This is a genomic window from Pseudomonas sp. CAN1, from assembly GCF_030462585.1.
Lineage (GTDB): Bacteria > Pseudomonadota > Gammaproteobacteria > Pseudomonadales > Pseudomonadaceae > Pseudomonas.
Genome location: NZ_JASMRU010000007.1, coordinates 1 through 56469, shown reverse-complemented (window position 1 = coordinate 56469; position 56469 = coordinate 1). Strand labels below are relative to the sequence as shown.

Annotated in this window: 50 protein-coding genes, 2 tRNA genes and 1 pseudogene (1 of these 53 only partly in view); 29 read left to right on the top strand and 24 right to left on the bottom strand. The window is 62.6% G+C overall.

The genetic code is table 11. From position 1 onward, the window contains the following. Positions 1–198 carry the beginning of an AraC family transcriptional regulator gene (locus QO207_RS12205; protein WP_301532663.1) on the bottom strand. 804 nt of this gene lie to the left of the window's left edge, so only the first 198 of its 1002 coding nucleotides appear in the window; the start codon lies at positions 196–198; its stop codon lies off the left edge, out of view. A gap of 364 nt (positions 199–562) precedes the next feature. On the opposite strand from QO207_RS12205, the gene QO207_RS12200 reads away from it, so the two are divergent. Next, positions 563–1864: a dicarboxylate/amino acid:cation symporter gene (locus QO207_RS12200; protein WP_301532662.1), complete on the top strand. Its 1302-nt coding sequence runs from the start codon at positions 563–565 to the stop codon at positions 1862–1864. 465 nt (positions 1865–2329) lie between these two features. Here the strand turns inward: QO207_RS12200 and QO207_RS12195 are convergent, their stop codons facing one another. The 3 genes from QO207_RS12195 to QO207_RS12185 form a co-directional block, all read right to left on the bottom strand. Next, the gene (locus tag QO207_RS12195) at positions 2330–3721 is read right to left on the bottom strand and encodes an adenylate/guanylate cyclase domain-containing protein (RefSeq protein WP_301532661.1); all 1392 of its coding nucleotides are present in this window, start codon (positions 3719–3721) and stop codon (positions 2330–2332) included. Between the two features lie 142 nt (positions 3722–3863). After that, entirely contained in the window at positions 3864–4448 is a 585-nt protein-coding gene (locus tag QO207_RS12190; protein WP_301532660.1) for an HD domain-containing protein, read from the bottom strand. Between the two features lie 147 nt (positions 4449–4595). Then, positions 4596–5399, bottom strand: a complete 804-nt coding sequence (locus tag QO207_RS12185) for a helix-turn-helix transcriptional regulator (RefSeq protein WP_301532659.1) — start codon at positions 5397–5399, stop codon at positions 4596–4598. A gap of 211 nt (positions 5400–5610) precedes the next feature. Between QO207_RS12185 and QO207_RS12180 the strand changes: the two genes are divergently transcribed. Together QO207_RS12180 and QO207_RS12175 are read left to right on the top strand one after the other, a co-directional pair. After that, positions 5611–6975: an APC family permease gene (locus tag QO207_RS12180; RefSeq protein ID WP_301532658.1), complete on the top strand. Its 1365-nt coding sequence runs from the start codon at positions 5611–5613 to the stop codon at positions 6973–6975. Positions 6976–6995: 20 nt separating this feature from the next. Continuing rightward, positions 6996–8093, top strand: coding sequence for a P1 family peptidase (locus tag QO207_RS12175; protein ID WP_301532657.1), 1098 nt, complete (start codon positions 6996–6998; stop codon positions 8091–8093). 152 nt (positions 8094–8245) lie between these two features. Here the strand turns inward: QO207_RS12175 and QO207_RS12170 are convergent, their stop codons facing one another. The 11 genes from QO207_RS12170 to gcl form a co-directional block, all read right to left on the bottom strand. Beyond that, positions 8246–9244: a sulfate ABC transporter substrate-binding protein gene (locus QO207_RS12170; protein ID WP_138212864.1), complete on the bottom strand. Its 999-nt coding sequence runs from the start codon at positions 9242–9244 to the stop codon at positions 8246–8248. Positions 9245–9440: 196 nt separating this feature from the next. Further along, positions 9441–11117: a mucoidy inhibitor MuiA family protein gene (locus QO207_RS12165; protein WP_301532656.1), complete on the bottom strand. Its 1677-nt coding sequence runs from the start codon at positions 11115–11117 to the stop codon at positions 9441–9443. Positions 11118–11258: 141 nt separating this feature from the next. Then, positions 11259–12104 (bottom strand): ion transporter, encoded by an 846-nt coding sequence (locus tag QO207_RS12160; RefSeq protein ID WP_301532655.1) that lies wholly within the window; start codon positions 12102–12104, stop codon positions 11259–11261. 88 nt (positions 12105–12192) lie between these two features. After that, positions 12193–13437 (bottom strand): serine/threonine transporter SstT, encoded by a 1245-nt coding sequence (gene sstT / locus QO207_RS12155; protein ID WP_301532654.1) that lies wholly within the window; start codon positions 13435–13437, stop codon positions 12193–12195. A 203-nt stretch (positions 13438–13640) separates the two neighbouring features. Beyond that, complete coding sequence (gene dapF / locus QO207_RS12150) at positions 13641–14477, bottom strand: diaminopimelate epimerase (protein WP_301532653.1); 837 nt, start codon at positions 14475–14477, stop codon at positions 13641–13643. Positions 14478–14511: 34 nt separating this feature from the next. Further along, complete coding sequence (locus tag QO207_RS12145; RefSeq protein WP_301532652.1) at positions 14512–15414, bottom strand: urea transporter; 903 nt, start codon at positions 15412–15414, stop codon at positions 14512–14514. A 413-nt stretch (positions 15415–15827) separates the two neighbouring features. Continuing rightward, a complete protein-coding gene (gene pyk / locus QO207_RS12140; RefSeq protein ID WP_301532651.1) occupies positions 15828–17258 on the bottom strand; it encodes a pyruvate kinase in 1431 nt (476 codons plus the stop codon). Then, the gene (locus QO207_RS12135) at positions 17255–18526 is read right to left on the bottom strand and encodes a glycerate kinase (RefSeq protein ID WP_301532650.1); all 1272 of its coding nucleotides are present in this window, start codon (positions 18524–18526) and stop codon (positions 17255–17257) included. Before QO207_RS12135 ends, pyk begins: the two co-directional genes overlap by 4 nt. A gap of 275 nt (positions 18527–18801) precedes the next feature. Beyond that, positions 18802–19692 carry a 2-hydroxy-3-oxopropionate reductase gene (locus QO207_RS12130; protein ID WP_024763150.1) on the bottom strand — a complete coding sequence of 297 codons (891 nt, stop codon included), beginning with the start codon at positions 19690–19692 and terminating at the stop codon, positions 18802–18804. Between the two features lie 69 nt (positions 19693–19761). Continuing rightward, complete coding sequence (hyi, locus tag QO207_RS12125; RefSeq protein WP_301532649.1) at positions 19762–20544, bottom strand: hydroxypyruvate isomerase; 783 nt, start codon at positions 20542–20544, stop codon at positions 19762–19764. A 136-nt stretch (positions 20545–20680) separates the two neighbouring features. Continuing rightward, a complete protein-coding gene (gcl, locus tag QO207_RS12120; RefSeq protein ID WP_301532648.1) occupies positions 20681–22456 on the bottom strand; it encodes a glyoxylate carboligase in 1776 nt (591 codons plus the stop codon). Positions 22457–22811: 355 nt separating this feature from the next. Between gcl and QO207_RS12115 the strand changes: the two genes are divergently transcribed. Next, positions 22812–23243: a heme-binding protein gene (locus tag QO207_RS12115; protein ID WP_184596718.1), complete on the top strand. Its 432-nt coding sequence runs from the start codon at positions 22812–22814 to the stop codon at positions 23241–23243. A gap of 146 nt (positions 23244–23389) precedes the next feature. On the opposite strand, the gene QO207_RS12110 is transcribed toward QO207_RS12115, so the two are convergent. Next, positions 23390–24043 (bottom strand): TetR/AcrR family transcriptional regulator, encoded by a 654-nt coding sequence (locus tag QO207_RS12110; RefSeq protein ID WP_301532647.1) that lies wholly within the window; start codon positions 24041–24043, stop codon positions 23390–23392. Between the two features lie 192 nt (positions 24044–24235). Here QO207_RS12110 and moaA point away from each other — a divergent pair, with 192 nt between their 5' ends. The 5 genes from moaA to QO207_RS12085 all read left to right on the top strand — a co-directional run bounded on the left by moaA (position 24236) and on the right by QO207_RS12085 (position 28081). After that, positions 24236–25231, top strand: coding sequence for a GTP 3',8-cyclase MoaA (gene moaA, locus QO207_RS12105; RefSeq protein ID WP_301532646.1), 996 nt, complete (start codon positions 24236–24238; stop codon positions 25229–25231). A gap of 65 nt (positions 25232–25296) precedes the next feature. Continuing rightward, positions 25297–26127, top strand: a complete 831-nt coding sequence (locus tag QO207_RS12100; protein WP_301532645.1) for an ABC transporter substrate-binding protein — start codon at positions 25297–25299, stop codon at positions 26125–26127. 59 nt (positions 26128–26186) lie between these two features. Continuing rightward, complete coding sequence (locus QO207_RS12095; RefSeq protein WP_301532644.1) at positions 26187–26522, top strand: low molecular weight protein tyrosine phosphatase family protein; 336 nt, start codon at positions 26187–26189, stop codon at positions 26520–26522. Then, positions 26519–27004, top strand: coding sequence for a hypothetical protein (locus QO207_RS12090; RefSeq protein ID WP_301532643.1), 486 nt, complete (start codon positions 26519–26521; stop codon positions 27002–27004). Before QO207_RS12095 ends, QO207_RS12090 begins: the two co-directional genes overlap by 4 nt. Before the next feature lie 72 nt (positions 27005–27076). After that, the gene (locus tag QO207_RS12085) at positions 27077–28081 is read left to right on the top strand and encodes a formate/nitrite transporter family protein (protein ID WP_301532642.1); all 1005 of its coding nucleotides are present in this window, start codon (positions 27077–27079) and stop codon (positions 28079–28081) included. A gap of 34 nt (positions 28082–28115) precedes the next feature. Here the strand turns inward: QO207_RS12085 and QO207_RS12080 are convergent, their stop codons facing one another. Further along, positions 28116–29399: an FAD-binding oxidoreductase gene (locus QO207_RS12080; RefSeq protein ID WP_138212879.1), complete on the bottom strand. Its 1284-nt coding sequence runs from the start codon at positions 29397–29399 to the stop codon at positions 28116–28118. A 186-nt stretch (positions 29400–29585) separates the two neighbouring features. Between QO207_RS12080 and QO207_RS12075 the strand changes: the two genes are divergently transcribed. Beyond that, a tRNA-Val gene (locus QO207_RS12075) sits at positions 29586–29662 on the top strand. A 412-nt stretch (positions 29663–30074) separates the two neighbouring features. On the opposite strand, the gene QO207_RS12070 is transcribed toward QO207_RS12075, so the two are convergent. Together QO207_RS12070 and QO207_RS12065 are read right to left on the bottom strand one after the other, a co-directional pair. Continuing rightward, the gene (locus QO207_RS12070; protein ID WP_301532641.1) at positions 30075–30389 is read right to left on the bottom strand and encodes a hypothetical protein; all 315 of its coding nucleotides are present in this window, start codon (positions 30387–30389) and stop codon (positions 30075–30077) included. Between the two features lie 234 nt (positions 30390–30623). Further along, positions 30624–30773 (bottom strand): hypothetical protein, encoded by a 150-nt coding sequence (locus tag QO207_RS12065; RefSeq protein ID WP_301532640.1) that lies wholly within the window; start codon positions 30771–30773, stop codon positions 30624–30626. A 298-nt stretch (positions 30774–31071) separates the two neighbouring features. On the opposite strand from QO207_RS12065, the gene QO207_RS12060 reads away from it, so the two are divergent. Then, positions 31072–31593 (top strand): DUF4946 domain-containing protein, encoded by a 522-nt coding sequence (locus QO207_RS12060; protein ID WP_301532639.1) that lies wholly within the window; start codon positions 31072–31074, stop codon positions 31591–31593. A 73-nt stretch (positions 31594–31666) separates the two neighbouring features. Here QO207_RS12060 and QO207_RS12055 read toward each other — a convergent pair whose 3' ends face one another. Both QO207_RS12055 and QO207_RS12050 read right to left on the bottom strand, forming a co-directional pair. Then, positions 31667–31891 (bottom strand): hypothetical protein, encoded by a 225-nt coding sequence (locus QO207_RS12055; RefSeq protein WP_301532638.1) that lies wholly within the window; start codon positions 31889–31891, stop codon positions 31667–31669. Positions 31892–32334: 443 nt separating this feature from the next. Then, positions 32335–32688, bottom strand: coding sequence for a histone-like nucleoid-structuring protein, MvaT/MvaU family (locus QO207_RS12050; protein ID WP_301532637.1), 354 nt, complete (start codon positions 32686–32688; stop codon positions 32335–32337). Between the two features lie 256 nt (positions 32689–32944). Between QO207_RS12050 and QO207_RS12045 the strand changes: the two genes are divergently transcribed. The 10 genes from QO207_RS12045 to QO207_RS12000 all read left to right on the top strand — a co-directional run bounded on the left by QO207_RS12045 (position 32945) and on the right by QO207_RS12000 (position 41457). Continuing rightward, positions 32945–33778 carry an alpha/beta fold hydrolase gene (locus tag QO207_RS12045; RefSeq protein ID WP_301532636.1) on the top strand — a complete coding sequence of 278 codons (834 nt, stop codon included), beginning with the start codon at positions 32945–32947 and terminating at the stop codon, positions 33776–33778. Positions 33779–34018: 240 nt separating this feature from the next. Continuing rightward, positions 34019–35941: a threonine--tRNA ligase gene (gene thrS / locus QO207_RS12040; protein ID WP_301532635.1), complete on the top strand. Its 1923-nt coding sequence runs from the start codon at positions 34019–34021 to the stop codon at positions 35939–35941. Next, positions 35941–36492, top strand: a complete 552-nt coding sequence (infC, locus tag QO207_RS12035; protein ID WP_301532862.1) for a translation initiation factor IF-3 — start codon at positions 35941–35943, stop codon at positions 36490–36492. Before thrS ends, infC begins: the two co-directional genes overlap by 1 nt. 60 nt (positions 36493–36552) lie before the next feature. Continuing rightward, positions 36553–36747: a 50S ribosomal protein L35 gene (rpmI, locus tag QO207_RS12030; protein WP_017516491.1), complete on the top strand. Its 195-nt coding sequence runs from the start codon at positions 36553–36555 to the stop codon at positions 36745–36747. A 21-nt stretch (positions 36748–36768) separates the two neighbouring features. After that, positions 36769–37125 (top strand): 50S ribosomal protein L20, encoded by a 357-nt coding sequence (rplT, locus tag QO207_RS12025; protein ID WP_045217787.1) that lies wholly within the window; start codon positions 36769–36771, stop codon positions 37123–37125. 97 nt (positions 37126–37222) lie between these two features. Next, a complete protein-coding gene (gene pheS, locus QO207_RS12020; protein ID WP_184598685.1) occupies positions 37223–38239 on the top strand; it encodes a phenylalanine--tRNA ligase subunit alpha in 1017 nt (338 codons plus the stop codon). A 34-nt stretch (positions 38240–38273) separates the two neighbouring features. Further along, on the top strand, positions 38274–40652 hold the full coding sequence (pheT, locus tag QO207_RS12015; protein ID WP_301532634.1) for a phenylalanine--tRNA ligase subunit beta: 2379 nt from the start codon (positions 38274–38276) through the stop codon (positions 40650–40652). 3 nt (positions 40653–40655) lie between these two features. Next, the gene (ihfA, locus tag QO207_RS12010; RefSeq protein WP_003090661.1) at positions 40656–40958 is read left to right on the top strand and encodes an integration host factor subunit alpha; all 303 of its coding nucleotides are present in this window, start codon (positions 40656–40658) and stop codon (positions 40956–40958) included. Continuing rightward, a complete protein-coding gene (locus QO207_RS12005; RefSeq protein ID WP_015476661.1) occupies positions 40939–41295 on the top strand; it encodes a MerR family transcriptional regulator in 357 nt (118 codons plus the stop codon). The genes ihfA and QO207_RS12005 overlap by 20 nt, the downstream gene beginning before the upstream one ends. A gap of 85 nt (positions 41296–41380) precedes the next feature. After that, positions 41381–41457, top strand: a tRNA-Pro gene (locus QO207_RS12000). 95 nt (positions 41458–41552) lie between these two features. On the opposite strand, the pseudogene QO207_RS11995 reads toward QO207_RS12000, so the two are convergent. Then, positions 41553–42488 (bottom strand): annotated as a pseudogene (locus tag QO207_RS11995) (tyrosine-type recombinase/integrase); the annotation flags it as partial. 59 nt (positions 42489–42547) lie between these two features. Here QO207_RS11995 and QO207_RS11990 point away from each other — a divergent pair. The 8 genes from QO207_RS11990 (at position 42548) to QO207_RS11955 (ending at position 53944) form a co-directional block, all read left to right on the top strand. Beyond that, positions 42548–42841, top strand: coding sequence for a transposase (locus QO207_RS11990; RefSeq protein ID WP_301532633.1), 294 nt, complete (start codon positions 42548–42550; stop codon positions 42839–42841). Then, positions 42838–43704, top strand: a complete 867-nt coding sequence (locus QO207_RS11985) for an IS3 family transposase (RefSeq protein ID WP_301532632.1) — start codon at positions 42838–42840, stop codon at positions 43702–43704. Before QO207_RS11990 ends, QO207_RS11985 begins: the two co-directional genes overlap by 4 nt. A gap of 1075 nt (positions 43705–44779) precedes the next feature. Beyond that, positions 44780–46618 carry an N-6 DNA methylase gene (locus QO207_RS11980; RefSeq protein WP_301532631.1) on the top strand — a complete coding sequence of 613 codons (1839 nt, stop codon included), beginning with the start codon at positions 44780–44782 and terminating at the stop codon, positions 46616–46618. After that, positions 46615–47910 (top strand): restriction endonuclease subunit S, encoded by a 1296-nt coding sequence (locus QO207_RS11975; RefSeq protein ID WP_301532630.1) that lies wholly within the window; start codon positions 46615–46617, stop codon positions 47908–47910. The genes QO207_RS11980 and QO207_RS11975 overlap by 4 nt, the downstream gene beginning before the upstream one ends. Continuing rightward, complete coding sequence (locus QO207_RS11970) at positions 47907–50849, top strand: type I restriction endonuclease subunit R (protein ID WP_301532629.1); 2943 nt, start codon at positions 47907–47909, stop codon at positions 50847–50849. Before QO207_RS11975 ends, QO207_RS11970 begins: the two co-directional genes overlap by 4 nt. Continuing rightward, on the top strand, positions 50846–51208 hold the full coding sequence (locus tag QO207_RS11965; protein WP_301532628.1) for a M48 family metallopeptidase: 363 nt from the start codon (positions 50846–50848) through the stop codon (positions 51206–51208). Before QO207_RS11970 ends, QO207_RS11965 begins: the two co-directional genes overlap by 4 nt. 1108 nt (positions 51209–52316) lie before the next feature. Beyond that, positions 52317–52589 carry a hypothetical protein gene (locus QO207_RS11960; RefSeq protein WP_301532861.1) on the top strand — a complete coding sequence of 91 codons (273 nt, stop codon included), beginning with the start codon at positions 52317–52319 and terminating at the stop codon, positions 52587–52589. A gap of 218 nt (positions 52590–52807) precedes the next feature. Then, positions 52808–53944 carry a DUF3883 domain-containing protein gene (locus tag QO207_RS11955; RefSeq protein WP_301532627.1) on the top strand — a complete coding sequence of 379 codons (1137 nt, stop codon included), beginning with the start codon at positions 52808–52810 and terminating at the stop codon, positions 53942–53944. Between the two features lie 129 nt (positions 53945–54073). Here QO207_RS11955 and QO207_RS11950 read toward each other — a convergent pair whose 3' ends face one another. Together QO207_RS11950 and QO207_RS11945 are read right to left on the bottom strand one after the other, a co-directional pair. Continuing rightward, positions 54074–54820 carry a hypothetical protein gene (locus QO207_RS11950; protein ID WP_301532626.1) on the bottom strand — a complete coding sequence of 249 codons (747 nt, stop codon included), beginning with the start codon at positions 54818–54820 and terminating at the stop codon, positions 54074–54076. Between the two features lie 675 nt (positions 54821–55495). Beyond that, the gene (locus tag QO207_RS11945) at positions 55496–55990 is read right to left on the bottom strand and encodes a BRO family protein (RefSeq protein ID WP_301532625.1); all 495 of its coding nucleotides are present in this window, start codon (positions 55988–55990) and stop codon (positions 55496–55498) included. Between the last annotated feature and the right edge of the window lie 479 nt (positions 55991–56469).

The window sequence follows — 56469 nt, the reverse complement described above, 5'->3', positions numbered from 1 at the left end:
GTACTCGTCGTCCAGCGCTTCCCAGAGAGTCTGCATCAGCCGGCTGAACTGCTCGGGGTCGACCCGCGCGCGGGGTTCGTCGAGGATAGCCGGTGCAATCCCGGCGTCCCGCAGCAGGGCCGGGACGTTCAGCCCCTGGCGCTGGGCGCCGCCCACAGCGGCGCGGACGAAATGGCTGGCAATGGTGCGTTCACGCATGAGCGGTCCTTGTTGTTCTGGCCGCACGTCCAACGCCGCGCGGCAAACCCGGTCGAACCTGATCGGGGTTCTACAATCTACGGTACGAAGGCCATGGCGGATACCCGCCAGAGGGCGGGAAATCCGCCAGGACGAAGGCGGGAATCCGCCAGATTGCAGCCTTCCCGTGCCGTGACTTTTTATGGAAGTTATTGAATTTAAAGGGATTTAACATTTTTTAAAGGTCTGGCACAGCACTTGCCATAAGCGTTCAAGGCCTGCCTTCGGGCATGCCCTGAAAACAAATTCTCCCATTGCAGGGAGATAACGCGTTCGGTCTTGCGTTTGCCCCTGGTGAGCGCACGCCCGTGAGGACAGAGCTGCCATGACCAAGCAACCCTTCTACAAAAGCCTGTACGTGCAGGTACTGATCGCCATCGCCATCGGTATCGCACTCGGCCACTTCTACCCCGACACCGCCAAACTGATGAAGCCGCTGGGCGATGGCTTCGTCAAACTGATCAAGATGGCCATCGCGCCGATCATCTTCTGTACCGTGGTCACCGGCATCGCCGGCATGCAGAGCATGAAGGCCGTGGGCAAGACGGGCGGCATGGCGCTGCTGTACTTCGAAATCGTTTCCACCATCGCGCTGATCATCGGCCTGGTCGTGGTCAACGTCGTCCAGCCGGGCGCCGGCATGCACGCCGACGTCGCCACGCTGACCGCCGAAATGAACAAGAACGCCGCGCTCACCGGCTTCATCGCTTCGGGCGAGAAGCAGAGCACCATCGACTTCTTCATGAACGTCATCCCGAGCACCGTGGTCGGCGCCTTCGCCAACGGTGACATCCTCCAGGTGCTGTTCTTCTCCGTGCTGTTCGGCTACGCGCTGCACCGCCTGGGCGACTACGGCAAGCCGGTGTTCGAGTTCATCGATCGCATCACCCACGTGATGTTCAACATCATCAACGTGATCATGAAGGTCGCTCCCATCGGTGCCTTCGGTGCCATGGCCTTCACCATCGGTGCCTACGGCCTCGGTTCGCTGGTGCAGCTGGGCCAGCTGATGCTGTGCTTCTACATCACCTGCCTGCTGTTCGTGCTGATCATCCTGGGTGGCATCGCCCGCGCCCACGGCTTCAGCATCCTGCGCTTCATCTCCTACATCCGCGAAGAACTGCTGATCGTGCTGGGCACCTCGTCCTCCGAGTCCGCCCTGCCGCGCATGATCGCCAAGATGGAGAAGCTGGGCGCCGACAAGAGCGTGGTCGGCCTGGTGATCCCCACCGGCTACTCGTTCAACCTCGACGGTACCTCGATCTACCTGACCATGGCCGCCGTGTTCATCGCCCAGGCCACTGACACCCCGATGGACATCACCCACCAGCTGACCCTGCTGGTCGTGCTGCTGATCGCCTCCAAGGGCGCTGCCGGTGTCACCGGTTCGGGCTTCATCGTGTTGGCCGCCACCCTGTCCGCCGTCGGCCACCTGCCGGTTGCCGGCCTGGCGCTGATCCTGGGTATCGACCGCTTCATGTCCGAGGCCCGCGCCCTGACCAACCTGGTCGGCAACGGCGTAGCCACCATCGTGGTCGCCAAGTGGTGCAAGCAGCTGGACGAGAAGACCCTCTCCGCCGAACTGGCCGCCGGCCCGAGCAACTCGGCAGAGCTGCAGCCGTCCTGACGGGTTCGCCAAAGAGCAATTCGGCCCGGTGAACGTGAAGCACCGGAGCCTTTCCAGCCCGCTCGCTTGAGCGGGCTTTTTTATGGGCGGGTGAAAGGTGCGGGTTTTCGGCTCTTCGTAGGAGCGAGCTTGCTCGCGAATGGGTTTCCTGGCGGCCGCAGCGTTGAGCGGGTTCGCGAGCAAGCTCGCTCCTACAAGGTGTGTGCTGGAGCCCGTCGTTTGACGATGGGTTGGGGGCAGGATGTGCGCCTGCGAATGGCGTTAACCGGTGAGAGAGGGGGCCCGCCGCGACGGCTTTCGCGGACAAGGTCCGCTCCTACATCAGCGGGTTACGTCGCGGTGCCAGGCGTGAGCCTTGCCGGGATCCCCGGCGTGCGTAGGAGCGGACTCCGTCCGCGATCGGGCGGGCGCAAGCGAGGACTTCACACTGGCGCGAGAATGGCCGTCAACGAGGAGGTCGGAAGATCAGAGAATGATCTTGTCCTTGAGCTTCTCCGCCGCCTGCTGCAGCGCCTGGATGACCCGTTCCTTGTCGTAGTTCTGCACGTTGTTGGTGTCCAGGTACATGGAGAAACCCGGCACCTCGTGCTCGATGAAGCTGGGGTTGGAGCCCAGGTCGCGGCGGAAGTCGACCACCTGGTAGATCTGCACCGGCTTGCTGAAGCCCTTTACGGCGATCTGGCCCTTGTCGCGGCACATCAGCACGTCTTTGACCAGCGAATAGGTCTCGTGGCTGATGAGGATCTCGCCGGCTTCGGCGGCGCTTTCCAGGCGGCTGGCGAGGTTCACTTCGCGGCCGATGATGGTGTAGTCCATGCGCGTGTCGGCGCCGAAGTTGCCCACGGTGCAGTAGCCGGTGTTCAGGCCCATGCGGATTTCGAGCGGCTTGGTGATGCCCTGGGCACGCCACTGCTGGCGCATGACCTTCATGTGCTTGCGCATGGCCACGGCCATGGACACGGCGGCCACGGCGTCCTTCTTGGCGCCCTGGGTGGAGGGGTCGCCGAAGAACACCATCACGCAGTCGCCGACGAACTTGTCGATGGTGCCGCCGTACTTCAGGGCGATCTTCGACATCTCGTTGAGGTAGTTGTTGAGCATGTCGGTGAGGGCTTCGGCTTCCAGCTCCTCGGACAGCTCGGTGAAGCCCTTGATGTCGGAGAAGAACACCGTGAGCTTCTTGCGCTGGGTCTCCAGGCGCACCGTGCGCTTGCCGCTGAAGATCGATTCCCACACCTGCGGCGACAGGTACTTGGCCAGGTTGCTGGCCAGCCGCGCGGCCTTTTCCTGCTCCAGGGTGATCTCCGAGCGCGCCTGGGCCAGGCGCAGGCCCTGCTGGTGGACGAAGAAGGCGGTGATGCAGATGTACAGCGTGGAGAACAGCACGCTGACCAGCGCGACGATGCTCGGCGTCTGGCCCTTGTAGGCCGGGGAGATCAGCGCGGCGCTGAGTACCGCGGCGCTCAGCGCCACCAGCAGCGCCAGGCCCAGGGAGCGCAGGCCGCCGATGATCAGCGCGGAGAAGGCAAGGATCAGCACCAGCATCAGGCTGGGGACTTCGGCGAAGCCCAGCAGCGTGGTGGCGATACCGGCATGCAGGGCGTCGATGAACAGCAGCACCAGGCGCGTGCGCTGCGGATTGTCGCGCTTGAAGCGGCGGCTGATCTGCTGCGCCAGGTGCGGGTAGAGCAGGGCGTACGGGATCATCCAGAGGATGTCGTAGCCGAAGTATTTGGCGAAGGTGCCGGCGGTGATGGTGGCGGCGACGGCGATGTAGGCCAGCACGCGGGAATGGTATTCGCGCAGAGGGATGGGGGTGAGCGGACTGCTGGATCGCTCAAGAACATTAGGCTTCATGCGCAGGAAACTTCCCTATTGCGTGTGGGCTTTTGGCCGATTACGCGTCTGATTTTGGAGGGAATCTTATGCCATGCGCAGGCCCCGCGGCCAGCGGCGGTTCGCCACTCTTCGTCGCGGACCGCCGGTCATCTGCAGACCCTCAGGCCATGGTGCCGTCGGGCTTCTGGTAGATCGAGCGGCGCGGCTGGGCGAAGACCCGGCGCAGCATGGGCTCGAAGTACTCCAGGGGCAGCACTTCGGCGTCCGGATCGAAGGCGGCGGCGTCATAGCGCGCGCAGAATTCGATGGTCTGCTCGAACTGCGGGTGGTCCTTGAACTGCTCGCGCAGGTGCCGGTCCAGGCCCAGGTGATGGAAGAAGTAGTAGCCCTGGAAGATCGCGTGCTTCTCGATCATCCACAGGTTCGCCTCGCTGACGAACGGCTTGAGGATGGCCGCGGCGATGTCGGCGTGGTTGAACGAGCCAAGGGTGTCGCCGATGTCGTGGAGCAGGGCGCAGACCACGTATTCCTCGTCGCGGCCGTCGCGGTGGGCGAGGGTGGCGGTCTGCAGCGAGTGGGTCAGGCGGTCCACCGGGAAGCCGCCGAAGTCGCCATCGAGCAGGCGCAGGTGGGTCATGATCCGGTCGGGCAGGAGGGCGGCGTACTGGCCGAAGTCCTTGGCGATGATCGCCCAGTCCTCGGCGCTGCCGTCTTCCATGTGGGTGAAGTTGGCGCGTGCGTTCATCGGGCTGTCCTCTTGTGATTGTTGGAGGGGGACGGCTCCAGTCTAGAAGCGCACGGCGTTGGCGGGAGTGTCCGTGCAGCGCCAGCGGGGTGTCCCGCTGGGCGCGAATGGCGTGGCATCAGCCGCGCCGATGGGCGTAGCGGCCGATCAGGGATTCTGCGGGTCGTGCCCCAGGGACTGCAGGAACAGCGAGAACAGCTCCGGCTGCGAGGAGATGTCGAGCTTGTTGTACAGGTGGCGGCGGTGGACCTTGATGGTCTCCGGCGAGATCGCCAGGCGCTCGGCCATGGCCTTGGAGGAGTAACCCCGGAGGATCAGCCGGGCGATTTCCAGCTCGCGCTCGGAGAGCACGCCGGCGCCGAAGTGGCTCAGGGCATCGCGCACCTGCACCGCCACGCCGTCGCTGGCGCCGGGTAGCAGGCGCTGGCTGCGTTGCTGCCAGTGCTGCTGCATCAGCGCCAGCACCCAGGGGCAGAGCATCGCCAGCAGGCCGGTCTGCTCGCCATCGAACAGCTTGCGCATGCCCAGTGACAACGACAGCGCGCCCTGGCCCGGCAACTGGAGGATGAACTGCACCTCGTCCTCCAGCACGTTGTCGTGGAAGTAGCTGAGGAAGTACTCGCTCTGGCGGAACTGGTCCGGGGAGATTTCCTCCAGCCGGTACAGGCCGCTGGGCACGCCCTCGCGACAGGCCTGGTAGAACGGGTCGAGCTGGAACAGGCCGTCGAGGTAGATGGCCATGGCAGCCGGGCCGGCGGTGGGCTCGGCGTCGTACTCCTCCAGCGCCACCGGGGTTCCGCTGGCCGGGTAGAACATCGCCAGGGCGTTATCGAACGGCAACCACTGGTGCAGCAGCAGGACCAGTTGCTTCCAGAAGCGCGGCTGGCCGATCTGCTCGATGGCGCGGCTGAGGTTGGCGTGCATGCCGACCTCGCGGAACAGGGTGTGCATCGGCGGTGTTTCTCCGGTGGAGAGGCGGGGACTGGGCCCACGGTTTCCTCCTTTTACCTGCCCGCCGTCAAGGGGGCGTAACCCCAAATGGTGATTGGCCGCCCCGCCTGCCGCGCACAGACTCAGCGCCACCTGACGCCCCGAGCAAGAGGGCGCAACAAGGTTTTCGTTCCTGCCTCAGCCACCAATAACAACACGAGGAAACAACGATATGAGCGCTTCCCCTGCGCCAGCGAGCGCGCTCAAGCCCAGCCTGGGCGTGCTCGACGTAGTCGCCATCACCGTCTCGGCGGTCACCCCCGCCAGCTCGGTTTTCGTCATCGCTCCCTTCGCCATCCAGCAGGCCGGCAGCGGCGCCTTCCTGGCCTTCGTCTTCGCCGGCTTCCTGGCGCTGATGTTCGCCTGGTGCTACGCCGAACTCGGCCGCGCCCACAGCTCGGCGGGCGGCGAGTACGTCTATGCCAAGCGCGTGTTCGGCGGCCTCGCCGGCTACGCCACCTTCCTCACCGTGCTGGTCTCGCTGCTGTTCATTCCGCCGGTACTGGCGACGGGCGCGGCGACCTACCTCAACAATGCCCTGGGGACGAACTTCGATACCCAGACCGTCGCCCTGGTGATAGTCGCCGCCAGCTACGTGCTGGGCATCCTCAATATCCGCGTGAACGCCTGGATCACCGGGGTGTTCCTGCTCTGCGAAGTGGCAGCTCTGCTGGTGATAGTCGTGCTCGGCTTCGGCCACGTCAGCCAGCCGGTCAGCGTGCTGGTGCAGCCGCAGCATATCGACGGCGGGATACTGGCCGCCGCGCCCTGGGCGCTGGTGATCGGTGCCGTGGGCACTGCGCTGTTCTCCTACAACGGTTTCGGCGGCGCCGTGTTGCTGGCCGAGGACATGAAGTGCGGTGGACGCAACGTGCACCGCGCGGTGATCTGGTCGCTGGTGCTGGTGGTGGTCATCGAGATCGTCCCGCTGACCGCATTGCTGCTGGGCGCGCCGTCGCTCAAGGACATGATCGCCAGCCCCGATCCGGTCGGCTACCTGCTCACCGCCCACGGCAACGCGACGCTGTCGCGGCTGGTCAGCGCCGGCATCTTCCTCTCGGTGTTCAACGCCATCGTCGCCATCGTCATCCAGGTCGGCCGGGTGATCTTCAGCAGCGGCCGCGACGAGCTGTGGACGCCGCTGATGAACCGCGCCTTCACCCGCATCCACCCGCGCTGGGAATCGCCGTGGATCGCCACGCTGTTCCTCGGCGTGCCCTCGGCCGCGCTGAGCTTCAGCTCGAACCTGGAGGAGCTGACTTCCTTCACCGTGCTGCTGCTGGTGATGGTCTACCTGGTGGTGGCGCTCTGCGCGCTGTTCAGCCGCGTGCTGCGTCGCGACCGCGAGCACCCTTACCGCATGCCGCTGTGGCCGTTGCCGGCGATGCTGGCGGTGGTCGGTGCCGGCTACCTGTTGCTCAACCTGCTGCTGGACGCCTCCTCGCGGGACGTCATGATCATTGTCGGGATATTGGCCGTGTCGGTGATTCTCTACAGCACCTACGGCAAGCTCAGCCCGGCCTTCCAGAAGCTCTGAAACCCCTCCAAGGAGACAGCATGCGCGCTCGTCAACTCGGCATCACCCTCGGCCTGGGCACTCCCGGCGAGTTCAACGCCATTACCGATGTTCCCGGCATTCGCGTCGGCCACAGCACCCTGATCGGCGAGCGTGACGGCAAGGCCGTGCGTACCGGGGTCACGGTAGTGCAACCACGCGACGCTGCGGCACGCCAGCAACCCTGTTTCGCCGGCTGCCATGTGCTCAACGGCAACGGCGACGCCACCGGGCTGGAATGGATTCGCGAGGCCGGGCTGCTGACCACGCCCATCGCCATCACCAACACCCACAGCGTGGGCACGGTGCGCGATGCGCTGATCGCCGCCGAGCATGCCGAACTGGCGGACCCTGCCGTCTACTGGTGCATGCCGGTGGTAATGGAGACCTACGACGGCCTGCTCAACGACATCTGGGGCCAGCACGTCGGCGCCGAGCAGGTGCACGAGGCGCTGGCTGCGGCCGAATCCGGCCCGGTGCGGGAAGGCCCGGTGGGCGGTGGCACGGGGATGATCTGCCACGAGTTCAAGGGCGGCATCGGCACGGCTTCGCGCAAGCTGCCGGCGGAGCAGGGCGGCTGGACCGTGGGCGCGCTGGTGCAGGCCAACCATGGCCAGCGCCGCGAGCTGCGGGTGGATGGTTATCCGGTCGGCCGCCAGCTGGGCGACCTGCCGTCTCCCTTCGCCGAGCAGGGCACGCCGGGCATGGGTTCCATCGTGGTGATCCTCGCCACCGACGCGCCGCTGCTGCCGCACCAGTGCCAGCGCCTGGCACAACGCGCCTCCCTGGGGATCGCCCGCACCGGCGGCGGCACCGATGACTCCAGCGGCGACATCTTCCTCGCCTTCGCCACCGGCAACCGCGACCTGCCACCGGCGGACTATGGGCGCAAGGATTTGCCTTTCGCCACGGCGCTGGAGATGGTCAACAACGACCATATCTCGCCGCTGTTCGCCGCCGCCGCCGAGGCGGTGGAGGAGGCCATCGTCAACGTGCTGCTGGCCGGCAAGGACATGCGCACCGATGACGGCGTGCTGGTGCCGGCGCTGAGCGGGGAGCGGCTGCTGGCCGCGCTGCGCGAAGTTGGTTGGAAGGGATGAGGTGACGCATTTGTGGGATGGCGTGGAGCGTAGCGATACCCATCCTACGAGTTGCAACCCGGAGATTCGGCGCTGTTTGCAGGAGCGCTGCTCCATGAAAAAAGCCGGAGCTGCTGGGCAGCTCCGGCTTTCGTCTTTCCCTTACCGGCGAATCAGTTCGGGGTGTAGATCTGGTCGAACACGCCACCGTCGGCGAAGTGGGTTTTCTGCACGGTGCGCCAGTCGCCGAAGGTCTTCACCACGGAGAAGAAGTCCACCTTGGGGAAGCGGTCGGAGAATTTGGCCAGCACTTCCGGGTTGCGCGGGCGCAGGTAGTTGTTCGCGGCGATGGTCTGGCCCTCGTCGGACCACAGGTACTTCAGGTAAGCCTCGGCCTCGGCGCGGGTGCCTTTCTTGTCGACCACCTTGTCGACCACGGTCACCGGCGGCTCGGCTTCGGCGGACACGGTCGGGTAGACCACTTCGAAGCCGCCACGGCCGAACTCGCGGGCGATCATCTCGGCTTCGTTCTCGAAGGTCACCAGCACGTCGCCGATCTGGTTCTGCATGAAGGTGGTGGTCGCTGCGCGGCCACCGGTATCCAGCACCGGTACGTTCTTGAACAGCTGGGCGACGAATTCCTTGGCCTTGGCTTCATCGGCGCCATGCTTCTGCGCGTAGCCCCAGGCGGAAAGGTAGGTGTAGCGGCCGTTGCCCGAGGTCTTCGGGTTCGGTACCACCACCTGTACGCCCGGCTTCACCAGGTCGTTCCAGTCCTTCAGGCCCTTGGGGTTGCCCTTGCGCACGATGAACACGGTGGCCGAGGTGAAGGGTGCACTGTCGTTGGGCAGGCGGGTCGCCCAGTCCTTGGGCACCAGGCCGCCATTGTCGGCCAGGGCGTCGATGTCGGTGGCCTGGTTCATGGTGATGACGTCGGCCGGCAGGCCGTCGATCACTGCACGGGCCTGCTTGCTGGAACCGCCGTGGGACATCTGGATGGTGATCTTCTCGCCTTTTTCTTCCTGCCAGTGTTTCTGGAAGGCGGCGTTGTAGTCCTTGTAGAAGTCGCGCATCACGTCGTAGGAGACGTTGAGCAGGGGCTGGGCGGCCTGGGCGGCGGAAGCCAGGGCGAGGCCGGCGGCCAGCAGCGAGGCGCTGAACAGACGTTTCACGAGCAGTTCCTTTTGGCAGTGTTGTTGGATGTCGATTATGCCGACAGGTTATATGGCACTTAAATACTTAAAGGCTATTTGCTTATGCGGGGAGCAGCGCTCGCAGTTCGCCGTATTCCGCACCCAACGAAGACGAGGGGGGAAAGTCGCCCGGCAGCCTAGCAGGCCTGCCGGGCGATGACTGCCCCTCGTCGCCTCACTCCAGCCCGCTGACTTCCAGTTCCTTCGGATACTCGACGCTGAACTTGAAGGTGGTGCTGCGCTTCTCGCCCGGCTTCAGCTGCCAGTCCCACAGCAGCTTGCCGTCGTCCTCGCGAGTGACGCCCTGGCCTTCGGGTTCCAACAGCGCGACCTTGATCTGCTCGTTTCGCGAGACCGGCAACTGATCCTTGAACTGCAGGCGCTGCTCGGTCTTGTGGTTGTTCTGCACGTCGATGCGGAACTCGTAGGTGACGCGCTTGCGCCCGCCGGTGAGGCCGGTGTAGTCGGTGTAGCGGTTGACCAGCTTGCGCTTGATCGACATTGCCTCGTCGCCGCCCAGGGCCAGCTCGAAGGTCTCGCCCGGCATCACCGCGCGCAGCTGGCCGCTGGCGACGAAGGTGTTGCCCAGGTAGGTATTGAGCGTGCCGGGCAGCAGCGGATAGTCGCTGGCGTTGCGCGTGTCGGCCTGCAGGTAGGCGGCTTCGCGCAGCGACGGCGTGGCCAGGTAGCGGAAGGTTGCCGGCAGTTTGAACTGGGCGATGGCGACTTTCTGCGAGCTGCCGTCGCTGTTCAGCGTGGCACGGGCCGGGATGTGGAAGGAGGCGCTGGTGGTGGCGGCGCTGACTTCGGCGACGGCCACCGACATTTCCGTCATCTCCGCCAGGGAGCCGGCCGCGGCCATCTCGTCGGCGGCGAAGCGCTGGGCTTTTTTCGCTTCCATCAGCATGGCCGGTGCAGCGGGCGCCGGGGCGGGCCGGGCGGCCATCACCGTGCGCGGATCGAATGTGTCGACGAACCACGGCGACAGCGCCGGCACGCTGCTGCCCAGGTTGGGGCGGGCGGTGGACAGGGTGAGGTCGACGTCGGTCCAGTCCTCGCCGCTGCTCTGCCGGACTATGCCCTGGTAGGTCATCTCGATCTGTTCTTCACCGTCGCGCAGGCGGGCATCGTAGGCCGGGCGCCAGGAGGCGTCGTACAGCGTGTAGCTGAGCTGCAGCTGGACCTGCGCGGGTTTTTCCAGCGCCACGCGGAGGACCGCGCGCTTGTAGTGGGTGCCGTCGCCGGCCAGGTGGCTGCGCTGGTTCTCCAGCTCCTGCTTGCGCTGTTGCAGGTCTTCGCTCTGCTGGTCGAGCTTGCGCTGCTCTTCGAGGATGTGGCCGAGGTTGCCCTCGCTCATCTGCAGCAGGTTCTTCAGTTCGTCGATGCTCGGCAGCGCCTGGTTCTTGCCCGGCTTGGTGCTGCTGGCCTGGATGTCGGCGAGGAACTGCTTCTGGTTCTCCAGCACGCTGCCACGGTCGCTGACCTCGCGCTCCTGGCGTTCGATCTCGCGCAGCTGCGCGTCCAGCTGTTGCAGACGGTTGTCCTCGGCGGGCGGCGATACCTGCGGCGCGCTGCTGACGTCGAGCAGGGTCGCGGCGGCGCTGGCGCTGAGCGAGGCCTGCAGGCTGTTGTCGTCGATGCGCAGGGGCAACTGCTCCAGGGCGATCTCGTGCTGGCCGGCGGGCAGCTGCAGGGTGGCGGTGCGAGTGACGATGGCGCGGTCGGTGTAGACGGTGACTGCGCTGATGCGGCTCTCAGCCACCTGCGGCGCGGCCAGCAGCGAGGTGCTGGCCAGCGCGCCGGTACTGGCGATGGTGATGGCGAGGATCAGTGGGTGGAATCGAAAGGGCATGTGCTCACCTCGGGCGGCCGGCGCTGCGGAACGCCACCATGGCGTCCGTCCATGGCGCTTGTGACGAAGGGGGCGGGCACAACGGGTTGAGCACGCTGACGGCCGCAGCGCGATCACCGACGAACGGCTACCGCGCAGCGATCACTGCGGCGCGACTTCATCCTTGCGCGGATACAGCGGGTTGCCGCAGCGCGAGCAGAACGCCGCTTCGGCCTCATGGTTGGCCTTGGCGCAGGCGGGGCAGGGCTTGTCCAGCGCCCCGGCCGGGCGCATGGCGTTGTGCAGTTCGGCGCTGAAGATGCCGGTGGGCACGGCGATGATCGAGTAACCGGTGAGCATCACCAGGCTGGCGATCGCCTGGCCCAGCGGGGTCTTCGGGGTGATGTCGCCGAAGCCCACGGTGGTGAGGGTGACGATGGCCCAGTAGATGCCGCGGGGAATGCTGGTGAAACCGTGCTCGGGGCCTTCGACCACGTACATCAGCGAGCCGAACACCGTCACCAGGCTCATCACCGAGAGGAAGAACACGGTGATCTTCTGCCGGCTGCCGCGCAGCGCAGTGAGCAGGAAGTCGGCCTGGCGCAGGTACTGGCGCAGCTTGAGGATGCGGAAGATGCGCAGCAGCCGCACCACGCGCACCACCAGCAGGTACTGGGCGTCGGGATAGAACAGCGCGATGACCCCGGGCAGCACCGCCAGCAGGTCGATCAGCCCATAGAAGCTCAGCGCGTAGCGCAGTGGCTTGGGTGAGCAGTAGAGGCGCAGCAGGTATTCGATCAGGAACAGGCCGCTGATGAACCACTCGACGCCGCTGAGCAGGCTGCCGAATTGCTGGTGGATGCGCGCGACGCTGTCGAGGAAGGCCACCAGCAGGCTGGCGAGGATGAACACCAGCAGCGCGCTGTCGAAGCGCCGACCGGCCTGGGTGTCGGACTGGAAAACGATGACGTAGAGGCGCTGGCGCCAGGTGGAGGTGTCGTCGGCCATGGGGAAATCTGCAGGGAAGATGCAGACACCTTAGCCGAGAAGGACCGGGGCAGTCTCGGCCACCCCGGCTCGCTTCATGGAACTGCGGTCAGGCGCGCTCGCCTGCCTGCGATTCGTCCACGTCGCCCTCGGCGATGCACGCCGCGGCGGTGAACAGCACGTCGGTGGAGGAGTTCAGCGCGGTCTCGGCGGAATCCTGGAGGATGCCGATGATGAAGCCGACCGCCACCACCTGCATCGCCACTTCGCTGGAGATGCCGAACAGGCCACAGGCCAGCGGGATCAGCAGCAGCGAGCCACCGGCCACGCCGGAAGCGCCGCAGGCGCAGATCGAGGCGACCACGCTGAGCAGGATGGCGGTGGGCAGGTCCACCGCGATGCCGAGCGTGTGTACCGCCGCCAGGGTCAGCACGCTGATGGTGATTGCCGCGCCGGCCATGTTGATGGTCGCGCCCAGCGGGATCGACACCGAGTAGGTGTCTTCGTGCAGGCCCAGGCGTTCGCACAGCTGCAGGTTGACCGGGATGTTGGCCGCCGAGCTGCGGGTGAAGAACGCGGTGATACCGCTCTCGCGCAGGCACAGCAGCACCAGCGGATAGGGGTTGCGGCGAATCTTGGCGAAGACGATCAGCGGGTTCACCACCAGCGCCACGAAGAGCATGCAGCCCAGCAGCACGGCCAGCAGGTGCAGGTAGCCGATCAGCGCGTCGAAGCCGGACTCGGCAATGGTGCCGGCCACCAGGCCGAAGATGCCCAGCGGGGCGAAGGCGATCACTACGCGGACGATCAGGGTCACGCCACCTGCCATGTCGTCGAGCAGGTCGCGGGTGGTCTGGCGGGCGTGGCGCAGGGCAATCCCCAGGCCGATGGCCCAGGCCAGGATGGCGATGAAGTCTGCCTCCAGCAGTGCCTTCACCGGGTTGGTGGTGACGCTGAACAGCAGCGAGCGCATCACCTCGCCGATGCCGCCGGGCGGTGCCAGTTCGCTGGTCGGCGCACTCAGCACCAGGGTGGAAGGGAAGGCGAAGCTCGCCATCACGCCGATCATCGCCGCGGCGAAGGTACCGATCAGGTACAGCAGCAGGATCGGTCGGATGTGCGTGCGCTGGCCCTGCTTGTGGTTGGCGATGGAGGCCATCACCAGCACCAGAACGAGCACCGGCGCCACGGCTTTAAGGGCGGAGATGAACAGCTTGCCGAGCAGGCCGACCGCCACTGCGCCTTGTGGCCAGAGTACGGCGAGGGCGATGCCGCAGAGCATGCCGATGAAGATCCGCAGGACCAGGCTGGTGCGCTTGAGCCGCTGCAGGAGGGTGGGAGTAGGAAGCGTCATGACATCTTTCGCTGCTGGAAGTGGGATCGCCCCGGCGGGCCGGGTGCGAAAGGGCGCGGATTATGCCGTCTGATGCCGGCAAATGCGCGGTTACCCGTCGATTGATCGGTCAGGTTCTGCTTCGCTCGGTGTCAGGTCGCAGTCTGGATGGCCGCGCGCGGGCCGGCATTGATCCATGCCAGTCGCGCAGGCAATAGGCGGGCTCAGCCGAGGTCGGCGAAGGCTTCCGGGTCCAGGTCGATGCCGGCGACCCGTTGCACGGCGCCGCGCATGGTCACCTGGAAGTCGTCCGCGACGCGGATCTTCAGCAGGCCGCCGGCCAGGTGCAGGTCGATGTGCTCGTCGCACAGGCCGAGCCTGCGTGCCACCGACGCGGCGGCGCAGCTGCTGGTGCCCGAGGACAGCGTGTAGCCGGCGCCGCGCTCCCAGATTTCCACGCGCAGGGCATCGCGGGACAACCACTGGACGAACTGCACGTTGCTGCGGCGGGGGAACAGCGGGTGGTTTTCCAGCAGTGGACCGAGGCGGCAGGCCAGCTCGCGGCTGGTCTGTTCGACGAACACCACGCAGTGCGGGTTGCCCATGGAGACGGCGTTGATCTTCAGTGCCACACCGTCGATTTCCAGCGGATAGTCCAGCGCCTCGGCGGCGTCGATCAGCACTGGAATCTTTGCGCAGGCGAACTCCGCGCGGCCCATGGACACTTCGACGGTGCGGCCTTCGTCGGACACCTGGCTGGTGACGGTGCCGCCGGCGGTGACGATGTCGAACGGCTGCCCGGCGACCAGTCCGCAGTCCCACAGGTAGCGCGAGAAGATGCGCAGGCCGTTGCCGCTCTTCTCCGCCTCGGAGCCATCGGGGTTGAGGATGCGCAGGCCGAAGGCGGCATCGCTGTGGTTGGCCACCAGGATGCCGTCGGATCCGATGCCGTGGTGACGGTCGCAGACGCGCGCGATCTGTGCAGCGCTCAGGGCAAAGGGTGCGTCACCGGCATAGACCAGGTAGTCGTTGCCCAGGGCCTGGTATTTCACGAAGTTCATCGTTGCGATCCGTCGCCGAAAGGAAGGCTTCCGACTATACACGCGGGCCGCTGTTTTCCCTTCCGGGAGCGTGCAGCAGTGTTTGCAGCACGCGCTGGCCGAGGATCACCAGCCAGCAGGCGAGGATGAAGGGCGCGGTGAACGCGGGCAGGCCGACCAGGGCGAAACAGGGCTGCAGCAGCACCGCCAGGACGATGCCGCACAGCGGCGCCAGCGGGCTGCGGAAACGCAGCGATAGGGCGATGCCGGCCAGCGCGCCGTTCAGGCCGAGCAGCCCGGCCTGGGCCGAAGCGGCCGGCAGGTCGAACAGCGGCGCCAGGGCCAGTGCGCCGGCAGCGCCGGCCAGCGCCCAGAATGCGGCGCGGCGTTCCACCAGCAGCAGGCCGAGGGCGATGGTCAGGCCGGCCAGTGGCTCACCGAGGAAGATGACTTCGCCGAAGCCCAGTGCCGTGGAATCCAGCAGCGGATTGACCGCGCCACAGGACAGGCAGGCGCCGCCGCTGGCCGGTGCGAAACCGAGCGCCTTGCCCAGCGCCAGCGAAACCCAGCCCAGCAGCACGAAGGCCGAGGTGTAGGCCGGCAGGCCGAAGCGCCGGCGTGACTGGCGCAGCAGCACGGCCTGCACGGCGACGCTGGTGAGGATGGCGGCGACGGTCAGCATCACCAACCCCAGCGACCACTGGAACTGGAAGGGCAGCAGCAGGCCGATGAGGATTGGGTTGTAGTCGTGCAGTCCGGCGTCGATGTCCGCCTGCGACTCGCGCACGAAGCGCGCGGTGAGCGGGCCGAGCAGCGCACCGAGGAGGGCGCCGGGCAGCAGGTGCGGTGCGGACCAGGCGATGGTCAGCAGCAGGATCAGGCCGAAGCGCGCGTCGGCCTGCAGGTAGATCTGGCCGAAGCCGATCAGCCGGTTGGTTACGAACTTGTTCAGGGACATTTGACGTCTGGGCAGTTGAAAGTGGCTCCGCAGCGCCTCGTTGGGTGTGGGGCATCGTGGCCCCATCGGCGGGCGCTGCGTGAGAACCTTGTGACGCCGCCATACGGGGCCGCGCCACGGGTCTGGAAAAAGAAAAGAGGTTGTCGGCGGGATCACCGCCAACAACCTCAAAGTTCCATGGCCAGCATTGGGAGTTGCTGCGTGGGGGCCATGGACCGACAAGCATTCGGTCGTCATGTTTCTGGTGCGCAGGCACTCAGTACAAAGGTCAATCCCGGACGGACGGGGACGCGGCCCCGTATTCCCGGCCCCGTCCGTCCGGGAGTGACTCGGTGCGGAGGCACGCGCCTGGGCGTGGCTCCTGAACTCGATTGCCCTCTCCCGCGAAGGGGAGAGGGGCTTTCAGCCGTGCATCAAACCTCCAATGCCGGCGCCACCGTCTCGATGCGCAGCATGTTGGTGCTACCGGGCTGGCCAAACGGCACACCAGCGGTAATCACCACGGTGTCGCCACGGCGCGCCATGCGCTGGGCCAGGGCGATGTCCAGGGCGGTGGAGCAGATCTCGTCGACATGGGCGAGCTGCGCGTTGACCACCGAATGGACGCCCCAGGCCACGGTCAGGCGGCGGGCGGATTTGAGTTGCGGCGTCAGGCTGAGGATCGGTGCCTTGGGTCGCTCGCGGGAGGCGCGCAGGGTCGAGGCGCCGGACTCGGTGTAGTTCACCAGCACCGCCACCGGCAGGATGCGGCTGATCCGGCGGATCGCGCAGCTGATGGCGTCGGAGACGGTGGCGTCCGGTTCCGGGCGGTTGATCTCCAGCGTGGCCTGGTAGTCCGGCTCGGCTTCGACCTGGCGGATGATCTTCGCCATCATCTCCACCGCTTCACGCGGGTACTGGCCCGAGGCGCTCTCGGCGCTGAGCATTACGCAGTCGGCGCCTTCGCTGACGGCGTTGGCGACGTCGGTTACTTCGGCACGGGTCGGCGCCGGGGAGAAACGCATGGATTCGAGCATCTGGGTGGCCACCACCACCGGGCGGCCGAGCTGGCGGCAGACCTGGATGATGCGCTTCTGGATGCCCGGCACGCTCTCTGCCGGCATCTCCACGCCGAGGTCACCCCGGGCGACCATGATCGCGTCGGACAGCTTGGCGATGGCCTCGATGGACTGGACCGCCGAGGGCTTCTCGATCTTGGCCATGAGGAAGGCCTTGTCGCCGATCAGCTCGCGGGCTTCCTCGATATCTTCGGGGCGCTGCACGAAGGACAGCGCGACCCAGTCCACGCCCAGCTCCAGGCCGAAGGCCAGGTCGCGGCGGTCCTTGGCGGTCAGCGGGCTGAGTTTGAGCACCGCTTCGGGAACGTTGACGCCCTTGCGGTCGGACAGCTCGCCGCTGTTCATCACGCGGGTCTCGATAGCGTCGCTATGGGCGTTGAGCACCTGCAGGCGAATCTTGCCGTCGTCCAGCAGCAGGCTCATGCCTGGCTCAAGCGCCTGGATGATTTCCGGGTGGGGCAGGGTGACGCGCTGGTCGTCGCCTGGCGCGTCGTTCAGGTCGAGGGTGAAGGTCTGGCCCTTCTGCAGCTGCACCGCGCCGTCGGCGAAGCGACCCACGCGCAGCTTCGGCCCCTGCAGGTCCATGAGGATGCCGATGGGGTAGTTCAGCTCGCTTTCCACTTCGCGCACCCAGGCGAAACGCTGGGCGTGGTCGTCGTACTCGCCGTGGCTGAAGTTCAGGCGGAACAGGTTGGCGCCGGCTTCCACCAGGGCGCGGATGTCGTCGCGGCTTTTGATTGCCGGGCCCAGGGTCGCGAGGATCTTTACTTTTTTATCCGGAGTCATTTGTCGTTCTCGAGGACCAGGATGGCGCGGAAGTCGTTGACGTTGGTGCGGGTCGGCCGGGTGATCACCAGGTCGCCCAGTTCAGCGAAGAAGCCGTAGCCGTTGTTGTTGTCGAGCTCGTGCAGCGGGTTCAGGCCGGCCTTGAGGGCGCGGCTGTAGCTGCATGGGCTCATCAGGGCACCGGCGTTGCTTTCCATGCCGTCGATGCCGTCGGTGTCCCCCGCCAGGGCCCAGATATTCGGTTCACCTTTCAGGTCGGCGGTGAGGCTGAGGAGAAACTCGGCGTTGCGCCCGCCACGGCCGTTGCCGCGCACGGTCACGGTGGTCTCGCCACCGGAGAGGATCAGGCACGGCGCTTTCAGCGGCTGGCCGTATTTACGAATCTGCCGGGCGACGCCGGCGTGGACCTTGGCTACTTCGCGGGATTCGCCCTCCAGGTCGCCGAGGATCAGCGTCGGGATACCCGCGGCTTCGGCCTTGGCCGCCACCGCGTCGATGGCGTGCTGTGGCGTGGCGATCAGCTTGAAGTGGCTGCGCGACAGGCATTCGTCACCGGGTTTGACGGTCTCCGAACGCGGGTCTTCCAGCCAGGCGCGCACGTTCGACGGAATGTCGATGGCGTAGCGCTTGAGGATCGCCAGGGCGTCGGCGGAGGTGGTCGGATCGCCCACGGTCGGGCCGGACGCAATCACCGTGGCTTCGTCGCCGGGCACGTCGGATATCGCGTAGGTGTAGACGCTGGCTGGCCAGCAGGCGCGGGCCAGGCGGCCGCCCTTGATGGCCGAGAGGTGCTTGCGCACGCAGTTCATCTCGTTGATGGCGGCGCCGGATTTCAGCAGGGCCTTGTTCACGCTGCGCTTGTCGTCGAGGCTGATGCCTTCGGCGGGCAGGGCGAGCAGGGCGGAGCCACCGCCGGAGAGCAGGAAGATGACGCGGTCGTTCTCGGAGAGGCCGCTGATCAGCTCCAGCACGCGACGGGCAACACGTTCGCCAGCATCGTCCGGCACCGGGTGCGAGGCTTCCACCACTTCGATGCTGCGGCACTGCGCGCCGTAGCCGTAGGGCGCGACCACCAGACCCTGGACGTCACCATTCCAGTGCTTCTCGGCGACCTCGGCCATGGCTCCGGCGGCCTTGCCGGCGCCGATGACGATGGTGCGGCCGCCCTTGTCGGTGGGCAGGTGCTGCGCCAGCACCTGGGCCGGATGCGCGGCGGCAATGGCGGTGTCGAACAGCTCGCGCAGGAAGGCGCGTGGGTCGAGGCTCATGTCAGGCTCCGATGATTCTTGTTGTGGTGTTCCATGGCTCAGGCTTCTGTCTTCAGAAGGCTCAGCGATGGAATCGAACAGCCCGGCCGGCGAGGCCGTATTCCCTACGGCCGGGTGTTCGAGTCGCTTTGCAGCGTGGCGGGCGAGGCCACTCCCATAACTTCGCCCGTCACTTTGCTCGGTGGCGGATAACGCCGCTGGCGTTATGCGCCCTACGTCTTGCTCTTCGTAGGATGGGTATCGCTGCGCTCCACGCCATCCTACGAATGCCTTTCTCAGTCCTTGCGGATGGAGAAGTTGGCCATGTGCTCCAGGCCCTTGATCAGGCCGGAGTGGTCCCAGTTGCTGCCGCCGATGGCTGCGCAGGTGCTGAACACCTGCTGGGCGTTGGCGGTGTTGGGCAGGTTCAGGCCCAGTTCGCGAGCGCCGGCCAGGGCCAGGTTGAGGTCCTTCTGGTGCAGGCTGATGCGGAAGCCCGGATCGAAGGTGCCCTTGACCATGCGGTCGCCGTGCACTTCGAGGATGCGCGAGGAGGCGAAGCCGCCCATCAGCGCTTCACGCACCTTGGCCGGGTCGGCGCCGTTCTTCGCGGCGAACAGCAGGGCTTCGGCGACGGCCTGGATGTTCAGGGCGACGATGATCTGGTTGGCCACCTTGGCAGTCTGGCCATCGCCATTGCCGCCGACGCGGGTGATGTTCTTGCCCATGGCCTGGAACAGCGGCAGGGCGCGTTCGAAGGTGTTCGGGCAGCCGCCGACCATGATGCTCAGGGAAGCGGCCTTGGCGCCGACTTCACCGCCGGAAACCGGGGCGTCCAGGTACTGCGCGCCGGTGGCCTTGATCTTCTCGGCGAAGGTCTTGGTGGCGGTGGGGGAGATCGAGCTCATGTCGATCACCACCTTGTTCGGGCCCACGCCTTCGGCAATGCCGTCCTTGCGGAACAGCACGTCTTCGACCTGCGGGGTATCCGGGACCATCACGATGATGAACTCGGCTTCCTGGGCGACTTCCTTGGGGTTGGCCAGGCCGATGGCGCCGGCTTCGACCAGGGCTGCCGGGGCGGCATCGTGGTGGGTGGAGACGAAGATCTGGTGACCGGCTTTCTGCAGGTTCTGCGCCATGGGCAGGCCCATGATGCCGGTGCCGATGAATCCGATTTTGGCCATGAGGAGTTCTCCTGGTTGTTCTTGTTGGGCTGGCTGGCGCGCTGCGTACCCAACGCGCCGGCCGGCGAATCAGATGACGTTGTGGCTCTTCAGCCAGCCGAGGCCAGCTTCGGTGGTGGTCTTGGGCTTGTATTCGCAGCCGACCCAGCCGCGGTAGCCGATGCGGTCCAGGTGGTCGAACAGGAAGCGGTAGTTGATCTCGCCGGTACCCGGCTCGTGGCGGCCGGGGTTGTCGGCCAGCTGCACGTGGTTGATCGAGGCGAGGTTCTTCTCGATGGTCCGCGCCAGGTCACCTTCCATGATCTGCATGTGGTAGATGTCGTACTGCAGGAACAGGTTGGCGCTGCCGACCTTCTCGCGGATGTCCTGGGCCTGCTTGGTGGTCTGCAGGTAGAAGCCGGGAATGTCGAGGGTGTTGATCATTTCCATGACCAGCTTGATGCCCGCGGCTTCGAGCTTGCCCGCCGCGTACTCCAGGTTGTTCAGGAAGGTGTTCTCGATGGTCGCGCAGTCGTAGCCCTGCGGACGGATGCCGGCCAGGCAGTTGACCTGGGTGTTGCCCAGCACTTTGGCGTAGGCGATGGCCTTGTCGACGCCGGCGCGGAATTCCTCGACGCGGTCCGGGTGGCAGGCGATGCCCCGCTCGCCCTTGGCCCAGTCGCCGGCAGGCAGGTTGAACAGCACTTGTTCGAGCTTGTTGGCGTCCAGGCGGGCCTTGATCACCTCGGCCTCGACGTCATACGGGAAGAGGTACTCGACACCGCTGAAACCGGCACGCGCGGCGGCTTCGAAACGGTCGAGGAAGTCCACCTCGGTGAACAGCATGGACAGGTTGGCGCAGAAACGGGGCATGGGGTCACTCCTGTTGAACGGGTGGTGCGTGGTGCTCGGCTTCTTCATGAAAGAGAGCAGGGGGTGGGGGACTCTCCGCCAGGAAATATCCACCCCCAGCTCCTCCCCGAAGGGAGGAGTCGTACGGTCCGGCTGATCAGTCGAGCAGCGAGATGGCCGTCGGTGCGTCGATGCCTTTCAGCGCCAGCTCTTCGAACTCGTTGACCGCGTTGATCTCGGTCCCCATGGAGATGTTGGTGACGCGCTCCAGGATGACCTCGACCACTACCGGTACACGGTGCTGTTGCATCAGCTCGCGAGCCTGGGCGAAGGCGGCGCCGATCTGGTTCGGGTCGGTCACGCGGATCGCCTTGCAACCCAGGCCTTCCACCACCGCGACGTGGTCCACGCCGTAGCCGTTGAGCTCCGGTGCATTGACGTTCTCGAAGGCCAGCTGCACGCAGTAGTCGATCTCGAAGCCGCGCTGCGCCTGACGGATCAGGCCCAGGTAGGAGTTGTTCACCAGTACGTGGATGTACGGCAGGTTGAACTGCGCACCGGCAGCCAGCTCCTCGATCATGAACTGGAAGTCATAGTCGCCCGACAGCGCAACGACCTGGCGGCTCGGGTCGGCCTTGACCACGCCCAGGGCTGCCGGAATGGTCCAGCCCAGCGGGCCGGCCTGGCCGCAGTTGATCCAGTGGCGCGGCTTGTAGACGTGCAGGAACTGCGCGCCGGCGATCTGCGACAGACCGATGGTGCTGACGTAGCAGGTGTCCTTGCCGAAGAACTCGTTCATCTCTTCGTAGACGCGCTGCGGCTTGACCGGCACGTTGTCGAAGTGAGTCTTGCGCTGCAGGGTGCGCTTGCGCTCGCGGCAGGATTCGACCCAGGCGCTGCGGTCCTTCAGCTTGCCGGCGGCTTTCCACTCGCGGGCTACTTCGAGGAACACGTCCAGGGCGGAGCCGGCGTCGGAAACGATGCCCAGGTCCGGGGTGAATACGCGGCCGATCTGGGTCGGCTCGATGTCCACGTGGACGAACTTGCGGCCAGCGGTGTAGACGTCGACCGAACCGGTGTGGCGGTTGGCCCAGCGGTTGCCGATACCGAACACCATGTCCGATTCCAGCACGGTGGCGTTGCCGTAGCGGTGCGAGGTCTGCAGACCGCACATGCCCGCCATCAGCGGGTGGTCGTCAGGGATGGTGCCCCAGCCCATCAGGGTCGGCACTACCGGCACGCCGGTCAGCTCGGCGAATTCCACCAGCTTGTCGGAAGCGTCGGCGTTGATGATGCCGCCGCCGGCACAGATCAGCGGGCGCTCGGCGTCATTGAGCAGGGCCAGGGCTTTCTCGGCCTGGGCGCGGGTGGCCTTGGGCTTGTTCACCGCCAGCGGCTCGTAGGCGTCGATGTCGAATTCGATCTCGGCCATCTGCACGTCGAACGGCAGGTCGATCAGCACCGGGCCGGGGCGGCCGCTGCGCATTTCGAAGAAGGCCTTCTGGAAGGCGTAGGGCACCTGGCCCGGCTCCAGCACGGTGGTCGCCCACTTGGTGACCGGCTTGACGATGCTGGTGATATCCACGGCCTGGAAGTCTTCCTTGTGCATGCGTGCACGGGGAGCCTGGCCGGTGATGCAGAGGATCGGGATGGAGTCGGCGGAAGCCGAGTACAGGCCGGTGACCATGTCGGTGCCGGCGGGGCCGGAGGTGCCGATGCACACGCCGATGTTGCCGGCGTTGGTGCGGGTGTAGCCCTCGGCCATGTGCGAGGCGCCTTCCACGTGGCGGGCCAGGACGTGATCGATGCCACCGAGTTTCTTCATGGCCGCATACATGGGGTTGATGGCGGCGCCCGGTACGCCGAAGGCGGTATCCACGCCTTCGCGACGCATGACGAGTACGGCAGCCTCGATTGCTCTCATTCTGGCCATATTTTGTTCCTCGGTTCTTATACTGATTGTGTACAAAAGTTGAGGCGATTCTAGGCAGGCAATTCGACGAAGGTCAAGACGGGTTGTATACGAGGGACTGAGTGGTCATTTTTCCATGGAAGCCTTCTATTCCAAGGCTTTCGTGGAAAACCTGAACGCAGGGTCAAACTATCGTTTGAAAAAATGTATACAAAAATACATGTGGATTGTCCTTTTCAGTTGCTTTGGGTGAGACCTTCGGCTACTAGATTGCGTACAGATTTCTGATACGCGTGTGCGCAGTCTTCACCTGTGCATGGCGTGGCCCCGGCTTACCGACCTTTACCTGCCTTACCAACTTGAAGAGGAAAACCTCATGAGCATCCTGAGTCTGGAAACCGCCCTGGACATCACCCGTCACGCCCTGGTCGCCAGCCGCGAGCTGTCCACTGCGCCGCTGACCATCGCCGTGCTGGATGCCGGCGGGCACCTGCTGAGCCTGCAGCGCGAGGACGGCGCCAGCATGCTTCGTCCGCAGATCGCCATCGGCAAGGCATGGGGCGCCGTGGCGCTGGGCAAGTCGTCGCGGGTGCTGGCGGCGGACGCTCAGCAGCGGCCGTCGTTCATCGCCGCGGTAAACACCCTGGCGCAAGGCAACGTGGTGCCTGCGCCGGGCGGCGTGCTGATCCGTAATTCGGCGAATGAAGTGATAGGCGCCATCGGCATCAGCGGCGACGCCTCGGACATCGATGAGCAATGCGCGATCCGTGGCGTGCAGGCGCTGGGCCTGGTGGCTGACGCGGGCTGATCGAGAAAGGAAAGGGCGCGCGCCCGGTTACACCTGTAGGAGCGAGCTTGCTCGCGAACCCCCGTCTACGCCGGAAGTTTCAGGTGCGCGGCGGGTTCGCGAGCAAGCTCGCTCCTACTCGTTCAGGCGTTCGAATACTGCTGGCGTTAAATCGACAACGGCCGCAAACGCCCCTGCGGCTTGGGCTCGGTGCCGCCGTCTGGCGCAGTGCCGCGCAGCACCAGGCGCGTGATGGTCTCGGTGGCCGCCTCGAAATCCGCATCGCTGAGGCTGGTCTTGCCGGTGACCATGGAGATCTGCCAGTCGAAATCGGCGTAGGTCTGGGTCGCCGCCCAGATGGTGAACAGCAGGTGATGCGGGTCCACCGGCGCCAGCAGGCCGCGGTCGATCCAGCTCTGCAGGCAGGCGATGTTGCGCTGCGCCTGGGCGTTCAGCTCATCCAGGTATTCCTTGGGCAGGTGCGGCGCCCCGTGCATCAGCTCGCTGGCGAACACCTTGGAAGCGTGCGGCAGCTCCTGGGAAATCCTCACCTTGGAACGAATGTAGGCGCGCAGCGCCTCGCTCGGCTCATCGTCCTCGCGGAACGGTGCGGAGGCCTGCAGCAGCGGCTCCACCACGCTTTCCAGCACGCAGCGGTAAAGGTTTTCCTTGGACTGGAAGTAGTAATAGACGTTGGGCTTGGGCAGCCCGGCGCGAGCGGCGATGTCGCTGGTCTTGGTCGCCGCGAAGCCTTTTTCGGCGAATTCCTCGCTGGCTGCGCGCAGGATGAGGCGACGGTTACGCTCGCGGATGCTGGTCATTGGCTGGTCTTCTTTCTTGTATTGCGTGGTCACCCAACTGAGCCGGGCATGGTAGCACCGGGCTTCGGAAGCCCTCAACTCAGGCGCTTGTACGCATTTTCCTGACTCGTGGGTCGGTTTTCTGTGTACAGCTGCCCGGTTCTGCGGTATTTCTAGCGCACTTTCGTTCGGCAACTGCCATCCGGAACCCCCATGTCCGATTCCCAGCTGGTCGACCCTTTCGGTCGACGCATCACCTACCTGCGCCTGTCGGTCACCGACCGCTGCGATTTCCGCTGCACCTACTGCATGAGCGAAGACATGCAGTTCCTGCCGCGCGACCAGGTATTGAGCCTGGAGGAGCTGGAAGCCGTCGCCGACGCCTTCATCGGCCTGGGCGTGAAGCGCATCCGCATCACCGGCGGCGAGCCGCTGGTGCGCAAGGGGCTGACCAGCCTGCTGGCGCGACTGGGCGCGCGGACGGAGCTGGACGATCTCTCCATCACCACCAATGGCTCGCAACTACGTGAGCGCGCGGCCGAGCTGCGCGCAGCCGGCGTGCGCCGCCTGAACATCAGCCTGGATTCCCTGCGCCGCGAGCGCTTCGCCGCCTTTACCCGCTCCGACAAGCTGGAGCAGGTGCTCGATGGCATCGACGCTGCCCGCGAGGCCGGCTTCGAGCGCATCAAGCTCAATGCCGTGGTGCAGAAGGGCCGCAACGACGACGAAGTCTGCGAGCTGGTGGCCTTCGCCCTGGAGAAGGGCATCGACATCAGCTTCATCGAGGAGATGCCGCTGGGCAGCGTCAGCAGCCACGAGCGCAAGCAGACGTTGTGCAGCAGCGACGAGGTCCGCGCGCAGCTCGCCGAGCGCTGGCAACTGCTGCCGACGCCTGAGCGCAGCGGCGGACCGTCGCGCTACTACCGCATCGACGGCTACGCCAGCCGCATCGGCTTCATCTCGCCGCACAGCCACAACTTCTGCGGCGACTGCAACCGGGTGCGGGTGACCGCCGAAGGCAAGCTGGTGCTCTGCCTCGGCCACGAAGGCGCGCTGGACCTGCGCCAGTTGCTGCGCGAACACCCCGGCGACAGCGCACGCCTGCGCGAGGCGCTGATGCAGGCACTGCAACTCAAGCCCGAACGCCACCATTTCGAAGCCGACCAGCAGGTCCAGGTGCTGCGCTTCATGAGCATGACCGGCGGCTGAGTCCGCCACGGCGGGCGCTCGGCCCGCCGGACAGAACAAAAACAACAGGCAACAAGGAGAGTCGTTTGAAGCTCAAGGCATTCTGCTGCGCGCTCGCCAGCATCCTTACCAGTGGTGTTTCCAGTGCCGCCATGGCACAGACCTACGTCGTCGGCGTCGAGAAACTCGCCTTCGCCCCGCACTACAGCACCGATGCCCAGGGCAATTACCAGGGCTTCGCCCGCGAGGTGCTGGACCTGTTCGCCAGCACCAGCGGCATTACCCTGGAATACCGGCCGCTGCCGGTGGATGCGCTGCTGCCGGCGCTGCTGTCCGGCCAGGTCGATCTCAAGTATCCGGACAACCCCAGCTGGGCGCCCGAGCAGAAGGCCGGGAAATCCCTGCACTACAGCCAGCCGGTGACCGAGTACGTCGATGGCGTGCTGGTGGCGCCGGAACGGCTGGGGCAGGGCGTCGGCGCCCTGAAGAAGCTGGCGCTGGTGGAGGGCTGGACGCCGCGCGGCTACGAGCAGCAGGTGCAGTCCGGGCAGATCACCATCGCGCCGGGGGCCGACCTGCGGCAGATGATGCAGGCCGCGCTGAAGAAGCAGGCCGACGGCGCCTACTTCAACGTGGTGGTCGCCACTTACTACCTGGACAACATCCGTGCGAAACCCGGTGCGCTGGTGTTCGACCCGTCGCTGCCGCACACGCGCAGTGCCTTCCACCTGTCCACGCTGAAGCAGGGTGAGCTGATCGGGCGCTTCGACCGCTTCCTCGTCGACCACGCCGCGGAAGTCGCCGTGCTGAAGGCGAAGTACGGCGTCGAGGCCAGCCTGGACTCCGAGCATTTGGGTGTCGAGCAGTGGAAGCTGGAGTTCCTCGAACGCCAGAAAGCCAAACAGAAGTCGCCCTGAGCCGCCTTCTTCCCTAGAATCGCCGCTGCCGTTCGCGCGCCAGCCGTAGGGAGGATGAAGTGCGCCGCGCTTTGTTCATCTGCAGCCGCAATCGCTTGCGCAGCCCCACCGCCGAAACCGTCTTCGCCAGCTGGCCGGAGGTCGAGACTGACTCCGCCGGGCTGGCGCCGGACGCGGAATGCCCGCTGAGCGCCGAGCAACTGGAGTGGGCCGACCTGGTCTTCGTCATGGAGCGCCGACACCGCCAGGCGCTGCTGCGTCGCTTCTCCGCGGCCATGCGCGGCAAGCGCCTGGTGTGCCTGGATATCCCCGACGACTACGCCTATCTGCAGCCTGAACTGGTGCTGCTGCTTGAGCAGAAGGTCGGACCTTTGCTTCGCGTGGAGCGGGCATGAGCGAGTTCCGCATCGTGCTGCGGGACGGCGAGCTGGTTTGCTCCGGCTTCCGCATCCAGGCGCAGCCCGAACCTTCGCTGGCCATCGATGGCGACCTGCTCTGGGCGCTGGAGCAGCCGCAGTGGTGCGAGCTGGCGGTGTCGATCGAGGAGTGCGATGGCGCTACGTGGATCACGCCGCTGCCTCTTGTGCAGCAGAGTGGTTTCAATCCGCAGCGGGTAATCGCCTGGCGCGACGAGCCGGTTCGCATCGAGCAGCCCGAAGGCGTCGAGGATGCCGAAGCGGCCATCCACTGGTGGCGCGGTGGCACGGTCGAGGATGTACGCGGGCGCATCAGTCATTATCCCTGGGGCCGCCTGCTGCGCCTCGAAGGTCCGGGTATCACGGCCGAGCACATCCTGTTTCCCCGCGGCTTCGGTTGCGTCTATTTCGGCCACCTGGATACCGACTGGCGCCGCCTGCGCTTCGAACCGGCCGCCTGAGGCCACAACTTTGCGGAACCGAAGCGGGAGGGGCGCAGCCTAACTTTGCACTGCCCCAGCGAGGTGCCCCGCATGGCCACGGAAAAACCTCCCGCACGCAGCGGTGCGCGTGCCAAGCCGAGTGCGTCGAGCGCGAAGAAGCCCGCTCCGCGCAATCCTTCGCGCAACACGCCATCGCGCGGCTCGAAAGCTGGCAGCTCGAAAGCCGGCAGCGACACGGCGGACGATCTCTCCGCCGAGGAGCGCCGCAAGGTAGAGAAAAGCCAGCCGCCGCGCGCGCTGGTGCTGCACGAAGTCATCCGCCTGCAGGGCAATCACGAACTGGACCGCACCCTGGCCGCGCTCTGGTGGTCGGCGCTGGCCGCTGGGCTGACCATCGGCCTGTCGCTGATGGCCATGGGGCTGTTCCGCTCGCGGCTGCCGGAGCACGACATGGCGGTGATCACCACCAGCCTCGGCTACCCGGTTGGCTTCCTGGCGATCATCCTCGCGCGTCAGCAGTTGTTCACCGAGAACACCCTGACAGCGGTGCTGCCGGTGATGAGTGAGCCGACCCTGGAGAAGTTCGGCCAGTTGCTGCGGCTGTGGTCGGTGGTGCTGGCGGGCAATATCGTCGGCGCGCTGCTGTTCGCCTACGGCATGCTGCACCTGCCGATCTTCGACACCAAGGCCGACCAGGCCTTCCTCGACATCGGCCGTGAGGTGATGGAGAACGACCACTGGCAGATGTTCTCCAAGGGCATCGTTTCCGGCTGGATGATCGCCACCATGGTCTGGCTGGTGCCGGCGGCGGAGAACGCCAAGGTATGGATCATCTTCCTGGTCACCTACCTGATGGCGCTGGGCAGCTTCAGCCACATCGTGGTCGGCACCTGCGAGGTGGGTTACCTGATGTTCGCCGGGGAGGTGGGGCTGGGGGCGTTCGTTCTCGACTTCGCCCTGCCGACGCTGGCCGGCAACATAGTCGGCGGCAGCCTGATCTTCGCGCTGATGAGTCACGCCCAGGTGCGCAGCGATACGTCACCTGCGGACAAATCCCCCAAGGAGAAGTCCCCGAAAAGAAAAACGGCGCCCTGAGGCGCCGTTTTTTTGTGCGGTATGAAGCGGGGCGTCAGATGCCCAGCTTGTCGCGCATGGTGTAGTACCAGGCACCGATCGCGGAGAACGGCACCTGGAACATGCGGCCGCCCGGGAAGGGGTAGTGCGGCAGGGTGGCGAAGGCGTCGAAACGCTCGGCCTGGCCGCGCAGCACTTCGGCCAGCAGCTTGCCCGCCAGGTGGGTGTAGGTCACGCCGTGGCCCGAGCAACCCTGGGAGTAGTAGATGTTGTCGCCGATACGGCCAACCTGCGGCAGACGCGAAAGGGTCAGCAGGAAGTTGCCGGTCCAGGCGAAGTCGATCTTCACGTCCTTCAGCTGCGGGAACACCTTGAGCATCTTCGGACGAATGATCGCCTCGATGTTCGACGGGTCGCGCGCACCGTAGACCACGCCACCACCGAAGATCAGGCGGTTGTCGCCGGTCAGGCGGTAGTAGTCGAGCAGGTAGTTGCAGTCTTCGACGCAGTAGTCCGTCGGCAGCAGGGACTTGGCCAGGTCGGCGCTCAGCGGCTCGGTGGTGATCACCTGGGTGCCGCACGGCATGGACTTGGAAGCCAGCTCCGGTACCAGGCCGCCGAGGTAGGCGTTACCGGCCACCACGATGAACTTGGCTTTCACACGGCCCTTCGGGGTGTGTACGACCGGGTTGGCGCCACGGTCGATCTTCACGGCAGGGGACTGCTCGTGGATCACGCCACCGAGGGATTCCACGGCTGCGGCTTCGCCCAGGGCGAGGTTCAGCGGGTGGATGTGGCCGCCGCTCATGTCGAGCATGCCGCCGACATAGCTGTCGGTGCCGACGACTTCACGGATGCGCTTGGCGTCCATCAGTTCCAGCTGGGTGTGGCCGAAGCGCTCCCACAGCTTCTTCTGCGACTCCAGGTGGCCCATCTGCTTGGTGCTGAGGGCCGCGAACACGCCGCCGTCCTTCAGGTCGCACTGGATGTTGTACTTGGCGATGCGCTCGCGAATGATGCGGCCGCCTTCGAAGGCCATGTCGCCCAGCAGTTTTGCCTGCTTGGCGCCGACGGTGCGTTCAATGACGTCGATGTCGCGGCTATAGCTGTTGACGATCTGGCCGCCGTTACGGCCCGAGGCACCGAAGCCAACCTTGGCGGCTTCCAGTACGGTGACCTTGAAACCGTTTTCCAGCAGGAACAGGGCGGTCGACAGGCCGGTGTAGCCTGCGCCGATCACGCAGACATCGGTTTCCACCTCGCCCTGCAGTTCAGGACGTGCCGGAACCGGGTTGGCCGAAGCTGCGTAATAGGAAGAGGGGTAGGAGGTGTGCGGCATAATGCACCTGTGTTTGTTATTTTTTACGAGATGGGTGGATGCTACCTGAGTCGAATCAGGCCGGCTAGTGCCCGTGCAAAATAATTTACGGACGGTCGAACATAAAAAAATTCACTTTTTCAGTGGCTTAGCTGAAAAAAGTGCTTGACGCTCTAAAACGATCGCGTAGAATGCGCCCCACACGACAGGCACATAGCTCAGTTGGTTAGAGCACCACCTTGACATGGTGGGGGTCGTTGGTTCGAGTCCAATTGTGCCTACCAAACATAATCGCTTCGGCGATTTCAGAAAGGGCGATCCGAAAGGGTCGCCCTTTTTGTTTTGGGCGTTTTTCGCGGAATCACCGGCAGGGCGTCCGGTGGTCGTGCGCTTCGGGCGATGCGCGCTGTGGTGCTCGAGCATCTTCTGCTGAGGTGGCGCTGGATAGTAGGTCGCTATCTCGCTGTCGATCTGGCTTGGGGCGCTTGCAGGTCCAGAGGCTTCTTCCCTCCTTTATCTGTTCTTCCTCTTCCCATTGCTCGCTTGCTGCTGGTTCGGGTTCTCGCCGGCGTGGCGCAGCTATCTATATGCGCGTGCCGGCTTCCAGGGGGTCTCTTTGTCATGGGCGGTGCGTAGCTGTGTCGGCTTGAGGCGGCGGTGCTGGGGGAGTGTCAGGCCAGGACGCTGGCGTGGCCTCTAGTTCATTGCGTTTCTGCTTTCGCTGGAGGTTTCGTACTGCCGGCATTTCAGTTCGGCATTCGCGTACGCCTGATCGGGTGTCTGGTCGCCGTGGTAACCGAACCGCACGAAGTACCTGACGATCACCTGGGTGTCGGCGTCCAGCTTGGCGCTGCCGTCGTGAATGGCGGCTATCGCCTGCTGCTCGGTTTTGCCTTGGTCGCGGTACAGGGCGCCTGCGCGTGCAAACAGGCCGACGCCGGTGCAGAAGTCGGAGGCCTGAGCGCCACTGGCCAGGGTTGTGAGCAGGAGCAATGCTGTGAGCTTCTTCATGTGACCTCACTGAGCCTGCGATTGCGTGCTTTCCATGAGTATGGAGCCTACAGCACTGTTCTGCCTGCCTGAAGAATCAATGCGATACAGGGCTTCTTGTGCAGGCTCGACTATCGGCTTCCAATGTCTGTCGCTTGCCCGGGAGGGCATGGAAGTTGCGAAAAAGAGGGGGCTTCGTGTCGGGTGGGCGAAATGAAAGAGTGTTGCCGGGGGAGGGGCTGCCCTGCTGGTATGTCAGGCGCTGAGCAGCATGCCGTGGAGGTGCTGCAGGCGTTCTTGCCCGCGCTTGAGGGTCAGGGGCTCGCGCGAAGTGATAGACCAGCCTTCCAGCAGCAGCTGATCGACGTAAAGCCGCAATCCGTGAAATTGTCTTTGTTCGGTCATGGTGATGGCCTAATGGTGGCGCGCGAAGCTTAGCAAACTATCCACTCAACCGGCATGCCGCTTGGCGGTCTTTTTTGCCTGGAGAAAGGCATGGTGGATCGTCAGGTGGCTTCTGTTGTCGCGGGCTGCGCTGGCATGATGCGCGGGCTTCGCGAGAGGGGCTTCGGAAGGAGTGGTATCGAAGGATCATGCTTTTGCTGGTGCTCGAAGAGGTGGTCTGCCTTTGGCGGGTTCGCTGGCCCACGAAGGTGTGTGGGCGCCTGCTATGGTGTCCCTGTGTGATTGTTCGGAGGTGATGATGGGCGGTCTGCGATCCTGGTTGTTGCTCGGCGCGCTGCTGGTGCCGCTGCCGGCGTTGGCGGAAATGCAGGTGATCTGGCCGCAGGGCTGGGAGGTGTCGCGCTCGCCGGCGGATTCGGCGGCGGATGCTCCGGTGGTTCGTCAGCGTGGTGTACGCATGGCGGAGGACGGTTCCCAGGACCTGGTCATGGAAGTCACGCGCAGCCGGCTCGGCTCCGGTGTCGCGGTCAGTGTCGAGAATGTCATCGTTGAGATGCGCAAGGCGCTGCAGAAGGACTTCATGCGCCAAGGCTTCCAGGCGGCGTGCAGCAAGCCGCTGGACACCAGACTTGGCGGGTTGGTGGGGCTGGAGGTGCATTGCGGCATCAGCCAGAACGGTACCGAGGTGCTCAAGCAGACGGTGCAGGTCGCGTTGGGCGATGGTGCGGCGTACTCGTTGACCTATGCGGCGCCGGCGCAACGCTATGCGGAGTTGGCAGGTGAGATCGAGTCGGTGAAGGCAGGCATCAGTCTGAACTGAGGGTCGCCTTCCTTTATATAGGCAGGCAGAAATGCAAAAGCCCCGCTTAGGCGGGGCTTTTTCGTTGTCAGGCTCACGCTGCGATGGTGGCTTGCACTCGCTGGATCACCGCGTTCAGCGGTGCCTCGCCCAGGTACTGCTGGGGGTAGAGACGCTCGGTGTGCTTGGCGATGCCATGCTCGTTCACCAGGGTGAAGCTGAAACCATGCTTGCGCTTGGCCTGGATGACGCAGTTCAGAGGGGCGAAGGCCGCCGAGAGGGTGCCAATCGCCTGCTGGATTTGCAGGGAAGTTTTCATTGTCTTGTCTTTCCAATTTGTTAACGGTCCTATGACCGTCGAATTCGTCAAAAGCTCCGGGTGCGCTCTGAGAATGCAGAAGGCGTATGACCGGAATATGGCAGCGATTGGAAACTTGGGGGTCTGTTCGCGTCAGGCTGCGATGTTGGGTGAAAGCAGAGGTTCTGACGTGGGGCGCTGATCGCTCGGGCAAATGTTCCTGGCGCGGTTGGCGTGCTCTGGAATCGTTGTGGAGGATGCGCTGGCCGTGGCCCTGTAGAGCCCAGCTTCTGCCCTGGATCAGGTAGGGAGTGCTGGGAGGGGCGACCTTGGGTTTGGTGTTCGCTGTCGGCCAGTATAAGGATTTCTTCTAACGATGGCTAGTTTTTATACAGCCGTCTGTCAGAAGCCGCCAAGCGAAGGGGAAATTCCGCGGAGCGGGAGCGCTCCGCGGAAGATCGGTGTCACTGCAGCCAGGATTCCACGGTGTCGCCACCGTATTGCTGTTTCCAGGCTTTCAGGGTCTTGTGGTTGCCGCCCTTGGTCTCGATGGTCTCGCCATTGTGCGGGTTCTTGTAGATCTTCAGCTGACGGGTGCGGCGCGGCTGTTGTGCGGCGGCCGGCTCGGTGGAAGTCTGCGGGTCGAGAATGTCGACGACATTGCGCAGGTTCATGCCGTACTGGTCCATCAAGGCTTGCAGTTGATCCTTGAACTCCAGTTCTTTTTTCAGGCCGCCATCGCTCTTGAGTTTCTCGAGCAGGGCGAGTTGTTCCTGGAGTTTGCGCTCGGCTTCGCGGAATTCCGCAAGTTTGGACATCTGGGTGCTCCCGTAATCAGGGTTGGTTAGTACGGGGCGATTCTCTGTTCTCTTGAATGTTCGCGTCAACTGAATATATGAATTGTTGCGATTGAGAAAAGACACTTTAAATGTTGCGCGCACATGAAAGGTTGGTGGATTAGTTGGTCGGTAAGCGATAATGCGCGAGCTAAAGGCTCCGGCTGGATTGATGGGTATTGAATAGCCCCTGCAAAGCCTGTGTGCTTTATTGTGGTGCGTTGCGTGTGAGTGTCGGATGAATAACGAGATAGTGCAGTATCAGGTCAATGAGTATGGACTGGCGTGCCAGGTTTCCGGGCGTGGCGCACCGTTGGTGCTGGTTCATGGCTCGCTATGTGATTACCGCTACTGGCAGGCGCAAGTCGAGGCATTGGCTGCGCGGTATCGTGTGATAGTGCCCAGTCTGCGTCACTATTTTCCTGAACAGTGGAATGGTGAAGGGAAGGGCTTTACTACGCAGCAGCATGTTGAAGACTTGCTGGAGTTGATCGACCAGTTGCCTGGACCGGTTCACCTGCTGGGACATTCTCGTGGCGGAAATATCTGTCTGCGAGTGGCGCTGGCGGCTCCGCGGAAATTGCTTTCGTTGACCCTTGCAGATCCCGGCGGAGACTTTGCCGATGATGTCTTCACTGCAGTAAATATCGAGGCGCCAGTATCTCCCGTCGAGCGCAATCAGTTTCGTCAGCAGGCGCTGCAGATGATTCGCGCAGGCCAGGTGGAGGAGGGGTTGCAACTCTTTGTCGATACTGTCAGTGGTGCGGGAGTCTGGTCGCGCTCATCGCGACAGTTCCGCGAAATGGCGACGGCCAATGCAATGACTCTGGTCGGGCAAGTCGCCGATCATCAGGTGCCTATAAATCACCAGCAGTTGGCGCAATTGCAGTTGCCGGTATTGCTGATCGGTGGTGCGAAAAGTCCGGAACCATTCCCGCGGATCATCCGGGCATTGCAATCGACGTTGGCGGATGTGCGGTCAGTGACGATTCCGGGTGCGTCCCACGGCATGAATGTTATCCGCCCGGCATCGTTCAATCGCGCTGTGCTGGAATTTGTCGCACAGTACTGAGCGAAGTCAGCCTTGCCGCTCGTCAGTTTCCCTGAGTTGCAGTAACATCCTTCGCCTTGCCCGCTATCGTTTGCGGGCAGCTTTCGAAATCTTCCAGTGATCTACGTCCGCGCGCGAATGCGCAGGGTGCCGACAAGGCGCCTGCCACTGTGAGGCAGGCCTTCCCGGCGGGCGACGCTTACTGGCACATCCCAACCCATGTGGCCTTTCGTAGGGGTCACCACTAGGAGAGGAGGCGCCATGCCCATCATTACTCTTCCCGACGGTAGTCAGCGTTCCTTCGATCATCCGGTCAGCGTGACCGAGGTGGCGCAATCCATTGGCGCGGGCCTGGCGAAAGCCACCCTGGCCGGCAAGGTCAACGGCCGTCTGGTCGACGCCTGCGACATCATCGACAGTGACGCGACCCTGCAGATCATTACCCCGAAGGACGAGGACGGGCTGGAAATCATCCGCCACTCCTGCGCTCACCTCGTGGGCCATGCGGTCAAGCAGCTGTACCCGACCGCCAAGATGGTCATCGGCCCGGTGATCGACGAAGGCTTCTATTACGACATCGCCTTCGAGCGCCCCTTCACTCCGGATGACATGGCTGCCATCGAAAAGCGCATGGCCGAGCTGATCGAGAAGGACTACGACGTCATCAAGAAGATGACGCCGCGCGCCGAAGTCATCGAGACCTTCAAGGCTCGTGGTGAGGAGTACAAGCTGCGCCTCATCGACGACATGCCGGACGAGAAGGCCATGGGCCTGTACTTCCACGAGGAGTACGTGGACATGTGCCGCGGCCCGCACGTGCCGAACACTCGTTTCCTGAAAGCTTTCAAGCTCACCAAGATTTCCGGCGCCTACTGGCGCGGCGACTCGAAGAACGAGCAGCTGCAGCGCGTCTACGGCACCGCCTGGGCGGACAAGAAGCAGCTGGCTGCCTACATCCAGCGCATCGAGGAAGCCGAGAAGCGCGATCACCGCCGCATCGGCAAGCAACTCGACCTCTTCCACCTCCAGGAAGAAGCGCCGGGCATGGTCTTCTGGCACCCGAACGGCTGGACCGTCTACCAGGTGCTCGAGCAGTACATGCGCAAGGTGCAGCGCGACCACGGCTACGTGGAAGTCCGTACCCCGCAGGTCGTCGACCGCATCCTCTGGGAGCGCTCCGGTCACTGGACCAACTACGCCGAGAACATGTTCACCACTTCGTCGGAAAGCCGTGACTTCGCGGTCAAACCGATGAACTGCCCGTGCCACGTGCAGATCTTCAACCAGGGCCTGAAGTCCTACCGTGACCTGCCGCTGCGCCTCGCCGAATTCGGCGCCTGCCACCGCAACGAGCCGTCCGGCGCGCTGCACGGCATCATGCGCGTACGTGGCTTCACCCAGGACGACGCCCACATCTTCTGCACCGAAGAGCAGGTGAAGAAGGAAGCGGCCGACTTCATCAAGCTGACCCTGCAGGTCTATTCCGACTTCGGTTTCAGCGACGTTTCCATGAAACTGTCCACTCGTCCGGCCAAGCGCGTCGGTTCCGAAGAGCTATGGGATCGCGCCGAAAGCGCGCTGGCCGACGCTCTGAACGAATCCGGCCTGGAGTGGGAATACCAGCCGGGCGAGGGCGCCTTCTACGGTCCGAAGATCGAGTTCACCCTGAAGGATTGCCTCGGCCGTAACTGGCAGTGCGGCACCCTGCAGTACGACCCGAACCTGCCGGAACGTCTGGATGCCAGCTATATCGCCGAAGATAACAGCCGTACCCGTCCGGTCATGCTGCACCGTGCGATCCTCGGCTCCTTCGAGCGCTTCATCGGCATGCTCATCGAGCACTACGCCGGCCTGTTCCCGGCCTGGCTCGCACCGACCCAGGCGGTGGTGATGAATATCACTGACAAGCAGGGCGAATGGGCTGAAGAAGTGGTGCGTCAGCTCGAACAAAGCGGATTCCGTGCCAAGTCTGACTTGAGAAACGAGAAAATTGGCTTTAAAATCCGCGAGCATACTTTGCTCAAGGTTCCCTATCTGCTGGTCATCGGCGATAGGGAAGTTGAATCGCAGGCCGTCGCCGTACGTACGCGCGAAGGGGCAGACCTCGGCTCGATGCCGGTCGCCCAGTTCGCTGAGCTGCTTGCTCAGGCGGTTTCCCGGCGTGGTCGCCAAGACTCGGAGTAATCATTATTAAGCGTGAAATGAGGCAGGATAAGCGGGCTCTCCCGAAACCGCCGATCAACGAGAACATCACCGCCCGTGAGGTTCGTCTGATTGGTGCTGACGGTCAGCAGATCGGCGTGGTCTCCATCGATGAGGCTCTCCGTCTGGCTGACGAGGCCAAGCTGGACCTGGTGGAAATTTCTGCTGATGCGGTGCCCCCTGTCTGCCGCATCATGGACTACGGCAAGCACCTCTTCGAGAAGAAGAAGCAAGCCGCTGCTGCGAAGAAAAACCAGCACCAGCAACAGATCAAAGAAATCAAGTTTCGTCCAGGGACGGAAGAAGGGGATTACCAGGTAAAACTACGCAACCTGGTACGTTTCCTTAATGAAGGGGACAAGGCCAAGGTATCGCTTCGATTCCGTGGTCGTGAGATGGCCCACCAGGAGCTGGGCATGGAGCTGTTGAAGCGGGTCGAAAACGACCTCGCCGAAATCGGCACCGTGGAACAGCATCCTAAGCTGGAAGGACGCCAGCTGATGATGGTCATCGCTCCCAAGAAGCGTAAATAACCTCCCGGGCACTGGCAGGCCTGATGGTTATCAGTTGTTAACGAATGCGGAGTACTAAACATGCCAAAGATGAAAACCAAGAGTGGCGCCAAAAAGCGCTTCAAAGTGACTGCTGGTGGCATCAAGCACAAGCACGCTTTCAAGAGCCACATCCTGACCAAAATGACCACCAAGCGTAAGCGTCAGCTGCGCGGCACTTCGATGCTCGCTGCTTCCGACGTTCGCCGTGTAGCGCGCTCCCTGCGTCTGCGTTGATTTCTGGTAGAGGATAAATAAATGGCTCGTGTTAAGCGTGGCGTGATTGCCCGTCGTCGTCACAAAAAGATTCTGAAGCTCGCAAAAGGCTACTACGGCGCGCGTTCGCGCGTGTTCCGTGTTGCCAAGCAGGCGGTCATCAAAGCAGGCCAATACGCCTACCGTGACCGTCGTCAGCGCAAGCGTCAGTTCCGCGCTCTGTGGATCGCTCGTATCAACGCTGGTGCTCGTCTGAACGGTCTGTCCTACAGCCGTCTGATCGCTGGCCTGAAAAAAGCGGCCATCGAGATCGACCGTAAGGTCCTGGCCGATCTGGCTGTGAACGAAAAAGCGGCGTTTACCGCAATTGTCGAGAAAGCGAAGGCCAGCCTGGCTTAAGCCCCACGACAGTTACCGGATCTCGGTCCGGAGTTAACGTCACCGATAGGGGAAGAGCCTTACCGCTCTTCCCCTATTTTGTATCTGGAGTTGGTACATGGAAAACCTGGACGCGCTGGTTTCGCAGGCCCTGGACGCCGTGCGAAACACCGAAGACGTCAACGCCCTGGAGCAGATCCGGGTTCACTACCTCGGCAAGAAAGGCGAGCTGACCCAGGTCATGAAGACCCTGGGCGACCTGCCGGCCGAAGAGCGCCCCAAGGTCGGTGCGCTGATCAACGTCGCCAAGGAACAGGTTCAGGACGTGCTGAACGCCCGCAAGGCTGAGCTTGAGGGCGCCGCCCTCGCCGCCAAGCTGGCCGCCGAGCGCATCGACGTGACCCTGCCGGGCCGTGGCCAGTCCTCCGGCGGCCTGCATCCGGTCACCCGCACCAAGGAACGCATCGAGCAGTGCTTCACCCGCATCGGCTATGAAGTGGCCGAGGGGCCGGAAGTCGAAGACGACTACCACAACTTCGAAGCGCTCAACATTCCGGGCCACCACCCGGCTCGTGCCATGCACGACACCTTCTACTTCAATGCGAACATGCTGCTGCGCACCCATACCTCGCCGGTACAGGTGCGCACCATGGAAAACCAGAAGCCGCCGATTCGCATTGTCTGCCCGGGCCGCGTCTACCGCTGCGACTCCGACCTGACCCACTCGCCCATGTTCCACCAGGTCGAAGGTCTGCTGGTCGATGAAGACGTCAGCTTCGCCGACCTCAAGGGCACCATCGAAGAGTTCCTCCGCGCCTTCTTCGAGAAGGAATTCTCCGTCCGCTTCCGCCCGTCCTTCTTCCCCTTCACCGAGCCTTCGGCGGAAGTCGACATCCAGTGCGTGCTCTGCAGTGGCAAGGGTTGCCGCGTCTGCAAGCAGACCGGCTGGCTGGAAGTCATGGGTTGCGGCATGGTCCACCCCGACGTGCTGCGCATGTCCGGCATCGACCCCGAGAAATACCAGGGCTTCGCCTTCGGCATGGGGATCGAGCGCCTGGCCATGCTGCGCTATGGCGTGAACGACTTGCGCCTGTTCTTCGACAACGATCTGCGGTTCCTCGGCCAGTTCCGCTAGCCCGCACGACCGTCAACGCATTTAGGAGAGCAGGATGAAATTCAGTGAACAGTGGCTGCGGAGCTGGGTAAATCCGCAGGTATCCCGTGACGAGCTGGTGGCTCGTCTGTCCATGGCCGGCCTTGAGGTCGATGCCGTGATCCCGGTTGCCGGCCAGTTCAGCGGCGTGGTCGTGGGCGAAGTGCTGTCGACCGAACAGCACCCGGACGCCGACAAGCTGCGCGTCTGCCAGGTCAGCAACGGTTCGGAGACCTTCCAGGTTGTCTGCGGCGCGCCTAACGTGCGTCCGGGCCTGAAGATCCCCTTCGCCATGATCGGCGCCGAACTGCCGGGCGACTTCAAGATCAAGAAAGCCAAGCTGCGCGGCGTTGAATCCAACGGCATGCTCTGCTCGGCCAAAGAGCTGGAAATCAGCGAAGAAAACGCCGGCCTGATGGAGCTCGCCGCGGATGCGCCGGTGGGCGCCAACGTGCGCGACTACCTCGAACTGGACGACGCCTCCATCGAGATCGGCCTGACCCCGAACCGCGGCGACTGCCTGTCCCTCACCGGCCTCGCTCGCGAAGTCGGCGCGCTGTACAGCGCCGAGGTCAAGCCGGTGGTCGTCAACGCTGTTGCTCCGCATATCGATGATGTACGCAGCATTGAGCTGCTGGCACCCAAGGCCTGCCCGCGCTACCTCGGCCGTGTCATCCGCAACGTTGACCTGAGCAAACCGTCCCCCCTGTGGATGGTCGAGCGCCTGCGCCGTTCCGATATCCGCAGCATCGACGCCGCCGTCGACATCACCAACTACGTGATGATCGAGCTGGGCCAACCGATGCACGCCTTCGACCTCGACGAGATCAAGGGCGGCATTCGCGTGCGCATGGCGGAGGAGGGCGAGAAGCTCGTCCTGCTCGACGGCCAGGAAGTCACCCTGCGTGCCGATACCCTGGTGATCGCCGACCACGAACGTGCACTGGCCATTGCCGGCGTAATGGGTGGCGAGCACAGCGGCGTCAGCGCCAAGACCCGCGACCTGTTCCTCGAAAGCGCCTTCTTCGACAACATCGCCGTCGCTGGCAAGGCCCGCTCCTATGGCCTGCACACCGATGCCTCGCACCGCTTCGAGCGTGGTGTGGACTCGCAACTGGCCCGCCGCGCCATGGAGCGCGCCACCGAACTGCTGCTGCAGATCGTCGGCGGCGAAGCCGGCCCGATCATCGAGCAAGCCAGCGAAGCCGACCTGCCGAAGGTTGCGCCGGTTGCCCTGCGTGCCGAGCGCGTCACCCAGATGCTGGGCATGACCCTGGAAAACGCCGAGATCGAGCGTCTGCTCACCGCTCTGGAGTTCGACGTCCAGAAAGCCGGTGCCGATGCCTGGACCGTGGGTGTGCCGAGTCATCGCTTCGACGTCTCCATCGAAGTCGACCTGATCGAAGAGCTGGGCCGCCTGTATGGCTACAACCGTCTGCCGGTTCGTTACCCGCAGGCCCGTCTGGCGCCGAACACCAAGTCCGAGTCCCAGGCCGAGTTGCCGGCGCTGCGCCGCCTGCTGGTCGCCCGTGACTACCAGGAAGCCATCACCTACAGCTTCATCGATCCCAAGCTGTTCCAGCTGTTCCACCCTGGCGTCGAGCCGCTGATGCTGGCCAACCCGATCTCCGCCGACATGGCCGCCATGCGCGCCTCGCTCTGGCCGGGTCTGGTGAAGTCCCTGCAGCACAACCTCAACCGCCAGCAGACCCGCGTGCGTCTGTTCGAAAGCGGCCTGCGCTTCGTCGGTCAGCTGGAAGGGCTGGTGCAGGAAAACATGCTCGCCGGCGTCGTTTGCGGTGCCCGTCAGCCTGAAGGCTGGGCCAACGGCCGCGAGAACGTCGACTTCTTCGACGTGAAAGCCGATGTCGAAGCGCTGCTGGGTAACGCCGGCGCCCTCGAAGCCTTCACCTTCTCCCCGGCGGAACACCCGGCGCTGCACCCGGGCCAGACCGCCAAGATCGAGCGTGACGGCGTACTGGTCGGCTACCTGGGCGCCCTGCACCCGGAGCTGGCCAAGGCGCTGGACCTGGATCGCCCGGTCTACGTCTTCGAACTGGTACTGGCCGAAGTCGCCAAGGGTCGCCTGCCGAAATTCAGCGAACTGTCGCGCTTCCCTGAAGTGCGCCGTGACCTCGCGCTGATCGTCGATCTGGACACCCCGGCCGAATTCGTCCTGGCAAATATCCGTGAAACGGCGGGCGAATGGCTGACGGACCTCAGGCTCTTTGACGTCTACCACGGTAAAGGCATTGATCCGCTTAGAAAAAGCTTGGCCGTTGGCTTGACCTGGCAGCATCCATCACGCACTCTTAATGATGACGAGGTGAACGCGACTACGCAGAATATCGTCGCCTCGCTGGAACAAAGGTTCAACGCCACGTTAAGGAAGTAGCGTATGGGGGCTCTGACGAAAGCTGAAATTGCTGAACGTCTGTACGAAGAGCTGGGCCTGAATAAGCGGGAAGCCAAGGAACTGGTGGAGCTCTTCTTCGAAGAGATCCGCCAGGCGCTGGAGCATAACGAACAGGTGAAGTTGTCGGGTTTCGGCAACTTCGATCTGCGCGACAAGCGCCAGCGTCCCGGACGCAACCCGAAGACGGGAGAGGAAATCCCGATCACAGCCCGGCGCGTCGTCACCTTTCGTCCAGGGCAGAAACTGAAGGCCAGGGTTGAAGCTTATGCTGGAACCAAGTCATAACGACGAGTTGCCCCCCATCCCGGGCAAGCGCTATTTCACTATTGGTGAAGTAAGTGACCTTTGCGCGGTGAAGCCGCACGTGCTGCGGTACTGGGAACAGGAGTTCCCGCAACTCAACCCGGTCAAGCGAAGGGGCAATCGGCGCTACTACCAGCGCCAGGACGTGCTCATGATTCGCCAGATCCGTGCGCTGCTCTACGACCAGGGCTTCACCATCGGTGGCGCCCGTCAGCGCCTCACCGGCGACGAAGCCCGCGAGGACGCCACCCAGTACAAACAACTGATCCGGCAGATGATCGCCGAATTGGAAGATGTGCTGCATGTGTTGCGCAAGTAACTGAAAAAAATGAAAAAAGCGCTTCTCCAAAGCAAATGCTTGGGGTATAGTGCGATCCGCCTCTGAGGGAACTTGGAAGCAACGTCGGGGCGTAGCGCAGCCTGGTAGCGCACTTGCATGGGGTGCAAGGGGTCGAGTGTTCGAATCACTCCGTCCCGACCAAAAAATCCCTAGAAAATCCAGTCACTTAGCGGTGACTGGATTTTTTTATGGGCGCTTCACGCGTAGAAGCGTAGGGACTTTTGCGGGACTTTTTTTCATCCTGCCATTCTCCTCAAAATTGTCAGGGCCGGACCGCGCGAGTCGGTGGCCGAAATCCTGTTGGCTTCATCAATCAGTTTGCCCAACTCGGCGGCTGAGTAGTGACTGGTGATGCTACCGTTCTTGTGCCCCAGCAGAGCCTTCCTGTCTTCCTCCGTTACCCCAGCTGCCCGAAGTCTTCGGCCGAAAGTGTGCTTCAGATCGTGAACGCGGATCGAAGCAAATCCAGCTGGGGCAGGGCGCATAAAACGCTCCTGGAACTTCTTCGCTGCTCTGACCCTGGCTTTCTTCCATGCCGAATCGTTCATCCGGTGAACGGGAGTGGCCTTGCCGTTTTGATCGGGTTGTCCGTAAGGAAATACCCAAACCGGATCAAGCCCTCGCTGTCCCTCGATGACCGACTTGGCTACGTTGTTGAGTACAACGAGGCGCTCGTCGCCGTTCTTGACCCCGGAGCTCTCATGCCGGCCACCAAAATCCGCCGGTATGAGAAAGACGCTGGTGTTGAGCTCAGGAATCGGTATCTCCCAATCCCAGCGAAGCTTCACAACCTCCTGTTCGCGTGAGCCGCTGTTGACCTTGTACAGGGCCATGCGGCGCAAATGATCAGGCAGTTCGGCGAAGAGAATCGACTGCTCTTCCCAGGACATCGGGTAGGGCATGCGTCTGGTTTTCTTCTCTTCCAGCTTGGTGATCATCGGTACTACGTCGAGCCAGGGACGCTTCTGCTCATCACGCCATTTTCGGGCGCATAGATTCAAGATGCGTATGACGCGTTCCAGGGCGATGTTCACGGTGCGGTGTGAGACGCCAGGCTTCAACTTGCCATCGCTGGTTCTGGTGCCCTTGAGTCGATCCCTTATGTAGGGAGCCAGAGTCTCGTCGTCGACATGAGTCAGAGGCTGGTCGCCTATATACGGGTCCAACTGGTCTGTCCCGGGCTGAGTGGACACTGACTTAAGGTGGATAATGTCCACCGCAAGGAGTGTTCATGACCCAGACCAGACGACGTTTTCCCGAATCCTTCAAACGCGAGGCGGTAGACCAGGTACTTGCCGGCACGCCGCTTCGTCATGTAGCCGAGACGCTCGGCATCGCTGAAAGCCTGCTGGGCAAATGGAAGCGCCAGTACGAGCAGCAAGGTGACGATGCTTTTCCGGGCAACGGCAAGCAGCGTAGTGAGAGCGCGGAGTTGCGTCGTCTACGCCAGCAACTGGCTCAGGTCACCATGGAGCGCGATGTTTTAAAAAAGGCGCTCGCCATCTTCTCGCAGCCCACGAAGTGAAGTTCCGCGCCATCGAGGCGTTGGCCGGTCGCTATCCCGTAGCACCAATATGCCGGCTGCTGCGGGTATCCCGCAGCGGCTTCTATGCCTGGCAGCAGCGGCCACCTTCGGCGAGAGAGATGGCGAATCGGCATCTGAGCAAGGAGATCCGCACCATTCACCACGAGGTGAATGGGATCTATGGCCATCGCCGAATCAAGGCCGAGCTGGCGGCCATGGGGCATGCGTGTGGTCGACACCGGGTTGCTCGACTGATGCGCGAAGCCGGTCTGCGCGTTCGCTCGCGCAAGCGCTGGCGGCTGGTTTCCAGCAGTCGTCATGCTCTGCCGATTGCCCCGAACCACCTGGATCGCCAGTTCGCCTCGGATCGCGCCAATCGGCACTGGGTCTCGGACATGACATACGTGCGGACGGCCCAAGGCTGGCTGTATCTGGCAGTCGTGCTCGATCTCTATTCACGAGCCGTCGTCGGTTGGGCGATGCACCACCGCATGCAGCAGGCCTTGGTACACGCCGCGCTGGAGATGGCCATTGCACGCCGACAGCCGAAAGAAGAAGTGCTGCTGCACTCGGATCGAGGCAGCCAATACTGCGCGTACGACTACCAGGCCTTACTTCGGCGACATCGAATCGTGCCCAGCCATTCACGTCCCGGGAGCTGCTGGGACAACGCCGCGATGGAGAGCTTCTTCCGTTCGCTGAAGGCTGAGCGGGTGTACCTGACGCGCTATGCCAGCTACCACGAGGCGAAAACCGACCTGTTCGACTACATCCGCTTTTACAATCACCGTCGCCGCCACTCGACGCTGGGCTATCTCAGCCCGATGGAGTTTGAGCGGCGCTATGCGAGCAGTAACTCTTAACTACCTGTCCACCAGCTCCGGGACAGACCACACTAGCGGTGGCCCCCATCATTGCTCCCACTGCCAAGCTAAGACACGGCAGTGGTTGTGTAGATCCTAAATATGACTCCTACGCTATTGAGCACATTGTTTTGGGCGGTGGTGCAGAGCATGGATACGTAGATGGCTCCGTAGTCTCGGCCCCATACATCGACAATCAGACAGGGCAGCCAATCCTCGACCACTCAAAAACCAGATACCTGTCGGATCACTGTGCAGTCAGCATCCAGTGGCAACCTTGAATCCTGCGAGGAAGGCTCCGGCAATCCCCCATTTTTAGCACTTGCCAGATGTAGAGGTTAGACCGTAAACGTTGAAGATCCCCTTGAGGGTGGTAGCAGCCAGAGTCGAAGGGCTGCTATTGGCCGATTCTGTTGAAAAAGTCCCGTCGCGATTTTCGCCCATGAAAGAACGTGAGCGATGATGAAATCTGGTTCGTTCAGAAGGCGGAGATGGCTTGGTTTTCACGTAGCAACGCCGAAATCGAGCGTTTCCTGAGCTGCTGACAGGCAGCTTTCGCAGAAACCGACTTTTTCAACAGAATCGGCCGGCTCCAGCCTGATGCGACAGGCTCAAAGCGGCCAAAACCGGACACTCTAGGGCTCCGCTCAATGCTACACAAAACCCTGCACACCCTCCTTGGCGGAACTGCGCCATGTGCGTTGCAGCCAGCGGATCCGGCGTGCCGACCGGTTGCGCAGTCTTGCATCGCGGCGCCTCGGTCCCTCGTAGTCGTCGCTCATTTTCTCGGCGCAGACGCAGCCGACTTCAAAGCTCTCGTCCAGATCCGGGTGCTCCATGATGTGGGCGTAGCGGATCTTCTCGTTACCGCACATCTGGCAGGTGGCGTAATCGGTTTCGTCTACTGGGCCGTCAACGGCCCGAAAGTCGACGACGTCACCGCACGTCCACCCCTCTTGTGCGGCGCGCTAGCCGTGTTCCATCGGTTCCCGCTCATGCCTGCTCTCCTATTTCGGAAGCGGTGGGGCGCCCCATCGCAAAATTCTGCTTGACAAGCAATTTGAATATAACAAACATGGCAGACATGACAAAACAAAACGATTTTCCAACGATACTCCGCGCCATCCGTGCGGCCCTCAACCTGACCCAGGAGCAGCTCGCTGAGCGCCTGGGTGTCTCCTTTGCCACGGTCAACCGATGGGAAGGCGGAGGCAATAAGCCCCAGCGCGCCGCGCAGGAGGCGATCCTCGCGCTGGCGCGAGAGGCCGGGGTCGAGGGTGCTGAAAGCTCCCCGCCAGCTGAGGCTGCCGCTCAGGTGACCCGGCGTCGCACCGGGCGTGCGGCTGCTGCGCCCACCACCAAGCCGATGGAGCAGATGCTGTGGGACGCCGCCTGCTCGATCCGGGGCGAGAAGGACGCGGCCAAGTTCAAGGATTACCTGCTGCCGCTGCTCTTCCTGAAGCGGCTGTCCGACGTCTTTGAAGATGAGATCGAGCGACTAGCTGAGGAATATGGCGACCGCGTCACCGCCCTGGAGATTGCCGAGTCGGACCACTCGCTGCTGCGCTTCTACCTGCCCCCCGAGGCTCGCTGGGCGGTCATCAGTGGGCGCGAGTCGTTCGATTGGCCACTCGATGACCGTGGTCGCCCGACAGCGCCCCGTGACATCGGCGAGCATCTGACCAAAGCCGTGCGCGCCGTGGTCAAGCAGAACCCGACGCTCTCCGGCGTGATCGACGTGGTGGACTTCGCCGCCGAGCGCAACGGCGAGCGCGACATCAACCCCGCCAAGCTGCGCGGCGTGGTCGAGACCTTCTCTGATCCGCGCTACCGCCTTGGCCTCGCCGACGTGCAGCCCGACTTCCTTGGCCGTGCTTACGAGTACCTGCTGCGCAAGTTCGCCGAAGGCTCGGGCCAGAGTGCTGGCGAGTTCTTCACCCCGACCGAGGTCGGCTTCCTGATGGCGCACATCCTGCGGCCCAAGCCCGGTGAGACCTGCCACGACTATGCCTGTGGCTCAGCGGGGCTGTTGATCAAGCTCCAGCTCGTCGCCCGTGAACTCGACCCCACCAGCCGCGTGCCGGTCAATTTGTCCGGCCAGGAGCTGCAGGCCGAGAGTTATGCCGTGGCGCAGATGAACGCCATCATCCACGACATGGAGGTGGAGCTGGCTCGCGGCGACACCATGATCAACCCGAAATTCCGCGAGGCCAGCGGCAAGATCCGTGGTCACGACATCGTGGTGGCCAACCCGATGTGGAACCAGCCGTTCGCGGCGGACCTGTTCGCCAACGATCCATTCGACCGCTTCCGCACGGCGGGCGGTATCACCACCGGCAAAGGTGACTGGGCGTGGCTGCAGCACACGCTCGCCTGCCTGGACGACCACGGCCGGGCGGCCGTGGTGCTCGACACCGGCGCGGTCACGCGCGGCTCCGGCTCCAAGAACGAGGACAAGGAACGCAATATCCGCAAGTGGTTCGTCGATCAGGACCTGATCGACGGCGTGATCCTGTTACCCGAAAACCTCTTCTACAACACCACGGCGGCGGGCGTGATCGTGGTACTGAACAAGCGCAAGCCGACCGTGCGCAAGGACAAGATCGTCCTGCTCAATGCCAGCCGCCACTTCCAAAAGGGCAAGCCGAAGAACTACCTGCCCGAGGAAGACATCTGGCCGCTCGCCACGATGTACCTCAAAGGCGAGCCGGTCGAGGGTGAGGTAGCCGTCATCACAAAACAGCAAGCTCAGGAGGCGGATTACAACCTGAGTCCGAGCCGCTGGGCAGGGCAAAGCGACGATGCTTCGCATCGGGACATGTCGCATCTAATTGCCGAATTGTCTCGGCTAGATGCGAAAGCATCCGAAGTGAACAAGGTGCTCTATCAACTGCTTTCCGGGGTGGGCAAATGAATGAACTCCCGGAAGGCTGGACTGTGGAACCTTTCAGTCAGATAGCCAGCTATACGACTGGCCGCACGCCCGCGCGAGCAAACCCTGCGTATTGGGCAAAAGGAGAGCGTCTGGTGCCGTGGGTGGCAATTTCCGACATGGAGCAATACGGCACCATCGTCGGGACAGCTGAATCTGTCTCCGCACTTGCGTTTGAGAATGTGTTCCGTAAACGCATCGTCCCTGCGGGCACACTCATCATGAGCTTCAAGCTGACCATTGGGCGAGTGGCGACGCTCGGCATTCCGGCATGTCACAACGAAGCCATCATCTCGATTTTTCCACGGGAAGGTGTAGATCAGCGTTACTTGGGCTATTTCCTCTCGCAGGTTGATTACACCGATCATCAAGACCGTCAGATCAAGGGCAACACGCTCAACCAATCCAAGATTGACCAGATTCAGGTCGTCCTTCCTTCATCCAGTGAGCAGTCCCGCATTGCAGATGTTCTCGACAAGTGTCGGCTTGGCATCAATACGGAACGTGCAGCGGAGAAAACAGCAGAAGAACTCAAGCGTGCTTGCATGCACGAACTGTTCAGACGTGGTCTGCGTGGCGAACCTCTGAAAGAGACTGAGATCGGGCCGGTTCCGGAGAGCTGGGAGGTCGTGCCGCTGGGATCGCTCGGAAAGATTGGAAATGGCTCAACGCCAAAGAAGACCGTGCCGGCCTACTGGAACGACGGAACGTTTCCATGGCTTACCAGCGCAAAGGTTTATGACCGGGAAATTGAGGTTGCAGACCAGTTCGTGACCGACGTTGCACTCGCCGAATGCCACTTACCTCGTGTCCAGCCTGGAGCAGTACTCATGGCAATCACTGGACAAGGCAAGACACTCGGGCACTGTGCAGTTCTCAGGATTGAGGCGAGCATCAATCAGCACATCGCCTACCTGCAAACAAACACTGAGCGAGCCGAGCCCGGTTTCATTCGAGGCTATCTCGAAACACAGTACGAGTACCTTAGGCAAGTGGCGTCAGGCGGTGGTAGCACGAAAGGAGCGTTGACGTGTGCTTTCTTAAAGAGCCTGCCGGTCCCGCTGCCCCCGACACTTGATGAGCAGCGCGAGATCGTCACCGTCCTGGACGCTCTCGACCGCAAGATTGGTCTGCATCAGCAAAAGCGCGGTGTGCTGGAAGAATTGTTCAAGGCGCTACTGCACAAGTTGATGACCGGCGAGATCGCCGTGTTGGATCTGGATCTGTCGGCGCTGTCCCCGGCCTCGACGCAACCCGAGGAGGCCACGGCATGAGCACGCTCAAGATCAGCGAAGCCGGCACGGTGCAGTTCCCGATGGTGAAGCACGCGGTGGAAATCGGCTGGACTTCAATCACGCCGGAGGATGCACGCACCAAGCGCGGCGGCGAGGCAGGCACCTTCTTCCGCGATGTGCTGGAAGCCAAGCTCGCAGCATTCAATCCCTGGATGTCTGCCGACGCGGTGCGCTCCGTGGTCGAAAGCCTGGACGCACTGCCGGCCACCATCGAGGGCAACCGCGAGCTGCTGGCCTGGCTGCGCGGCGAACGCCAGTGGTACGACGAGGCCGAAAAGCGCCATCGGCCCGTCACCGTTATCGACTTTGAGCATGTGGCGGACAACGTCTTTCACGTGACCTGGGAGTGGAAGATCAAGCCACCCGCGCGCAAGGGCAACCGAGCGGACGTGATGTTCGTGGTCAACGGCGTACCGGTGGTGATCGTCGAGCACAAGAACCCGAAGGACGGCGACGCCATCGAGCGTGCCGTCAAGCAACTGCGCCGTTACGAGCTGGAAACGCCGGAGCTGCTGGCCACGACCCAGCTGTTCAACGTAACGCACCTGCTCGACTACTGGTACGGCGTGACCTGGAACGCCAACCGGCGCGACATGGCGCGCTGGAAGCAGGCGCCAGAGGAAACCTATCGCTTCGCGGTGCAAGCCTTCTTCGAGCCGACCGACTTCCTGCGCACGCTGCAACACTGGATCTTGTTCTATGTGCAGGACGGCGAGACACGCAAGTCGGTACTGCGCCAGCACCAGCGGCGCGCCATCGACGCCATCCTGGATCGCTGCGCCGACCCGGCCAAGACACGCGGCCTGGTGTGGCACACCCAAGGCTCGGGCAAGACCTTCACGCTGCTGACCGCTGCGCGTCAGATCCTGGAGAACAAGGCGCGTTACGCCAATGCGACGGTGATTCTGGTGGTGGACCGCACGGAACTGGAAGGCCAGTTGAAAGGCTGGGTGGAGCGCCTGCTGGGCGAGATGCAGCAGCAGGACATCGCGGTCGAGCGGGCCAACAACAAGGCCAAACTGCAGTCTCTGCTGGATGCCGACTTCCGGGGCCTGATCATCTCGATGATCCACAAGTTCGAGGCCGTCCGCAAAGACAGCTGCCTGCGCGACAACGTCTACGTGTTCATCGACGAGGCGCACCGGTCGGTGGCCAAGGACCTCGGCACCTACCTGATGGCGGCAGTGCCCAAAGCCACGATCATCGGTTTCACCGGCACACCCATCGCGCGCACTTCGCAGGGCGAAGGCACCTTCAAGATCTTCGGCACGCAGGATGAGCTGGGCTACCTGGACAAGTACTCCATCGCCGAGAGCATCGCCGACGAGACCACGCTGCCAATCAAGCACGTGATGGCGCCGAGCGAGATGACGGTGCCGGCCGAACGGCTGGACAAGGAGTTCTTCGCGCTGGCCGAGAGCGAAGGTGTCACCGATGTCGAGGAGCTGAACAAGGTGCTCGACCGCGCGGTGGGGCTGCGCACCTTCCTGACGGCGGACGACCGCATCGAGAAGGTGTCCGCCTTCATTGCCGAGCACTTCAAGGAGAACGTACTGCCCCTGGGCTACAAAGCCTTCGTGGTGGCCGTGAACCGCGAGGCCTGCGCCAAGTACAAAAAGGCGCTGGACAAGCTGCTGCCGCCCGAGTGGAGCGCGCCGGTCTACACCGAAAACTCTGCCGATGTGTTGGATCGGCCGCTGGTGGCCGAGTTACAGCTTTCCGATGAGGCCGAGGAGCAGGTTCGCCTGCTGTTCAAAAAGCCAGCCGAGAACCCGAAGATCCTGATCGTCACCGACAAGCTGCTCACCGGCTACGACGCACCGCCGCTGTACTGCATGTACCTCGACAAGCCGATGCGCGACCACGTGCTGCTGCAGTCGATTGCGCGGGTGAACCGGCCCTATGTGGACACCAACGGCGTGCAGAAGCGCGTCGGCCTGGTGGTGGACTTTGTCGGCGTGCTGCGCGAGCTGAAGAAGGCGCTGCAATTCGACTCCAGCGACGTCAGCGGCGTGATTGAGGATCTCGACGTGCTGTTGCAGGACTTCCTGCAACGCATCGAGCAGGCGAAGAAGGACTACCTGGAGTCAGACGCTGGCGGTACGCCCGACGAGCGGCTGGAGCGCCTGGTGTTTGGCCGCTTCCTGACGCCCGAAGCGCGCAAGACCTTCTTCGAGAGCTATAAGGAGATCGAGGCGCTGTGGGAAATACTCTCGCCCGATCCGGCTCTGCGCGACCACATCGCGACCTACAAGCAGCTCAGTCAGCTCTATGCGGCCGTGCGCAATGCCTACGCCGAAAAAGTCGGGTTCGTGGCTGACCTGGCCTACAAGACCCGCCGCCTGATCGAGGAAAGCGCCGAGCAACATGGTCTTGGGCGATTGACCAAGACTGTGACCTTTGATGTGGCAACCCTGAAGTCGCTGCGCGGCGAGGATGGGGCCGACGAGGGCAAAGTGTTCAACCTTGTGCGCGGTCTGCAGCACGAGATCGACGAGGACCCTGCCGCTGCACCGGTGCTGCAACCGCTGAAGGATCGCGCCGAACGTATCCTGAAGTATCTGGAAGAGCGCAAAACGACCGGCCTGGCTGCGATGGACCAACTGGCTGCGCTGGCTGCTGAGAAGGAGGCGGCCATGAAGGCGGCGAGCGACAGCGGCCTGTCCGCTCGTGCCTTTGCCGTAGCCTGGGTGCTACGTGAGGATGCGGCCGTCAAAGCGGCCGGCATCGACCCAATGACACTGGCCAAGGATGCCGAAGAGTTGCTCGGGCGTTTCCCGAATGCCTCGGTCAACGCCGACGAGCAGCGACGGCTGCGTGCGTCGCTCTACAAGCCCCTCCTCGTGCTGGCGCAGGACGAGCGGGCAAGGGTCGTCGATCTCGTTGTGCGTTTGCTGCTCACGGAGGGTGGCGAATGAAATCGTGGCAGTACCCGGCGCAGGACTTGCGACGCCGCGCACTGGCTTGGGCGATCAAGCTGAAGGTGAATCCCCGCGTGGTTCGGGTGCAGGAGATGCGTAGGAAGTGGGGTTCCTGTTCATCGGCGGGAACCGTCACCTTGGCCACTGACTTGCTCGACCAGGATGAGACTTTTCAGGACTACGTCATCGTTCATGAACTGCTTCACCTGCGTTACGCGAACCACGGGAGGATGTTCAAGGCGCTGATGAGCGCACATGTCCCGGGTTGGCGAACGATCGAGCAGCGCCAAATAGGCGATGCAGATGGCGCATCCGTTGAGCGGCTCTCTCGCAAACCGAACGGCCATACCCGGTGACGACGCAATAACAAAAGGATCTGCTGCAATGCGCTTCATCGCCGGCCCGCTCAACAAACAACTGCTCCAGAACCTGCTGGGCGAGGTGATTGAATCCTGCACGCGCGTTCGCGCCGCAGTCGCCTATGCCAGTCGCGACAACTTGAAGTTGTTTGAGGCCTGCGCGCAGCACCTGAAGCCGCTGGAGCTCTTTGGCCGCTACGACCACACCGTGGCTGTCGATCCAGCTGTGTTGAAGTGGTTTCTGGATAAGGCCAGCCCGAATTTCGACTGCAAGCTCGTTCCCGACATCCTGCACGCCAAGGTCATCTGGTGGGTGGGTGCCGGGGCCTACATTGGGTCTGCCAACTTGTCTGATCGGGCCTGGATATCGAACATCGAAGCGGGCACCTTTCTGCCCCACGACGAACTCGTCGAAACAGGCATGGAGCTTGAGCTGCTGCGCTTTTTTGAGGAAGTGGATGACCGTGCCCGGCCATTGACCAAGGAAATCTACCAAGAGCAGCTGCGCTTGGCGGACCGGCGGTCTGAATTGTCAAAACGCGAATACGGACTTGAGCAGCAGTTCGACAAGGACCGCTTGCTGCCGAAGAACCACGGGCTGGTGTTTATCGACACGAAGCGATCGTCTGAGAAACGCTTCCAGAAATTCGAGCAGGACTGGAACGACACACTGCAGGTGATGCGATCCATCGCATCCAGGGTTTCGGCGCCTGGCGCCAAACCCGACTGGATCGATGCGTCGGTGGCCCCCGGCGTTCAAGCCGACCAATTCCTGCACGCCTACTACTACAAGCAGGTCAAGGATGGAAACCGTCATCCTTACGAGGAGTTCTTCGCCAGGAATTCGAAGAACCCAGAACTGGCGCTGCGCGACGCGCTGGAGTGGTGGCATGACGCTGACTTCGACCACTCGTTCGAAGAACGCACCATTTACGAGTGGTCGCCCCGGCTGCGTGAGTTATTGGCACGCGATCGCATTCTCAAACTGACCGAGCAGGAGTTCGTGGATGCCGTTTCCCGGGTGCACGCGATCCGCGACCACGCCATCAAGCAGGAAAACGAGCACTTGGGCTTGCCTGACCGACCGCAGGCTGGCGACGACAAGGTGGAAAAGTTCGGCGAGTGGCTCTGGCGGCAGCGATCACGCGAAGGGCGGACGGTGCTTGAGCTGTTGAACTACGTTGTCTGGGGCAGCGGAAGTGTTTCGGCCCGGCTCTGGAACGCGATTCGCAGCGACGACTGGGCAATTCCGCACATTGGTCTGAGCAGCCTCGGGGAAATCGTCGGCTGGGCGCGCCCAGACGAGTTTCCGCCAAGGAACATGCGGACGAGCAAGGGGCTGCGGGCGCTCGGCTACAGCGTGAGGATCGGTGTTTGAATGCCGGCTTCGTTGCGTTCTGCGCGCTGGCCTTCCTCGACTTGGGGATGGGGTGTCGGTAGACAAGAGATAGTCCTTGGAGGCAATTCAGCTTCTTGATCATACTTGAGGCGGCAGCGTGCGGTCTGCAGCCTCATGATCCAGCTTCGTTGCACGTCCATCTGAACGCGAAAAGCTTCTCAAGGAGCTTGCTTCTACCACATAAGGACTTGCTGGTTATGTCACAGCTCTCTCTGCTTCGAAGCCCCTCTGCGGTGCAGGCTGCTATCGACGAATTTGTTCAGTTGGGCCGCACAAAATTCCTTGAACGCTACGGCTTTGGTAAGTCCAGAGATTTTCTGGTGCGCGATTCGAAAACTGGTGTCGACTGCGATTCCAAAGCCATTGCCGGTGTCGCCTACGGTAAACAGTTTCCCGACAAGGGCCCTCTGACTGCTGACAGTTTTTCCGGTGGTGAGGCGACTGTCGTTCCGCTGCTTTCCAATCTTGGTTTCACCATCATCCGGATTGGCGAGGACTGGTCTGAAGCCGAAGTCGAAGCCACTGTGCGCGACTACTTTGAAATGCTGCGCGCAGAAGCAGAGGGGGAAAGCTATAACAAGTCCGAGCACAACCAAGCCTTGCGGCGGCTGCTCAATGGCCGCAGCAAGTCCTCTGTCGAGCTAAAACATCAAAACATCAGCGCCGTTCTTGACGCCCTGGGGCTGCCATACATCAACGGATACAAGCCCCGCGGTAATAGCCAGCTTCTGCTGCGCAAGTCCGTGCAGGCCTACGTCCTCAAAAATCAGCAGGCGGTCGCTACCATCGTTGATGCATTGGAGGAGGTGAAGCTCCCCGGTGAAAGGACCTACCTCGCAGCCCTTGTCGAGGCTCCGAAGCGCGAGGCACTTGTTCGTACTCCGAGCAAGGTGCCAAACCGGATGCCCCGTAAACTTGATTACGCCGCGCGTGATGAGGCCAATCGGAAGCTGGGTAGGGCAGGTGAGCAATGGGTCATTGAATTCGAACAACAGCGCCTGACCGAGTCAGGGCACCCGGAGCTGTTCCAGCGATTGGACTGGGTATCGGACTCCCAGGGTGACGGAGCCGGGTTCGATATCCTGTCGTTTGAATACGACGCGCGTCACCGCTTCATCGAGGTGAAAACCACCAACGGCGGCTTGGGATCATCGTTTTTGGTCAGCCACAACGAGCTGGAGTTCTCCAGAGAGGTCTGCGAGCAGTTCCACCTGTACCGTGTGTTTCAGTTCAGGGAGGGGCCGCGTCTGTTCATCCTGAGCGGGGATCTAGACCGGCACGTTCACCTTAAGCCGACTGATTACCGGGCGAGCTTTCGAAGCATATTTGAATAGACTCCTAGAGAAATATCAGGATGTGAGCGAACTAAATGATCCACTTAGTTCCTGTTGTAGCTCGGAACTCTCAAGAAGTATGTCCTCTTGGGGAGGGGCGAGTTGCTTCGGATGTCTCGGCTCTAAAATTTAATTAGCAGCAATGCGTCCATAGAAAAGATAAATTGCTGTGGTGGCGGTATTGTTACCGCCGAATATTGTGCTGTATTGAAGCTGTATACCAATTGGGGTGCTTTGAATCTCTAGTGTATACGGCGGTTTTAGTCCTTTGCTATCTATATAATCGGCTTTGAGTTTGTCGGGGATGTTTGGTGATAGGCTTGGGCCAATGAACTCATATCTAACAGGTGCGCGTCTTTTGGTTAGGATTATTAACTCTGACTCGGGGCCGATAGGGAGCTGGGTCGTGCTGTGGCGAGGAACTGCCAGTGTTTCCATTGCTTTTTGAGGGAGAGCCTTGCTCTTTGATAGTGGCAGAAGGCGAGATTCTTTTTCATTTTCCCTTATTACGTCCAGTGCGATTATCTTAATTTTTTCAGCAGGTAGATTGCTCGTGTTTTTCAAGGTGACTGTTAAGTGCCTCTCATCGTCTCCGGCCCATTGAACTAATTGCACATCTGAAATTTTTAACTCTGTTGGATTTGATGCCTCGATAAAGCGAGCCATTTTTTGCAATGACGCTGCTGTGCTTTCCGACGCTGCTAGGCCAGAGCAAATTATATCGCGAGATAATTCTATGCTTCCACCTTCAGGGTTGTTTATGACTAGATTGCAATCTCCCTTTATATTCTGAAGGTTTTTAGGCGTATTCGCTGCGATAACTTCGTCTGACAGCTGCCCGACAGAAAGGGCGAATGCCAATGCCAGTCGTTTCATTTGCTTTTCTCCGACTGGTTTATGAGAACATTATTTGATCCTTGCACCGTCTGAATGGTGTTGGATCTTATTGAGGTGGGCTCGTCTGAGGCTACTTTAGAGTTTTCAGCTGGGCTCGTGGATGCACTGAGTACAGCCAGTGATAACGTTCCTAGCGAGACCACAACAAAAACTAAAGCTACGAATGATTGCAGTCTAATGCCCACTCGAGCGGTCAGCATGGTGAGAAATACCATCGCTACCACCAGTACAACAAACGCTGCTAGCGTCAATGGGTTATTTAAGTACGGGGCCCATGTGTTTAGGTCATTCATGTATAGAGAGTCCTTATGTCACAGGTAAGCAATGGCGACCAGAATGAGCTGAAAATTAAGTGATGATATTTTTAAGGGGGAAGCAGTTGAGCGATCATGTCTCCGTCGTCGTCGGGTGTGTACAGGTTGCACGCAGCCATAGGGACTTTTGCGGGGAATCGTTGAAAACTGTTGGATAGAGTAGAGCAATGGCTGCAGCGAGCGCTCAAATTTATACTAATAAAATCAATATCTTACAGGTTCGACCTCCGGCATGGGGTGCAAGGGGTAGAGTGTTCGAATCACTCCGTCTCGACCAAATTTGAAAAGGCCGGTTCAGCAATGAACCGGCCTTTTGCATTTCTCTTCCCTCAAAGATTATCTAGATCGATCGCCAGCTCGGCGCCTCTCGCAGTGACCAATCATCCTGCGCAGCCAAGAAAGTTGGCAGGTCCCGTCGCGCAATCCAGATTTCGCCTTGCCACTTGATGACGCCGATGCGCTGGTTGGCCCAGGTCATGAAGGCGCGCTGGGGATTGGTGTCGGGGATGTGCTGGGTGTCGTGGAGGGTGGGGAGGACTTCGTCGCTGAGCCATTTGGCGATGTGGCGGTGTTCGGGGTGCCAGAAGCGGTAGAGGGCTTTGTAGGCACCGGATTCGCTGATGACCTCCACTTCCTCGCGGAAGCCGCTGAGGTATTCCAGGATAACGGCGCGTTTTTGTTCCGGGTCCATGCGCTTGGGCAGGTGGTAGGGGCGGCCGGTGCCGATCAAGCGGCCGAAGTCGAGGCCGACGAACCAGGGTTGGCGGTCGATCAGCACGGCGCGTAGCTGGTGGGTGTGGCGTTGGAAAATGACAGGTCTGTAGGCGTCTTGCATGGTGGAGCTCCATCTACGAGGTTGAGGAGCCGCCACGCGTCGTCGCTATTCGAAGGGTGGCGGACCGCGCAGGGTTAGCGAACCGGGAGATGGTACCGGCAGACCCGAGGGTCTCCCCGCGCGATCCGCCATAGAGCCAGTAGTGAATACTACAGGCGTGAAAGGGCCTACAGGAAACCTTCGCTGTTTCCCGCATGCGCTTTCAGCGCAGTCGCGCCATCTCTCAAGTCGCTAAACCTGGCCACGGGATTGACCGTGACGGGCGGAGGATGGCGGAGGGCTTGCCGAGGCGGCAACCTGCAAAGCGCGTAGGAATCCAGGAAGCGTACCTCTGGGAGGTGAGGTTCAGCGGTGCCCTCTTTATATAGGCGGCAGGGCGCAGCTGGCTGGAAGCCGTTGATGCGTCGGTGCGGAGAGGGGGCAGGCACGTGCCGCTTCTATATAGAGGGAAGGAGGGGGGGGGGGGGGGAAGCCCCTTT

Excerpts from the sequence above, each read along its gene's own strand:
- rpmI (WP_017516491.1), top strand. The coding sequence starts at position 36,553 with ATGCCAAAGATGAAAACCAAGAGTGGCGCCAAAAAGCGCTTCAAAGTG.
- thrS (WP_301532635.1), top strand. The coding sequence starts at position 34,019 with ATGCCCATCATTACTCTTCCCGACGGTAGTCAGCGTTCCTTCGATCAT.
- QO207_RS12005 (WP_015476661.1), top strand. The coding sequence starts at position 40,939 with ATGCTGGAACCAAGTCATAACGACGAGTTGCCCCCCATCCCGGGCAAG.
- QO207_RS12110 (WP_301532647.1), bottom strand. The coding sequence starts at position 24,043 with ATGACCAGCATCCGCGAGCGTAACCGTCGCCTCATCCTGCGCGCAGCC.
- QO207_RS12135 (WP_301532650.1), bottom strand. The coding sequence starts at position 18,526 with ATGAGCCTCGACCCACGCGCCTTCCTGCGCGAGCTGTTCGACACCGCC.
- QO207_RS12130 (WP_024763150.1), bottom strand. The coding sequence starts at position 19,692 with ATGGCCAAAATCGGATTCATCGGCACCGGCATCATGGGCCTGCCCATG.
- QO207_RS12045 (WP_301532636.1), top strand. The coding sequence starts at position 32,945 with ATGAATAACGAGATAGTGCAGTATCAGGTCAATGAGTATGGACTGGCG.
- dapF (WP_301532653.1), bottom strand. The coding sequence starts at position 14,477 with ATGAACTTCGTGAAATACCAGGCCCTGGGCAACGACTACCTGGTCTAT.
- rplT (WP_045217787.1), top strand. The coding sequence starts at position 36,769 with ATGGCTCGTGTTAAGCGTGGCGTGATTGCCCGTCGTCGTCACAAAAAG.
- QO207_RS11950 (WP_301532626.1), bottom strand. The coding sequence starts at position 54,820 with ATGAAACGACTGGCATTGGCATTCGCCCTTTCTGTCGGGCAGCTGTCA.
- ihfA (WP_003090661.1), top strand. The coding sequence starts at position 40,656 with ATGGGGGCTCTGACGAAAGCTGAAATTGCTGAACGTCTGTACGAAGAG.
- QO207_RS12190 (WP_301532660.1), bottom strand. The coding sequence starts at position 4,448 with ATGAACGCACGCGCCAACTTCACCCACATGGAAGACGGCAGCGCCGAG.
- pheS (WP_184598685.1), top strand. The coding sequence starts at position 37,223 with ATGGAAAACCTGGACGCGCTGGTTTCGCAGGCCCTGGACGCCGTGCGA.
- moaA (WP_301532646.1), top strand. The coding sequence starts at position 24,236 with ATGTCCGATTCCCAGCTGGTCGACCCTTTCGGTCGACGCATCACCTAC.
- sstT (WP_301532654.1), bottom strand. The coding sequence starts at position 13,437 with ATGACGCTTCCTACTCCCACCCTCCTGCAGCGGCTCAAGCGCACCAGC.
- gcl (WP_301532648.1), bottom strand. The coding sequence starts at position 22,456 with ATGGCCAGAATGAGAGCAATCGAGGCTGCCGTACTCGTCATGCGTCGC.
- QO207_RS12180 (WP_301532658.1), top strand. The coding sequence starts at position 5,611 with ATGAGCGCTTCCCCTGCGCCAGCGAGCGCGCTCAAGCCCAGCCTGGGC.
- QO207_RS12195 (WP_301532661.1), bottom strand. The coding sequence starts at position 3,721 with ATGAAGCCTAATGTTCTTGAGCGATCCAGCAGTCCGCTCACCCCCATC.
- QO207_RS12060 (WP_301532639.1), top strand. The coding sequence starts at position 31,072 with ATGGGCGGTCTGCGATCCTGGTTGTTGCTCGGCGCGCTGCTGGTGCCG.
- QO207_RS12050 (WP_301532637.1), bottom strand. The coding sequence starts at position 32,688 with ATGTCCAAACTTGCGGAATTCCGCGAAGCCGAGCGCAAACTCCAGGAA.
- QO207_RS12175 (WP_301532657.1), top strand. The coding sequence starts at position 6,996 with ATGCGCGCTCGTCAACTCGGCATCACCCTCGGCCTGGGCACTCCCGGC.
- QO207_RS11970 (WP_301532629.1), top strand. The coding sequence starts at position 47,907 with ATGAGCACGCTCAAGATCAGCGAAGCCGGCACGGTGCAGTTCCCGATG.
- QO207_RS12085 (WP_301532642.1), top strand. The coding sequence starts at position 27,077 with ATGGCCACGGAAAAACCTCCCGCACGCAGCGGTGCGCGTGCCAAGCCG.
- QO207_RS12160 (WP_301532655.1), bottom strand. The coding sequence starts at position 12,104 with ATGGCCGACGACACCTCCACCTGGCGCCAGCGCCTCTACGTCATCGTT.
- pheT (WP_301532634.1), top strand. The coding sequence starts at position 38,274 with ATGAAATTCAGTGAACAGTGGCTGCGGAGCTGGGTAAATCCGCAGGTA.
- QO207_RS11990 (WP_301532633.1), top strand. The coding sequence starts at position 42,548 with ATGACCCAGACCAGACGACGTTTTCCCGAATCCTTCAAACGCGAGGCG.
- QO207_RS12080 (WP_138212879.1), bottom strand. The coding sequence starts at position 29,399 with ATGCCGCACACCTCCTACCCCTCTTCCTATTACGCAGCTTCGGCCAAC.
- QO207_RS12055 (WP_301532638.1), bottom strand. The coding sequence starts at position 31,891 with ATGAAAACTTCCCTGCAAATCCAGCAGGCGATTGGCACCCTCTCGGCG.
- hyi (WP_301532649.1), bottom strand. The coding sequence starts at position 20,544 with ATGCCCCGTTTCTGCGCCAACCTGTCCATGCTGTTCACCGAGGTGGAC.
- QO207_RS12065 (WP_301532640.1), bottom strand. The coding sequence starts at position 30,773 with ATGACCGAACAAAGACAATTTCACGGATTGCGGCTTTACGTCGATCAG.
- QO207_RS12070 (WP_301532641.1), bottom strand. The coding sequence starts at position 30,389 with ATGAAGAAGCTCACAGCATTGCTCCTGCTCACAACCCTGGCCAGTGGC.
- QO207_RS12165 (WP_301532656.1), bottom strand. The coding sequence starts at position 11,117 with ATGCCCTTTCGATTCCACCCACTGATCCTCGCCATCACCATCGCCAGT.
- QO207_RS12145 (WP_301532652.1), bottom strand. The coding sequence starts at position 15,414 with ATGTCCCTGAACAAGTTCGTAACCAACCGGCTGATCGGCTTCGGCCAG.
- QO207_RS12200 (WP_301532662.1), top strand. The coding sequence starts at position 563 with ATGACCAAGCAACCCTTCTACAAAAGCCTGTACGTGCAGGTACTGATC.
- QO207_RS11965 (WP_301532628.1), top strand. The coding sequence starts at position 50,846 with ATGAAATCGTGGCAGTACCCGGCGCAGGACTTGCGACGCCGCGCACTG.
- QO207_RS11980 (WP_301532631.1), top strand. The coding sequence starts at position 44,780 with ATGGCAGACATGACAAAACAAAACGATTTTCCAACGATACTCCGCGCC.
- QO207_RS12115 (WP_184596718.1), top strand. The coding sequence starts at position 22,812 with ATGAGCATCCTGAGTCTGGAAACCGCCCTGGACATCACCCGTCACGCC.
- QO207_RS11975 (WP_301532630.1), top strand. The coding sequence starts at position 46,615 with ATGAATGAACTCCCGGAAGGCTGGACTGTGGAACCTTTCAGTCAGATA.
- QO207_RS11945 (WP_301532625.1), bottom strand. The coding sequence starts at position 55,990 with ATGCAAGACGCCTACAGACCTGTCATTTTCCAACGCCACACCCACCAG.
- QO207_RS12185 (WP_301532659.1), bottom strand. The coding sequence starts at position 5,399 with ATGCACACCCTGTTCCGCGAGGTCGGCATGCACGCCAACCTCAGCCGC.
- QO207_RS11955 (WP_301532627.1), top strand. The coding sequence starts at position 52,808 with ATGTCACAGCTCTCTCTGCTTCGAAGCCCCTCTGCGGTGCAGGCTGCT.
- QO207_RS12090 (WP_301532643.1), top strand. The coding sequence starts at position 26,519 with ATGAGCGAGTTCCGCATCGTGCTGCGGGACGGCGAGCTGGTTTGCTCC.
- pyk (WP_301532651.1), bottom strand. The coding sequence starts at position 17,258 with ATGACTCCGGATAAAAAAGTAAAGATCCTCGCGACCCTGGGCCCGGCA.